Origin of the sequence: Pseudoalteromonas sp. PB2-1 (assembly GCF_045040605.1) — a bacterium.
GTDB classification, from domain to species: domain Bacteria; phylum Pseudomonadota; class Gammaproteobacteria; order Enterobacterales; family Alteromonadaceae; genus Pseudoalteromonas; species Pseudoalteromonas arabiensis.
The window spans coordinates 3,496,407-3,554,077 of record NZ_CP090667.1; the positions used below are offsets into that span (position 1 = coordinate 3,496,407).

42 protein-coding genes, 2 pseudogenes and 1 riboswitch (2 of these 45 cut by a window edge) are annotated in these 57,671 nt (G+C 41.7%); of the genes and pseudogenes, 20 read left to right on the plus strand and 24 right to left on the minus strand.

The window, feature by feature from the left end:
* The 6 genes from L0Z67_RS16405 to L0Z67_RS16430 all read left to right on the plus strand — a co-directional run.
* Positions 1–85: the end of a serine hydrolase gene (locus L0Z67_RS16405; RefSeq protein ID WP_405128265.1), read on the plus strand. The gene continues 1,400 nt to the left of window position 1, outside the view; 85 of the gene's 1,485 nt are visible here — the last part of the coding sequence; the start codon falls outside the window, past its left edge; it ends in the stop codon at positions 83–85.
* A 161-nt stretch (positions 86–246) separates the two neighbouring features.
* Positions 247–1,524: an HlyD family secretion protein gene (locus tag L0Z67_RS16410; RefSeq protein WP_405128266.1), complete on the plus strand. Its 1,278-nt coding sequence runs from the start codon at positions 247–249 to the stop codon at positions 1,522–1,524.
* Positions 1,521–2,273 (plus strand): ABC transporter ATP-binding protein, encoded by a 753-nt coding sequence (locus tag L0Z67_RS16415; protein ID WP_237114594.1) that lies wholly within the window; start codon positions 1,521–1,523, stop codon positions 2,271–2,273. The genes L0Z67_RS16410 and L0Z67_RS16415 overlap by 4 nt, the downstream gene beginning before the upstream one ends.
* Positions 2,273–4,723: an ABC transporter permease gene (locus L0Z67_RS16420; RefSeq protein WP_405128267.1), complete on the plus strand. Its 2,451-nt coding sequence runs from the start codon at positions 2,273–2,275 to the stop codon at positions 4,721–4,723. Before L0Z67_RS16415 ends, L0Z67_RS16420 begins: the two co-directional genes overlap by 1 nt.
* Before the next feature lie 62 nt (positions 4,724–4,785).
* Positions 4,786–6,162 carry a sigma-54 dependent transcriptional regulator gene (locus L0Z67_RS16425; protein WP_237114596.1) on the plus strand — a complete coding sequence of 459 codons (1,377 nt, stop codon included), beginning with the start codon at positions 4,786–4,788 and terminating at the stop codon, positions 6,160–6,162.
* Positions 6,163–7,440, plus strand: a complete 1,278-nt coding sequence (locus tag L0Z67_RS16430) for a sensor histidine kinase (RefSeq protein ID WP_405128268.1) — start codon at positions 6,163–6,165, stop codon at positions 7,438–7,440.
* Here L0Z67_RS16430 and L0Z67_RS16435 read toward each other — a convergent pair whose 3' ends face one another.
* The gene (locus tag L0Z67_RS16435; protein WP_405128269.1) at positions 7,441–10,893 is read right to left on the minus strand and encodes a PAS-domain containing protein; all 3,453 of its coding nucleotides are present in this window, start codon (positions 10,891–10,893) and stop codon (positions 7,441–7,443) included.
* Between the two features lie 734 nt (positions 10,894–11,627).
* The gene (ylqF, locus tag L0Z67_RS16440) at positions 11,628–12,572 is read right to left on the minus strand and encodes a ribosome biogenesis GTPase YlqF (RefSeq protein ID WP_062567498.1); all 945 of its coding nucleotides are present in this window, start codon (positions 12,570–12,572) and stop codon (positions 11,628–11,630) included.
* A 92-nt stretch (positions 12,573–12,664) separates the two neighbouring features.
* Between ylqF and L0Z67_RS16445 the strand changes: the two genes are divergently transcribed.
* Both L0Z67_RS16445 and L0Z67_RS16450 read left to right on the plus strand, forming a co-directional pair.
* Positions 12,665–13,201 carry a YaeQ family protein gene (locus tag L0Z67_RS16445; protein ID WP_062567497.1) on the plus strand — a complete coding sequence of 179 codons (537 nt, stop codon included), beginning with the start codon at positions 12,665–12,667 and terminating at the stop codon, positions 13,199–13,201.
* An 8-nt stretch (positions 13,202–13,209) separates the two neighbouring features.
* Positions 13,210–13,811: pseudogene (locus tag L0Z67_RS16450) on the plus strand (alpha/beta hydrolase).
* A 7-nt stretch (positions 13,812–13,818) separates the two neighbouring features.
* Here L0Z67_RS16450 and L0Z67_RS16455 read toward each other — a convergent pair.
* Complete coding sequence (locus L0Z67_RS16455) at positions 13,819–14,028, minus strand: hypothetical protein (protein WP_130150938.1); 210 nt, start codon at positions 14,026–14,028, stop codon at positions 13,819–13,821.
* A 371-nt stretch (positions 14,029–14,399) separates the two neighbouring features.
* On the opposite strand from L0Z67_RS16455, the gene L0Z67_RS16460 reads away from it, so the two are divergent.
* Positions 14,400–14,873 (plus strand): Dps family protein, encoded by a 474-nt coding sequence (locus L0Z67_RS16460; RefSeq protein WP_062567494.1) that lies wholly within the window; start codon positions 14,400–14,402, stop codon positions 14,871–14,873.
* Positions 14,874–15,318: 445 nt separating this feature from the next.
* Here the strand turns inward: L0Z67_RS16460 and L0Z67_RS16465 are convergent, their stop codons facing one another.
* Positions 15,319–18,249 carry a TonB-dependent receptor domain-containing protein gene (locus tag L0Z67_RS16465; protein ID WP_130150937.1) on the minus strand — a complete coding sequence of 977 codons (2,931 nt, stop codon included), beginning with the start codon at positions 18,247–18,249 and terminating at the stop codon, positions 15,319–15,321.
* 216 nt (positions 18,250–18,465) lie between these two features.
* On the opposite strand from L0Z67_RS16465, the gene L0Z67_RS16470 reads away from it, so the two are divergent.
* Entirely contained in the window at positions 18,466–19,197 is a 732-nt protein-coding gene (locus L0Z67_RS16470) for a LytTR family DNA-binding domain-containing protein (protein WP_228074352.1), read from the plus strand.
* Positions 19,198–19,261: 64 nt separating this feature from the next.
* Here the strand turns inward: L0Z67_RS16470 and L0Z67_RS16475 are convergent, their stop codons facing one another.
* The 5 genes from L0Z67_RS16475 to L0Z67_RS16495 form a co-directional block, all read right to left on the minus strand.
* The gene (locus L0Z67_RS16475) at positions 19,262–19,672 is read right to left on the minus strand and encodes a hypothetical protein (RefSeq protein ID WP_062567492.1); all 411 of its coding nucleotides are present in this window, start codon (positions 19,670–19,672) and stop codon (positions 19,262–19,264) included.
* Positions 19,673–19,728: 56 nt separating this feature from the next.
* Positions 19,729–21,804 (minus strand): S9 family peptidase, encoded by a 2,076-nt coding sequence (locus L0Z67_RS16480; protein ID WP_405128270.1) that lies wholly within the window; start codon positions 21,802–21,804, stop codon positions 19,729–19,731.
* 109 nt (positions 21,805–21,913) lie between these two features.
* On the minus strand, positions 21,914–22,483 hold the full coding sequence (locus L0Z67_RS16485; protein ID WP_237115283.1) for a chitin-binding protein: 570 nt from the start codon (positions 22,481–22,483) through the stop codon (positions 21,914–21,916).
* A 113-nt stretch (positions 22,484–22,596) separates the two neighbouring features.
* A riboswitch (cyclic di-GMP riboswitch) is annotated at positions 22,597–22,687 on the minus strand.
* A gap of 123 nt (positions 22,688–22,810) precedes the next feature.
* Positions 22,811–25,948: an efflux RND transporter permease subunit gene (locus tag L0Z67_RS16490; RefSeq protein WP_062567490.1), complete on the minus strand. Its 3,138-nt coding sequence runs from the start codon at positions 25,946–25,948 to the stop codon at positions 22,811–22,813.
* Positions 25,949–25,957: 9 nt separating this feature from the next.
* The gene (locus L0Z67_RS16495) at positions 25,958–27,133 is read right to left on the minus strand and encodes an efflux RND transporter periplasmic adaptor subunit (RefSeq protein ID WP_062567489.1); all 1,176 of its coding nucleotides are present in this window, start codon (positions 27,131–27,133) and stop codon (positions 25,958–25,960) included.
* Positions 27,134–27,387: 254 nt separating this feature from the next.
* Here L0Z67_RS16495 and L0Z67_RS16500 point away from each other — a divergent pair, with 254 nt between their 5' ends.
* Positions 27,388–29,898, plus strand: a complete 2,511-nt coding sequence (locus L0Z67_RS16500) for a zinc-dependent metalloprotease (RefSeq protein WP_062567488.1) — start codon at positions 27,388–27,390, stop codon at positions 29,896–29,898.
* Positions 29,899–29,950: 52 nt separating this feature from the next.
* Here L0Z67_RS16500 and L0Z67_RS16505 read toward each other — a convergent pair whose 3' ends face one another.
* From L0Z67_RS16505 to L0Z67_RS16530, 6 genes are all read right to left on the minus strand, one after another.
* Positions 29,951–30,565 (minus strand): hypothetical protein, encoded by a 615-nt coding sequence (locus tag L0Z67_RS16505; RefSeq protein WP_062567487.1) that lies wholly within the window; start codon positions 30,563–30,565, stop codon positions 29,951–29,953.
* A 297-nt stretch (positions 30,566–30,862) separates the two neighbouring features.
* Positions 30,863–33,685, minus strand: a complete 2,823-nt coding sequence (locus L0Z67_RS16510; RefSeq protein ID WP_405128271.1) for a TolB family protein — start codon at positions 33,683–33,685, stop codon at positions 30,863–30,865.
* Positions 33,686–33,762: 77 nt separating this feature from the next.
* Complete coding sequence (locus L0Z67_RS16515; protein ID WP_062567485.1) at positions 33,763–34,005, minus strand: hypothetical protein; 243 nt, start codon at positions 34,003–34,005, stop codon at positions 33,763–33,765.
* Between the two features lie 78 nt (positions 34,006–34,083).
* Positions 34,084–35,616 (minus strand): PH domain-containing protein, encoded by a 1,533-nt coding sequence (locus tag L0Z67_RS16520; protein WP_157066157.1) that lies wholly within the window; start codon positions 35,614–35,616, stop codon positions 34,084–34,086.
* Entirely contained in the window at positions 35,609–36,142 is a 534-nt protein-coding gene (locus tag L0Z67_RS16525) for a PH domain-containing protein (RefSeq protein ID WP_193988013.1), read from the minus strand. The genes L0Z67_RS16520 and L0Z67_RS16525 overlap by 8 nt, the downstream gene beginning before the upstream one ends.
* 54 nt (positions 36,143–36,196) lie before the next feature.
* Complete coding sequence (locus L0Z67_RS16530) at positions 36,197–37,048, minus strand: D-hexose-6-phosphate mutarotase (protein ID WP_062567482.1); 852 nt, start codon at positions 37,046–37,048, stop codon at positions 36,197–36,199.
* Positions 37,049–37,378: 330 nt separating this feature from the next.
* Between L0Z67_RS16530 and L0Z67_RS16535 the strand changes: the two genes are divergently transcribed.
* The 7 genes and pseudogenes from L0Z67_RS16535 to L0Z67_RS16565 all read left to right on the plus strand — a co-directional run bounded on the left by L0Z67_RS16535 (position 37,379) and on the right by L0Z67_RS16565 (position 43,200).
* A complete protein-coding gene (locus tag L0Z67_RS16535) occupies positions 37,379–37,864 on the plus strand; it encodes a MarR family winged helix-turn-helix transcriptional regulator (protein ID WP_062567481.1) in 486 nt (161 codons plus the stop codon).
* Between the two features lie 106 nt (positions 37,865–37,970).
* Positions 37,971–39,296 carry a porin gene (locus tag L0Z67_RS16540; protein ID WP_062567480.1) on the plus strand — a complete coding sequence of 442 codons (1,326 nt, stop codon included), beginning with the start codon at positions 37,971–37,973 and terminating at the stop codon, positions 39,294–39,296.
* A 181-nt stretch (positions 39,297–39,477) separates the two neighbouring features.
* Positions 39,478–39,867, plus strand: a pseudogene (locus tag L0Z67_RS16545) (YbaN family protein); the annotation flags it as partial.
* A 194-nt stretch (positions 39,868–40,061) separates the two neighbouring features.
* A complete protein-coding gene (locus L0Z67_RS16550; protein WP_405128272.1) occupies positions 40,062–40,694 on the plus strand; it encodes a PepSY-associated TM helix domain-containing protein in 633 nt (210 codons plus the stop codon).
* On the plus strand, positions 40,694–41,194 hold the full coding sequence (locus L0Z67_RS16555; RefSeq protein WP_405128273.1) for a DUF2271 domain-containing protein: 501 nt from the start codon (positions 40,694–40,696) through the stop codon (positions 41,192–41,194). Before L0Z67_RS16550 ends, L0Z67_RS16555 begins: the two co-directional genes overlap by 1 nt.
* Positions 41,195–41,203: 9 nt before the next feature.
* Positions 41,204–42,046, plus strand: a complete 843-nt coding sequence (locus tag L0Z67_RS16560; RefSeq protein WP_405128274.1) for a DUF4198 domain-containing protein — start codon at positions 41,204–41,206, stop codon at positions 42,044–42,046.
* Positions 42,047–42,312: 266 nt separating this feature from the next.
* Entirely contained in the window at positions 42,313–43,200 is an 888-nt protein-coding gene (locus L0Z67_RS16565; protein WP_405128275.1) for a LysR family transcriptional regulator, read from the plus strand.
* On the opposite strand, the gene L0Z67_RS16570 is transcribed toward L0Z67_RS16565, so the two are convergent.
* The 4 genes from L0Z67_RS16570 to L0Z67_RS16585 form a co-directional block, all read right to left on the minus strand.
* Positions 43,195–44,070 (minus strand): SMP-30/gluconolactonase/LRE family protein, encoded by an 876-nt coding sequence (locus L0Z67_RS16570; RefSeq protein ID WP_405128276.1) that lies wholly within the window; start codon positions 44,068–44,070, stop codon positions 43,195–43,197. The genes L0Z67_RS16565 and L0Z67_RS16570 overlap by 6 nt on opposite strands.
* 36 nt (positions 44,071–44,106) lie before the next feature.
* On the minus strand, positions 44,107–44,814 hold the full coding sequence (locus tag L0Z67_RS16575) for a sulfite exporter TauE/SafE family protein (protein ID WP_062567475.1): 708 nt from the start codon (positions 44,812–44,814) through the stop codon (positions 44,107–44,109).
* 127 nt (positions 44,815–44,941) lie between these two features.
* Positions 44,942–45,721, minus strand: a complete 780-nt coding sequence (locus tag L0Z67_RS16580) for an SDR family NAD(P)-dependent oxidoreductase (RefSeq protein WP_062567474.1) — start codon at positions 45,719–45,721, stop codon at positions 44,942–44,944.
* A 45-nt stretch (positions 45,722–45,766) separates the two neighbouring features.
* A complete protein-coding gene (locus L0Z67_RS16585; protein WP_062567473.1) occupies positions 45,767–46,489 on the minus strand; it encodes a FadR/GntR family transcriptional regulator in 723 nt (240 codons plus the stop codon).
* A gap of 260 nt (positions 46,490–46,749) precedes the next feature.
* On the opposite strand from L0Z67_RS16585, the gene L0Z67_RS16590 reads away from it, so the two are divergent.
* A complete protein-coding gene (locus L0Z67_RS16590; protein WP_062567472.1) occupies positions 46,750–48,378 on the plus strand; it encodes a sodium:solute symporter in 1,629 nt (542 codons plus the stop codon).
* Positions 48,379–48,434: 56 nt separating this feature from the next.
* On the opposite strand, the gene L0Z67_RS16595 is transcribed toward L0Z67_RS16590, so the two are convergent.
* The gene (locus L0Z67_RS16595; protein ID WP_062567471.1) at positions 48,435–49,463 is read right to left on the minus strand and encodes a family 43 glycosylhydrolase; all 1,029 of its coding nucleotides are present in this window, start codon (positions 49,461–49,463) and stop codon (positions 48,435–48,437) included.
* A gap of 103 nt (positions 49,464–49,566) precedes the next feature.
* Between L0Z67_RS16595 and L0Z67_RS16600 the strand changes: the two genes are divergently transcribed.
* Complete coding sequence (locus L0Z67_RS16600) at positions 49,567–50,571, plus strand: arabinan endo-1,5-alpha-L-arabinosidase (protein WP_405128277.1); 1,005 nt, start codon at positions 49,567–49,569, stop codon at positions 50,569–50,571.
* Positions 50,572–50,754: 183 nt separating this feature from the next.
* Here L0Z67_RS16600 and L0Z67_RS16605 read toward each other — a convergent pair whose 3' ends face one another.
* The 4 genes from L0Z67_RS16605 to L0Z67_RS16620 all read right to left on the minus strand — a co-directional run.
* Positions 50,755–51,180, minus strand: a complete 426-nt coding sequence (locus L0Z67_RS16605) for an FKBP-type peptidyl-prolyl cis-trans isomerase (protein WP_237114613.1) — start codon at positions 51,178–51,180, stop codon at positions 50,755–50,757.
* A 10-nt stretch (positions 51,181–51,190) separates the two neighbouring features.
* Positions 51,191–53,635, minus strand: coding sequence for a beta-L-arabinofuranosidase domain-containing protein (locus tag L0Z67_RS16610; protein WP_405128278.1), 2,445 nt, complete (start codon positions 53,633–53,635; stop codon positions 51,191–51,193).
* A gap of 77 nt (positions 53,636–53,712) precedes the next feature.
* On the minus strand, positions 53,713–55,050 hold the full coding sequence (locus L0Z67_RS16615; protein WP_193988021.1) for an MFS transporter: 1,338 nt from the start codon (positions 55,048–55,050) through the stop codon (positions 53,713–53,715).
* 269 nt (positions 55,051–55,319) lie between these two features.
* On the minus strand, positions 55,320–57,671 hold the 3' portion of the coding sequence (locus L0Z67_RS16620) for a TonB-dependent receptor (protein WP_405128279.1). Its footprint extends 480 nt past the window's final position; the window shows 2,352 of its 2,832 coding nt (coding positions 481–2,832); its start codon lies off the right edge, out of view; its stop codon occupies positions 55,320–55,322.

Here is a 57,671-nt window from a genome sequence, read left to right on the forward strand (position 1 = left end):
CAATTATAACCATGTATTAAAGCTTAAACCTGATAACGCACATGCTAAAAAGCAACTGGCTAAACTTGCAAAGCTGATGCAGTAAACAGCACATTATAATTTGTCCCACTTTTGATTTTATTAATCCCAAAAGTGGGAAAACCCACCTAACCACAGAAATATAACACTTTTAAAATCAATAAATTAAACCTTGGCACGTTCCTCGCTTTTGTGTTGCTAAACCTACAACATAATGAAATATAGCCAATGGATTTAGACAGCACACTAAAACGCAAACCTCAACAATCAAAAGCTAAAAAATGGCTGATTGGTGCAGCTATTGGCGTATCCGCTCTTGGCGCTTTAATGATGTATCAATGGGCGACACCCACTGTGGTTGCTACAAGCCAATTGCAAATAGCAACCGTAGAACAAGCCGATTTTGTGGTAAAAATACGTGGTTTTGGCCGTTTAAAGCCAAAGTATCAACGCTATTTAACCAATACCGACACCGCAATGGTCGAAGCTATCCATGTTTACCCTGGCACTATCGTTAAAAAAGACACGGTAATTTTAAGCCTAGTAAACCCGCAGCAAGCACAGCGTCTATCGGTCGCTCGGCTAGAACTTGCTCGCCAAAAAGCCAGTGTTAATGAGCAAAAAATTAACCAGCAAAGCGAGCTACTTGAACGCCAAGCAAATCTCGCCATTTTAAAAAGTGAGCTGCAAAGCGCAGAGCTCAGAGTCGATGCCGAAAGCAAACTGATCGAGCAAGGAATTGTTTCAAGCCTCGATTACAAACGAAGCGTGCTAAACGTTGCACAGCTTACAGAACGCGTAAGTATCGAGCAGCAACGCCTTACACAACTTAAAGAAATGCACTTACAACGTAGCAAAATACAGCAAGAGCTATTAAGCCAATTTGAGCTTAATTATCAAGTTGAGCAACACGCTTTTGATCAACTGCAAATAACGGCAGGTATCGATGGCATGCTACAAGAATTGAATGTTGAACTTGGCCAAAACCTCGTGCCGGGTACCCGCCTTGCGGTAGTTGGCTCAAACAAAGCACTAAAAGCAGAGCTAAGCGTTAAGCAAGCTGACGCCGAAAAAGTGGCACTCAATATGGCAGCGAAAGTAAACACCTTTAGCCAAGCAAGCCACAGTGAAGTTGATGCCAAAGTCACCCGAATTGACCCTATCGTTACCGATGGTCGAGTTATTATCGAACTTGATTTACAAGGTACACTGCCTGCCAATGCTCGCCCCGATTTAAGCATTGAAGGCTATGTCGTTAGCAACATTATTCCCAATGCGTTAACCATTAACGTGCCACAAAAAGCACAAGCACACAGCAAAGCCACGCTGTTTAAACTTAATCCAAATACCCAGTTAGCAACGCCAATCAATATCGAATTTGGTACACTCAGTGACAATCAAATTCAACTTTTGAGCGGTGCCACCGTGGGCGAACAGCTGATCATTTCAGACCTTTCTAAATGGCAGCATTTGGCAACAATAAAAATCGAACAGGACAGTTTATGAAAACCAACACGCTTATCTCATTAAACAAAATCGCCAAAGTTTATCGCGGCCAAAATGTTGAAACCTACGCATTAAAAGACATCAGCCTGAACATTAACCAAGGTGACTATATTTGCATTAGCGGCCCTTCAGGCTGTGGTAAATCGACGCTGCTGTCATTATTAGGCTTACTCGATAGCCCAACTGCTGGCGACTATTTCATTAAAGAAGTCGACACAAAAACCCTCGATATGGATCAGCAAGCTGAACTTAGAAACCGTCACATTGGTTTTATATTTCAGTCGTTTAACCTAATTGATGAATTATCGGTATTTGACAACGTGGCACTGCCGCTCACGTACCGAGAGCCAGCCATGAGCCCAAGCGAAATTGAGCTTGCGGTAAAGCAGGCCCTTGATGAAGTTGAAATGGGCCACCGTGCTCAGCATAAACCAAACCAATTATCCGGTGGTCAGCAACAGCGTATTGCCATTGCCCGTGCATTGGCTGGCAAGCCAAGCATTTTATTGGTGGATGAGCCAACTGGTAACTTAGATTCAAAAAATGGTGATGCAGTTATGGACTTGCTTGATGAGCTGAATAAAAAAGGCACCACGATTTGTATGGTAACCCATGATTTACGTTATGCCGGGCGCGCTAAAACGCAACTTAAATTGCTAGATGGTGAAATTGTTTCCTACTCTGAAGCTCGCCAAGCACCTAGCAGCGACACTGCTGAGCATGCACTCGAAAGCGCCGAGGTGATGTAATGAAATTAACCAAAACACGCGCCCAACTGAGCTTAGCGTGGGCATCATTAATGAATGCACCGGGCTTTGTCACTGCGGTTATCGCAACGCTTGCTTTAACACTGGCAACCTTGTTTGTGGTGCTTAGCCTTGTTAACAGCTACTTTTTAAAGCCCCTTGATGTATACGATGAAAGCCGCATGGTGGTGGTAGAGCAATCACTTACTTATGATGACTACGATGCCACTGGCTTTCAAAGCTATCAGTCCATGGTGCATTGGCTTAAGCATAATCAAAGCTTTGAACAAAGTATGATGATCAATGCGGGTGAGCAAATTTTTGCAAACCTCGATGGCGAGCCAAAAGAGCCTGTGCTGTATGTTGGCGGCAACTATTTTGACTTATTAAACACACCATTTTTAATGGGACAAGGTTTTGACCTTGGAGAAACACTAGAAACTCCTGATGATCGGGTTGTTATATCTGCTAACTTCTGGCGCAAACATTACAACAGCGACCCGAACATTATTGGTAAAACACTTTCAGTCATGGCGGGTGAAACCGATTACGTTCACCGTATCGTCGGTGTTGTTGATGACTCATTTAGCCCACCTTACATGTTTAAAGCAAGTGATGTTGAAGTGTGGTTTCCATCCAGTGCTGACCGCCGTTTCTTTCACAATGACGATTGGCAAAGCCCATGGACAAACACGTTCAAAAACCTAAAACTAATTGCTGTTTTAAAGCCTGGGGTCACCATGGATCAAGTTAAAGTCGATTTAAAACAGCAAATTGATACGGTTAAATCAGAGTGGCTAAACAATGGTGGGATTACCGATGTAAAACCTGAAGTAACCCCGTATCGTGACGTTGAGCTGGGTAACAACGATGACTTAAGCTTGATGATGTTAGCTGGTGCAGTAGGGCTACTGATTATTGCGGTACTTAATGTAAGCACTTTATTCTTCTCGCGCGCTCTAGCTCAACATAAAACCCTCGCTTTGCAGGCGGTGTTAGGTGCTAAACGCAGCACGTTATTTAAAAGTATCTTTTTACAGTCACTGATTTTAATGACTTTATCGGTCAGCATTGCGCTGTTTTTATCGGTATGGGGTATACGTTTATTTAAAGTATTGGCAGAAGGACGATTACCACTGGTTAACAGCTTGGCGGTTGATAGCACGTTGGTCATTGTTGCCATCATACTGTGTATTGCTCTTGCTTATATTTTCTCTGTAATTACAGCGCGTTTGGTAAATTACAAAACCCTAAATACGCAAATGCAGAACAGTGGTAAAGGTGGGGTTTCGCAGGTATCAGGCCGCACAGTACGTATTTTAATTGGCTCACAAATGTTTGTTGCCGCGCTACTTGTTAGTTTTTCTGTGATGGTAGTCAGTAAAGCCATGGGCACGATTAACCGCCCACTCGGCAGTGATACCGAAAACCTGTATTTTGCCAACCTGTTCCAGCCAAATAATCAAATGTCATTGGCTGAGCGCTACGAACATATGCTGCAATACAAGCAGGTTTTACTTGATAGCCAAGGCATTGATGATGTTGCCCTAGGTCACAGCCCTGTTTCGCAAAGACAAAACGCCAACACCCTGACAGATGTAAACGGTAAAAGCTCAGTTTTCTTCCCTAGTCAGTGGGTAGGACCTGATTACTTTGCGTTAGTTAATACCAAAATTCTCGCTGGCCGCACCTTTACCGAGCAAGCAATACGTGGTGAAACCAACGAGATACTGGTATCAGTCAGCGTGGCAGAAAACTTATTACCAGGCCAAGATTATCGAAATATTATCGGCAAGAGCTACCAAGGCTTAGAAGAAAAGATGTATGAAGTGGTGGGTGTAACCGAAGATTTTAATCACCCTAAATACTACGACGAGTCGTTTGGTCGTCACATTTGGTGGCCAGCGACACCGTATAGCTACATGTTTACTATTAAAGCTTCTGAAGGCGTTAAGCTGACTAATAAACAAATACTTAATACGCTAAAAGAAAAGAACAGCGACTTAACCATGTGGCAGTTTAACGACTTACAGCAAGAGTACGACAATTTACTGTATATGAGCCGTCTGACCGTGGTTCTGTGTAGTACCTTAGCGTTATTTACTCTATTATTAGCAGCAATCGGTATTTTTGGGGTACTGAGCTATAACCTTGGTCTACGCCGTTATGAGTTTGGTATTCGTATGGCATTAGGTGCGAAAAAAGCACGCTTATTCAAGCTGATGAGTGTTGAAGCTATTATCCCTGTGCTCGTTGGCTTTGCGGTTGCACTCGCTGTGGTAACGATGGGTTTTTACATGTTACAAGGCCAGCTAATGTCTTGGCTGATACTTGATGTAAGACTGCAATTACTCGCTTGGAGTATTACCTTATGTATTGCGCTATTCGCTTGCTTTAGACCTTTGGTTTTACTACTTAAAGCAAAACCTATGGCCGCTCTGCGTAACGATTAACAGCACAAAATGGTGGCTTAAGTTTTGGCTTAAGCTACCTCAACAGGATAATAAGAAGAATCATGGATAAAATCTTAGTCATAGACGATCAAGCTGATGTACGTCTGGCTGCTACTGTTGCATTACAACAACTTGGCTTACATTGCCTTGAGGCCGAAGGCCCTGAACATGCCCTTGAGTTATTAAAATCAGAGCACATTAGCCTGATTTTGCTCGATATGAACTACAAGCTCGACACCACCTCAGGTGAAGAAGGGTTACGCTTTTTAAAGCAACTAAATCAATTAGGATCGACCATACCTGTGATTGTGATGACCGCATGGGCTAGCATTGATGTTGCCGTTAAAGCCATGCAATTAGGGGCTGTCGACTTTGTTGAAAAGCCATGGAATAACTTACGCTTAACCGCCGTTGTGCAACAACAACTCAAGCTCAAGCAAAGTAATCACGACAACGCATGCTTAAAGGCGCTTACCAGTGACACACAAGCACATTACATAGCTAAATCAGAAATCATGCAACTGTTGCTTGCCAAAGCTGAGCGCGCAGCAAAAACCGATGCCAGCATCTTAATTACCGGCGAAAATGGTACAGGCAAAAGCTTATTAGCACATTATATTCATAAGCATTCTCTCAGATGTGATAAACGCTATGTAAGCGTGAATATTGGCGCTATTGCGCCAACGCTATTCGAAAGTGAACTATTTGGCCATAAAAAAGGCGCTTTCACTGATGCCAAAGAAGACCGCTTAGGGCGTTTTGAAATTGCCGAAGGCGGCACCTTATTTTTAGATGAAATTGCGACTTTAAGCCTCGAGCTGCAAAGTAAAATGCTCCGCGTGCTAGAAAGCAAAGAATTTGAAGTGCTAGGCTCAAGCCAAACCAAGACCGCCGATGTTCGCATTATTTCTGCCACCAATAGTGAATTAGCTACGGCCATTGAGCAGGGTGAGTTCCGCCGTGATTTATTATTTAGACTCAATACCATTGAACTGCACATTCCACCGCTTCGTGACAGAAAAGACGACATCGCTCCTTTAGCAGAACACTTATTATTGGTGCATGGTAAAAAATACCAACGAGCGAATATGGCGCTCAGTGATGATGCCCTAAAGGCGCTAAAAAATTACAGCTGGCCTGGTAATATTCGTGAGCTAAGCCACTGCATTGAACGCGCGGTGATCATGAGCGATAACAACAATATTCAAGCCAATGACCTCATTTTAGATCAACCAAGTTGCGAGCAAACGAATAGTAATGCAGAACAAGCTTTGCCACTATTGCCCCTTGAAGAACTTGAAAAACAAATGATTCAAAAAGCGCTGCTGCAATTTAATGGTAATGTTATCGCCGCAGGAGAATTTTTAGGATTAAGTAAATCGGCGATTTATCGTCGCATTGATAAACATCAGCTCGATTTAAAAGAAGTTGAACGCTAAATGAGTAGCAAGTTGTCGTTAGAGCAGCGTGTTCGACGCTATTTTTATCTGGTTATAGCGGTGCTATTAACGCTTGGCATTGCCCTTTCGCTCAGCCTAAAACTAGATTGGTTTGCCAGTATCAGTCTATTATTGCCGTTCATCGGAGTAAGCGCTTTTGCTTTAATTAAAAGCTACCGTGTGATCACCGATGTGGTTGAACGCTTTGGTCTGCAACTAGATGCACTGGCAAATGACGAAAGTAATAGTTGGCATTTAGCGTCTTATCAAAGTGGACGAGTCGCAGCGCTTAAGCAAGATTTTGCCAAGCTCAGCAATAAAATAGCCAAGAACAAACGCCATTACATGCAAACAGAAGAGTTTGTCTTTGAGTTTGCCAGCATGCTGGACTTACCCATCGTTATACTAGACCCCCATGGCTTGATTTACTTTAGTAATAAGGCGTTTAAAAACAGTATTAGCCATCGCCAGATTGAAGGTAAATCGGCTAGCGACTTAGGCATTGCCCTACATGATGGCGAATGGCAACAAAACAGTGACTCCCTGTTTAAACAACGCTTTCAAATCTCATCGCAGACTTTTTGGCGGACTGGCAGAAACTTTGAATTACTAACCTTCTTTTCAATTGAGCAACAGCTTCGCGATAACGAACAACTTGTTTGGCAACGGTTAATTCGCGTGTTAAATCATGAAGTGCGTAATTCACTCACGCCGATTTATTCCATGAGTCAGTCATTGCAAACCCTTAAGCGCCAAGGACAAATTAGCAGTCACGATGATCTCGCCCAAGATATGCTGCAAGTAATAGAAAAACGCGCTCAGCATTTACTTGATTTTGTAGCCAGTTACAGTGCGTTTGCCAAGCTACCACCCGCACAAAAACAGACAATCAGTAGCGAGCAACTAAACACACGTTTAAGCGCTATCTTTCCTGAAGTAGTGATAAATAGCAGTGAAGAGTTTCATGTTAATGCCGACTTAGGCCAGCTAGAACAAGCGTTGATCAATTTGATAAAAAATGCCTTTGAAGCAGGTAGCGATTCAGCCCCAACCCTCACTTGGTCAAGGCAAGGTGATAACTTAAATATTGAAATTAGCGACCAAGGCTGTGGCATTCAAAACCCCGATAACTTGTTCGTGCCATTTTACTCAACCAAGGCAAATGGCACAGGTATAGGGCTTGTGATCACCCGAGAACTGTTACGCAACCAAGGCTTTGAGTTATCAATAAACTCAAAACCCCAGCAAGGCACGCAGGCTCAAATTACTGTATTCTGATTAAGTCAGTCGCTTAATCATGCGTTTTAAAGCGGGCGCTTTCAGAGGCTTATAAAGCAATGGATAGCCCGCATCGAGCACTAACTCGCGTATTCCTTCGTCATGATTCGCGGTATTAACGATGGCCGGTAACGCAGTAAGGGCTGCTTGCTCAATCACTTCAAGGCCTGTTACTCCATCATCAAGTTGATAATCGATAATCAGTAATTGTGGTAGTGCTTGGCTTGCCTTTAACTGCTCAAGTTCCGCTAAATTAGTGGCCGTTGAGATTTCGCAGCCCCAATTTTCGAGTAACTGCTTTAATGCCTCTAATACGTTTCGGTCGTTATCAAGCAACCAAATGCGTAATTGACCCAGCTCTGTTTCTTGTGATGCCTCAGCGCCTTTCGCTTGCGCTGGCGCAGCACTCACTCTACAAGGCAGAGTTAGGGTAAATTGCGTGCCTTTACCAAGCTCAGACCCCATCACTAGGGGTATTTTAAGTAAGTCACATATACGTTTAGTGATTGCCAGCCCTAAGCCTAAACCCTCGGCGCTTGGTTTTGCGCCAAGCTGTTTAAACTCTTGGAAAATAGTTTGTTGATCGCTCGATGCAATACCTATTCCTGTGTCTTCAACAATAAAGGACACATGATCATCATCGTCATGATGCATTTTTAAACGTACTTCGCCTCGCTCGGTATAACGAATGGCATTACTGAGTAAGTTTCGCAATACTCGGCGTAACAACGCTTTATCAGTATGCAAACGCACATCACAAGTCTCAATTATAAACTTTAAACCCTTATCAGTTGCGAGGGCTTCATAATCATTGCGCAGCGGCTCTACAAGTGAGCTGGCTGCAAATTCGCTCATTTGTACTTTAAACGAACCTGAATCGAGCTTTGTTAGTTCTAAAATACTCGATAACAGTTCTTCAGCGCTGCCTAATGAATTTTTAATATTCATTGCTAACTCTTTAAGCTCAGTGCTTTGTGCTTTTTCATTCATTAATGAACAAAACAAACTCGCAGCATTGAAGGGCTGAAGTAAATCATGACTCGCAGCAGCAAAAAAGCGTGTTTTACTGACTGTTGCTTGTTCCGCCACCTGCTTTGCCTTTGATAGCTCTTGATTTGCTTGAGTAAGTGCTAATGTACGTGCTGTTACTTTTTCCTCAAGACTGACATTTGCTTCGGTTAACGCTTTTTGTTGTTTTACGAACTCGGTGATATCGGTATAGGTTGTTACAAAGCCGCCACCAGGCAGTGGATTACCTTGCATCTCAAACACACGGCCATCATTGTGCGAACGTTGATATTTATATGCACTGCCTTGGCGTAAATACGCTAAACGTTTTTCAACTTCGCTGGTCATACTTTCGCCCCTGAACAGGCCACGCTCAGCATTAAAACGAATAATATCAGCCACCGGACGCCCTATATATAAAGCATCGTCAGGGTAAGCAAACATATTCTTATAACCTTGATTCCACGCTACAAGTCGCAGTTCACTGTCGACTACACTGATCCCTTGTTGGATGTTTTCTATGGTTGATTGTAGTAAATCACGATTAAATTTAAGAACTTGACTTGCTTCATCAACAAACTCAGCAACTTGTTCTAGTGGCTGGCGCTGCTCATTTTTAGCTACATCTAAAATGAGCCGTGCCGATGCCCCGCCAATCACCGCTGACATCTCACGCTCAACCAGTAGCTCTAATTCAACATTAGCAGGGCGTTTCCACTTCCCTTTATCATCAGGAAAATAATGGTTTACCAGAGATTGCGCGGCCTCTTTCTCGGCAAATCGCTGTAATAAAGCTCCTAAATCATGATAACTAAGTGGATGTAGGTGGTTGCTGATCCGTGAGTCACTTAATTGAGAAACAAATTTATTACTCTGCAAGCGTTCAGCCAAAGTTGCACGACTAAATAACGGCACCAAAAAATACACTAAACAGTTCGCACCTAACGATAACAGCAAGGCTTGGCTGATGCTTTCCATGCCTAATGAGAATAAATTGGTGGGTGCAAGCCAGCTAATCCCCCAAGGCCCATTCACGAGCCACAAGCTATCGTTACCTAATCCGCCTGCTAGGTTTGGCAGTAATAGTGTATAACCCCAGATGATAAAGCCACTTAGTATACCAAGCTGCGCACCTCTACAAGAGGCTTGTCGCCACCACAGACCAATAATCATAGCTGGTGAAAATTGTGCAACCAAGGTAAACGACATTAAACCAACATTAGCAAGCGTTGTGCTCTCGCCCAGTACCCGGTGAGTGAAATAACTAAGTAATAAAATGAGTACGATAACGATTTTACGCGCGTGTAGAAGGTTATTTTTATCGAGTCCACGGCTACTCGATGTAAGCTGCGAGCGGCGTAAAATAAACTGATTTATAAAGTCATTGGTTATCATCACAGAAAGTACAATTGATGACACAATTACCATACTAGTTGCAGCTGAAAAGCCGCCTAAAAATGCCAGTAATGCGACAAAAGCATTGTCAGCTGCCATAGGAAGTGCCAGTACAAAGGTATCGTAACCGACTTCTTGACCTTGAAAATAAATTAATCCGGCGTATGCAATCGGTAGAATAAACAGATTGATAAGCAATAAGTAAATCGGAAATAGCCAACGTGCCGAAGCCAATTCTTTATCGTTATTTTTTTCGATAAAGCTCATATGAAACTGCCTTGGCAAGCATAGGGTTGCCAAAATACCGAGTAATGTATGGGCAACATACACATAGGTTGGGCTTTGTGTTACAGCTACTTGCTGATCGATATTCAGCGCCTGTGCTTTTTCAAACAGTGCCATAGGGCTGTCAAATAATGCAAAGCACACATATAAACCCACTGCAACAAATGCCAATAACTTAACCACAGATTCAAAAGCAATACTCGCAATAAGGCCAGGGTTATGCTCACTGGGTTTTAGCCGTCTTGCACCAAACAAAATAGCAAATAACGCCAAGACAAGCGTGATGTAAAAAGTGCTATCGGCCCACACTTCATGGCTTTGTGTGACGGCTCTGTCGGTAAGTAAATTCATACTTTGTGCGGTCGCACTAAGCTGTAAAGAGATATAAGGCACAATCGCAATCACAGAAATAAGTGATATTAGCCCTGATAAACTTGAAGATTGTCCGTAGCGGGTGGCAATAAAATCTGCCATCGACGTTATTTTTTGCTGTCGACAAATATGTGCAATGCGACAATATACCTGCCAGCCAAAAATAAACAGTAAAATAGTGCCAGCATAAGTCGGTGCTAACCACCAGCCGTTATATGCAGCTTGTGCCGTGGTGCCAAAAAACGCCCAAGATGTACAATATACCCCAAGCGATAAACCATAGGTTAAACCTTTAAAAGGCAGTACTTTTCTTTTATCAGCCCAACCTGCAACCGCAAATAGAATTGCTAGGTAAACAATTGCAAGTAGGCTTATTGACCAAATTGAGAACATCGCATTTGATTATTTTAATTATTATAGCTTCAGCATAGTTTTTATTAGTCATAATTTACAGCCCAACTTTAGTGCTAATGCATTGTATTTGAGGGGGTTAAAAAACAAACATAAAGAAATGAGAATTATTTGCACTTAGCTGTTGACAGATAGTTAAATCTAATTGATAATCACTATCAACAAGTCAACAACGCTTTATGACTTGTTCGGAATAAACTGATTTGTTTCTCGACCCTGAAACACGTGTGGCCCACGATAAAGCTAAGATCGCCTGTTGCTAGCCGCAACGCCCCTTGATGTTGGCAACAGGTGATCACCTACTTGCTACATTGCTCATATCGGTGACGGTAGATATGAAACTAAAAAAGCCCTTGCAGGGCTTTTTTTATGTCTGAAATAAAGTAATCAATGTGTCGAAAAACAAAGCATGGAAATGATAATTATTTTTATTTATGCATTGACAGACTGCCAAATCTAACTGATAATCAATATCAACAAGACGAAAGAGCATTACGACTTGTACGGGATAACCTGATTGTTTCAAGACCCTGAAACACGTGTCGCCACGTTAAAGCTTAGCTCACATATTGCTAGCCGCAGCGCCCCTTGATGTTGGCAATATGTGGGCACCCTACTTATTTTACTTGCTACATTGCTCATATCGGTGACGGTAGATATGAAACTAAAAAAGCCCTTTCAGGGCTTTTTTTATGTCTAAAAATTAACGTTTAATTTTAACGACGGTTTTTACGCGCACGGGCACGACGTTGCTTTTTCTCTTCTTCTTTAGCGGCTTTTTTTGCCTCTAACGCGGCGCGAAGCTGTGCAACCATTTGCTCTTCTTCTTCACGCATAGCTGGCGTTTCCATGGTAATGCGACCAATAATGCCATCTCGTAATTCGTTAATAAGAATTTCAGACATTTTATAAGTATCGATCTGGTTTCCACCACGAATACAGCCACGCTTTTTGCCTGCCATTTCAACAAACTCCCAGTCAGACTCTGGTAGCTCATCAATTTTATAGCGGCTTTTTAAAAGTTCAGGATATGCATGCAGTAAATATTCGGCGGTGTAGCTTGCCACCTCTTCATAATCAATGGCCGTATCACGAATTGCACCCGTTGCCCCTAACCGATAACCTGAGTTTTCGTTTTCTACTTTTGGCCATAACATGCCAGGCGTGTCGTAAAGCATAATGCCATCATCAAGTTTAATTCGTTGCTGAGCTTTAGTTACCGCAGGTTCATTACCCGTTTTTGCTACAATTCGGCCTGCTAGTGTATTAATTAGCGTTGATTTACCAACATTGGGAATACCCATAATCATGGCTTTAATTTGCTTATCAGCACCCACTTTATGCGGCACTAATTTTTTACAAAGCTCATTAATACGATGTACTTCACCTGCTTTATCGTTACCAAAATCAATCGCTTTAACGCCACTTTGCTGCTCAAAGTAGTCTTTCCACGCTTGCGTTAATTTAGGATCTGCAAGGTCAGCTTTATTCATGATTTTAATGACCGGCTTATCGCCACGCAGCGCTGTTACCATAGGGTTTTCACTGCTGTAAGGAATACGGGCATCAAGCACCTCAATGATCACATCCATTTGTGGCATAATTTCTTTGATTTCATTACGGGCTTTATTCATGTGCCCTGGGAACCACTGGATGGCCATATTTTACTCCTAAAAAATAAATTGCATGCTATTTTAACTGGCTCAGCTTGGAATTGCGCTATAATGACGCAAATTTTTTCAAGTAAGCAGTTATGGCTCTTAAATCAACTATTATCAAAGCACAAATATCGCTAAGCGATATGGACCGCCACCTTTATCAAGATTTCAATCTAACCCTTGCACAGCATCCATCAGAGACCGAGCAAAGGCTGATGATCCGCTTACTCGCTTTTGCGCTAAATGCCCGTGAAGGTTTAGAGTTCACCAAAGGCTTATGCGCCGATGATGAGCCCGAGCTTTGGCACGTAAACTACAGCGAAGAAATTGAGCTTTGGATTGAGCTCGGCTTACCTGATGAAAAACGTCTGAAAAAAGCCTGCAATAAAGCCAAACAGGTTGTTTTGTATACTTACGGCGAGAATAACCAAACTATTTGGTGGCAAAAGCATCAACCTAAGTTGTATGATTTTAAAAACTTAAGTATTTTTAGTCTCGATTATGCCGCGACTCAGGCATTAGCTGCACTGGCAGATCGTAATATTAAGCTCACAATCACTATTCAAGATGGTGAAGTATGGGTTAGCTCAGATACAGCAAATATTGAAATTAAACCTCAGCAATTGATGTAAGGTATGCGATGGCAATTAGACAAGTTGTAGTGTTACATGGACTTTATATGTCAGGTTTTGTCATGCGCCCCTTGTGTACACGCCTTGAAAAGTCTGGGTTAAAAATACTTAATTTGACCTACAACACGCTATCCCCTAATAGAGCGGCTATTTTTGATAAGATTGATCACTTCATTGGCGACAAACCAACAGCCATGGTGTGTCACTCTTTGGGGGGCTCGTTGCGCGCGCTTACCTTGAAGCGAGTTCTTCGCAAAGCAAGTATGTAGAAAAAGTTATTACGCTCGGCACTCCACACAAAGGCAGCCATATTGCTAAACAGATGCAGCAAAAAGGATTCGATATGCTACTTAAAAATAGTGTCGAGTTTTTATTGTCTGAAAACGGCGACTGGCCATTTAAAGCAAAGCTTTACAGTATCGCTGGGGATTTACCTATAGGGCTCATGCCATTAATTTCTAAAGGCAGTGTCTCTGATGGCACAGTGCTAATAGATGAAACCAAGCTCAATGGCATGGCAGAGCACAAGGTGTTTCATTTAAGTCACACCAGTATGATCTACTCACGCCAAGTAATGGATTACATTATAAAGCTTATCAACAAAGACTAATTGCGCCTTATTTTTCAGCACTTGCTGCCACTTTGTATGAAATCAATACGATAATACCCAGAATAAGCGGGATAGGCGCAGCGATATAGCCAAAGGTATCAAAATTTGCAAAGCTAGCACCTGCTAAATGCCCTACTAAACCAATAACAAAAGCAAGTAATGCAATCACAACAACCACTATTTCAGCTTTGTTTTCTTTCGCTGTTTTACCGTCCATTTTTCTTCTCCTAAATAAATGCGGTAAACTCATTATGCGCTTCTGAAATGTTGTTTTTTTGACCTAAATCAATTTCTAAATCAGACTAGTTGCTTGCCAATCCAAACCTTGTTTTAGATCATGTTATCTGCCTTATTTTAAAATAATCACGCATTTAGGTAGATTTTTTGCTCTCTCGCCCCAAACCTATGTAATAGGTCGTCCAATCTTATTTGATAGTGTGAAAATTAACTAAAACAGCCATTGATAGGTTTAAGCTATCACCATGTTCGAATTAAACCATTTTACAGATTACTGGAAATGGCTAATACTTAATCTCACGTACTAGCAAGTAAAGTAAAATATTAACAGCTATTTTTAAGGAGCAATCTATGTCACAGGTAAATGCAATTGGTTTAAACAGCGCAAAAAGTGAAGATATCGTAAAGTCACTAAACTCTTTATTAAGCTGCTACCAAATTCAATACATGAACGCACGTGGCTTTCATTGGAATATCAAAGGTCGTAACTTTTTTGAATTACACCTTAAGTTTGAAGAAATTTATAACTTATTACTTGAAAAAGTTGATGAAATTGCGGAGCGTATTCTGACTTTAGGCGGCACACCAGTACACGCATTTTCAGAGTACATTGAAGCAAGTAAGATAAGCGAAGCAAAAAATATTACTGAAGGCACTGCTGCAGTAGAAAACTTACTAGCAGGCTACAGTACACTCATTCAAATGCAACGCGATATTTTATCTCAAGCAGGTGATGCTGATGATGAAGGCTCTGCGGCGCTGATGAGTGACTACATTAAAGAGCAAGAGAAGCTAGTTTGGATGCTAAAATCTTACCTAGGTTAAGTATAAAAGCCCTCTAGGAGGGCTTGCGTAGGAAATATAGTTAAATAACGAATAACTCATCTTCTACATTAGACTCTGAGTATCAATACAGCAACGCCACTGTTATTAGTGGCGTTTTTATTGGGCTTAACGGGTTGCATTTATAAAGCGCATTTTAGCCTGCTCGCTATATCCTTTTTAAATCAGACTGGATGACCAAATAACTTGTAAATATGAATTAGCCATCATTCATATGACTTAATGGCATTAAGTAAGCATGAGTCTTTATAGAGTCGAAATGATAAAGCTTTGAGCAAATAAAAAGCCCTCAAAAGAGGGCTTTACGTAGGGAAAATCGTTAAACAACAAGCGATTCATGATCTACATTAAAGCCTCTTATTCGATACAACAACGCCACTGTTATCAGTGGCGTTTTTATTGGTATAAGTGGCATTAAATCACTTATTTAAAACTTACTTCTAAAACCTACATAGACAGTTCGACCGATAGGATCATACGTACCTGCATCAGTTTCAGCTCCTGTATCTGAACCAGTTACACCTGAAATGATACGTGGTGGTTCTTTATCAAATAAGTTATTTGCACCTGCATACAACTCTATTGAGTCAGTTATATGATAACTTGCCTGAACATCATGGTAAGTAACGGAACCAACCCCTACAGACCCTGCAGGAATGTTATCAAACGAATTTAAGAATTGATCATCAAAAGCAGCATCACCAATAAATGTTAAGCTCCAATTAAAGTCAAAATCATTATACTTGTAGCCAAAGTTCCAGTTAGCCTTATGCTCAGAAGAGCCTACCTCACCAGCAAACTCATCTTTATCGGCACCAGGTAGTGGAATTGTGTAACCATCAATTAGGTAAGTATACGCTAAACGCGTTCTGAATTGACCAGGACCGATGTCACTAGAGTAAGTTAAGGTCAAATCAACCCCTTCAGTACTTATACCACCACTATTTGATTGTCCACTGTCAATAAACTCAAGTGAGCCAGCACTGTTATTACCTGCTGCGGCACTGCGACGAGTAATAAAGTTACAAAAACTGTCGTCACCGCCACCATAACACTGCGAAAGTATAAATTGGCGTGGTGTTGGAACGATTGCATCGGTTACCTCGATATCAAAATAATCGATTGTGATATCTAAGCCAGAGATTAAGCTTTCTGGTGTAAACACTACACCCACGGTTACGGAATCACCCACTTCCTCTTTTAAATCAGGATTACCACGATTGAAACCACTGATACCCTGTAAATCTGACTGGTTTAGCGTAAACTCACCATTTGTCGCGATGTTATTTGCAATACCAACATCGGCACGACACGCATCACCCAGAGCACCATCACCCGTACTAGAGACACCTACACAAGGATCATTTAAGCCACTAGGGAAAGTTTGAGAAGGTGGTGAAAATAGTTCATCAATATTAGGAGCACGAGTAGAACGAGCGCGTGTTGCACGAAGACGTAAATCCTCAGTAACTTCCCAATCAACACCCACATTCCAACTTTCTGTGTTTCCTACTGTTGAATAATCAGACAAACGAATTGCTGCATTCATGGTAACAGATTCAAGTACTGGAATATTAGCCTCTACATAATACTCTGTTACATCAAACTCACCTTCTGTAGCAGGAATTGCATTACCTGCATTTAAGCCAGCTTGTTGTAGTGCATCAAACTCACTACGTGAGAACTCTTCACGATATTCAAAACCTGCTGCAATACCGACCATACCTGCAGGTAATTCAAATAAATCACCAGTGATATTACCACCGATAATCTCTTGCTCTACAGAAGTCGACAACATGCTTGGCGCTCGAACAAAGTCTATTGCACTTTGCGACATAGAGTTAAAACCAAAAATATTGACTGGAGCACAATTAAAGCTTCTTGCAGTGGCATCCAAACAAATTGCTTCGTTGGTAATTCCATCATTGTCTAAATCTTGGCTATCAATAACAGCCTCTAAACCTCGGCGAAAGCTTTGTACATTAACTAAACCACTAGAAAGCTGCGCTTCTTTTGTTTTACCGTATACATAGTAGGTGTCATAAAACCAACTATCGTTAATTTCACCTTGGAAACCAACTGCTAGTCTGAAAGTATCACGCTCAGCTCGTGCGCCGCGGTTACCAATATCAGAGAGTCGTTTTGCAAAGAAAATATCTCTTAAGCCATCACCATCAGTGTCTGTTGCTGCGTTATAGATTTCATCCGGTACAAATGCATTACGCAGTAGCTCATCATTAACCAAAAATTCGATAGGAACACGCCCGTTAGCATAAATATCATCTGAAGCAAAAGGAAAAGGTTCTAGCTCAGACTGAGTTGATGTTGATGCATATGTACCTTCAAAAAAGAACGTATGTTTATCGGTAATATCGTAGCTGCCGTTAGATGCAAACAAGTAACGCTCTGTAGGAATTGCGAGTGCCCTTACACCATTTCGGTTAAAGCCATTTGCTTCAACACCGTCACCACCATTGGTGCTGAATGAGTCTTGTAAGACGTTGTTGCTGTTATACGTAAAGCGCGTGTCACCCGCATCAAATCGTCCCTGTGGAGGAAATGATGAGAAAAATGGACGTACAGCTTCAAAAATATCACTCGCTTGTCCTGTTTCGCTATTTTCAAAAGCAATTTGAGCAATTTGGTCAACAGAAGAACGTGAACGGTCTCGAGCAAAAACACCACCTTGGTCAGAATAACCTAGGTGAAACATTACTTTCCCTTTATCATCCAAGCCACTAAAGCCAGAAGTCACTGAGAATTGTCTAGATTGATCATCCCCTTCTTTAGACTCACCATACTGGCCTTCAAACTCTATTCCTTCAAAATCATCTTTAAGGACAAAGTTAACTACACCCGCTACAGCATCAGAACCATACACCGACGATGCACCACCAGTCATAATTTCAACACGTTCAATAAACTGACTTGGTATGGTATTTAAATCAACGGCTGAGCTACCAGGAACACCGGCAACATAACGTCGGCCATTCACAAGTACAAGCGTTCTGTTCGAGCCTAAGTTACGTAAATCTACCGTCGCAACACCTGCACTTGAAGTATTGAAGTTTGAGTTTGTACGACTAATTGCCGGTGTACCAAATGCTGGGTTTTCAAGTAATAAGTCTTGAATGTTTAATGAACCTGAAGCATCAATAGCCGAGCTATCAACAACTTGAATAGGTGCTGAAGACATAGCTTCTGCAGAGCGAATTCGCGACCCTGTCACTTGAATACGCTCAACCTTTTCTAATTCTTCATCCTGTGCCACCGCATTTACCGACACGCCTCCCATCATTGCCATCGCAATTGCAGAATAGACAAATAATGGACGTGGATTTTTTTCGTTTTTTATCATGGTAATTCCCCTGAAAATTATTTGTAACCACTTAGTTACAGCTCGCCACATTATTGGGCTTTATGCATTTCAGATAGCTGCATTTTGTAAGCGGATTAAAATTAGGGATAAGCGGAATATTTTGAGGGACAACTAAATTGTAAAATAATTTGAATAGAAAATAGGAACAGACACGGTCTTATTGTTTTTAACAGGTACGCTACATTCGGAGCTACAATGCAAAGCATTTTATTTAACAGCATAATACATATCGCAGAGCCGCAATTTGCAAAAATGCTTGAAAGCGCAATAACACGGCACCATAGTTTTCACTCCATTACTGTCATTAATGAAATGAGCAGTTTTAATTTTGAAAATACTCACGTTGCTTTTTATCAACTCAATTCATCGCCTAGCTCTCTTGAGTTGCTACAACTAACAGAGCTTGCCAAGCATTTAAAGCTTGTTATTGTTGCTGATTCGGCGCAATTAGCTAACTTAGCTTATGAAATAGGTGCTATTGACTTTATACTTACAACTGCAAATTCTATGCGAATAAATCAGTGTTTTGAGAAGCTTATTCATTTATGCCCCCTTGCCAGCGCACATCATCAAGAACACGTGCAAGAACAAGAAAACTCCCATTTAATCGTCCGAGATGTAGGCAAAGTGAGGCTTGTTGATATTGAAGAAATCGTATGGATAAATGGGGCTGGTAACTATGTAGAGTTGCATTGCCAAGATAGTCCTCGCCCAATATTACACCGCGAAACGATGAAAAACTTAACAGAGAAGCTGGCAAGTAAGGGGTTTATTCGTATTCATCGCTCTACTTTAGTTCGTAAAAAAGCAATCAGTGAGTTGATACCGACCGACTGTGGTGATTATAAAGTCATTTTAAAAAGCAACGCGATTTTAAATTTATCGCGCCGTTTTAAAATGAATCTAGAAGGTATTTTGGGGATCTGAGCAATAACCTATTGGGTACTTTGCAAGCTCATTTAATAAAAGCCCAAATGGGCAGGCTTATAGTTTATGTTGCTGACTCTAACCAAGCTCGCATTTCTTCACACTGCGGATTAATTTCAAGGAAGCTATTTATATCTTTATGAAAGGTCACCCTGAGTCCACTGTCTTTCCACACAGACTCTATCAAACTTTGAGCCACACTATTAGGTGCCACATAATCAACTTGTTTATAGCCACGTGATTTAACCGTTTCAAAATAAGCTTTTGCTATATGAACGCTTTCTGCGGTGGCTAATTCAAACTGCTTAACATTTATTATTAAATGATGAAGGTTTTTTATTGAGTTGCCTGTTATTTCGTCTGCTATTTTATTCGTGAAGTCAACAAACGCCTCTTTATTAACACAGCCTCTAAACTCAATAAATACGCAAGGAGGGCTTATTTTATAAAACCACTCCCCATGGGGCTTAAACATAACCAAACATCACTCTTACTACGTTTAAGGTAATATTAGCTTTAAAATGGTTATTTTCAACCTAATAGAGCCATAAAAAAGGCCATTTCAAGCGCTTTCTCTTCAAGGCTTTTAAAGCGTCCAGAAGCGCCTCCGTGTCCGGCATCCATATCCGTTTTAAACACAACAATATTGTCGTCTGTTTTTATCTCACGCAGTTTCGCAACCCATTTCATCGGCTCCCAGTATTGTACTTGCGAGTCATGAAAACCCGTCGTTACTAATATATTTGGGTAGGCTTGAGCCGTAATATTATCGTATGGGGAATAAGCGTTAATGACTTCGTAAAAGTCGGGATCATTTGGGTTACCCCACTCATCATACTCATTCGTTGTAAGAGGAATACTCTCATCAAGCATGGTTGTCAGCACATCTAAAAAAGGTACGTGACAGCCCACGCCTAAATAAAGCTCTGGTGCTTGATTTACGACAGCCCCCATTAATAAACCGCCAGCACTTCCCCCTGAGGCAAACACCTTCTGTGGATGTGCATAGCCTTGCTCAGTGAGTGAGCGAGTAACATCAATAAAATCGTTAAAGCTATTTTGTTTATGCTGTTTTTTACCTTGTTCATACCAATGACGACCTAGCATTTCACCGCCACGAATATGGGCAATGGCATAAACAAAACCACGATCAAGCAGGCTCAATAAACAACTAGAAAAACTCGGATCCGTGGTAACGCCATAAGCACCATACCCATATTGCAACAAAGGGTTAGAGCCATCTTGATTGAATTTATCAATACGATACACCAATGACACTGGTACTTGCTCACCATCTCTTACGGTGATCATTAGTCGTTCTGAACGATAGTGCTCTGGGTCAAATTCACCAAGTACTTGCTGTTGTTTTAATAACGTTTTGTTGCCCGTTTTTAAATCAACATCATACAATGAACCTGGTGTTGTTAGACTTGAGTAATAAATACGTGCAGAGCGAGTGTTAGGCTCAGGATTCATCGCTATTGCAGCATAATAACAAGGGTCTTCAAACTCTAATGTGAGTCGCTCTTCCTGCTTATCAACAACCACAAAGCGGGTTTGACCAAGCTCTCGCTCAGTTAAAATAAGATAGTCATTGAATATTTCGACCCCTTCCAATAACACATTATCACGGTGCGCAGTATGCTCCTGCCACTGTTCTTTTGTAGCAATTGTGTCGGTTGTGGCAGTCATTAAACGGAAGTTTTTGGCTTGCCAATTTGTGACTATATAAAAAGTATCGCCAAGCTTATCAACATCAAATTCATGGCCTTCTTCACGCGGCATTAACGCGCTGAACTCCCCCTCGGGATTGTTAGCATCAAGTACCCAAGTATCGTTCATTTCAGTCGTAGCCAGATCAATAATAATTAAGCTTTCATCTCGACTTTTGCCAAGTCCTAGAAAAAAGCTTTTATCCTGTTCTTCATACACTAAAACATCATCGGTTTGTGGGGTGCCTAAAACATGGCGATACACCTGAAAACCCAATAAAGTTTGTAGGTCTTTTTTCACATAAAAAACTGTTTTACTGTCGTTAGCCCAAACAATTTGCCCTTCTGTGTTTTCAAGTACATCGCTGAATACTTCGCCATTGGCAATATTTTTAAAACGCACGGTGTAAATACAGCGGCCTTCGGTATCTTCAGAATAAGCAAGTAATTGCTCATCAGGACTAATTGCGACTTCACCTAGTTCATAAAACTCATAATCACTGGCTAGTTGGTTTACATCTAACAATAACTGCTTGTCACGGGCTTCAATTGAACGACTTCGGTAATGGCGCGCATATTCATCATCACCACGAACTTCTGAGTGATACCAGAACTGGCCATCCTTTACAGGAAAGGTATTATCATCCTTAACTATCTGCCCTTTTAGTTCGTTAAATAACGCTTCTCGTAGTGGTTTAATACTGGCAAGCTGTTTTTCACAATATTCATTTTCTGCATGTAAATGTGCCAACACGTCTGCATTTTCGCGCTCATCGTCACGCATCCAGTAGTAATTATCAGTACGAGTTAATTGATGAGCTGTTAATTGATGAGGTTGTTTTTTAGCTACAGGGGTAGGCGTTAATAAAGACAGAGAATAAGAATTTTGCGACACAGGAAAAACCACGATTAAAAACGAATGACCCGAGTCTAACACAGAAATAAAAAAGCCCACTCAAATTGAGTGGGCCAAACAATGCTAAATAGCATTTAGGGGGAAACTATCAATGTGATACTTGCTGCCATGCCATGGGCCAACTTTTACCCACACCAGGTTCATAGAGTGGGTTGTGTGATTCTTTCACACGACAAAACTCTGTATACGGCCAAGGTTTACACATATAAATATGGCCAGTCTTTGGTTGTAGTACTTTTACACCTGAGCTGTAAGCATTGCATGCTTGCGGATAAACATAATCATACTCTTGATTTTTATCCTTTATTTTCTTTTCGCACTTCGCAATACAGTTAAATGCCACTTTTACATGGGTTATACCCGTGCTTTCTAATGCATAAATCTGATTGAGCCGATATGCTACGATGAGACCCTGCTCTGTTATTTTTCCTGCTCGAATCATGGGCATGTGCACATTTATATGCTCAGCAATTGAACGAGGCCAATTATGAGGCTCACCCTCATCAGAGCTAGTAATAGGGTACTGAAATGACAAATCAGCTAACTCACCTTGCGCATCATAAAAAGTCACAACCACCTTATCCCCAACAAAAAGCTGAGTATGATGATTTAAGCAACCTATCGGCAACCACTTTCCAGAAGCCAGTGACATATGCATAAACAAAGTAACACCCTAAGAACAGCTAGTAGGTACTATCCAATAACAGCCGTACAAAATAAATACAATTTTAGTTTGAGGCAATAGATCCAAAGCACGAAGAATGTGCGCTTTTCAGCGGCCCCGCTATCATAGCTTTGTAATCAAAACCTTAGACCGGAAACTTTGCGTCCTAACCTTTCGGTTAGTTTGCCAAAAACTGAAATGAGTATAATCCTCAGTTGAAAACAAATCAAACAAAAGAATGTAACCGAAAGATATGTATAACAAGCAATTACTAGTCACAAATAAGCTATAAAAAAGCCAACCCGAAGGTTGGCTTAGTCATTAATCTCTTACCGCACGTCGATTTGGTATGAGTTCTTTCACTGAACGGAAAAAACGTAAGAACACATGGCCTACATCACTCATCACAATATACAGGCAAGGAACAAGTACCAATGTAATGAGAGTTGCAAACATCACTGCAAAACCAAGGGCCACTGCCATAGGAATAACAAACCTTGCCTGCAAACTCGTTTCAAACATAATAGGGAGTACGCCAGCAAAGGTTGTAATTGACGTTAAAGTAATTGCTCTAAAGCGTGCACAACCTGCCTCAATAACAGCTTGACGAGTTGACATTCCCTCTCGTCGAGCTTGGTTCACAAAGTCAGTCATAACTAAAGAGTCATTGATCACCACCCCTGCAGCAGCAATTAAGCCAAAGCCTGACATTAAGCTAATATCTAAATCAAACCAATAATGCCCCCAAATAGCACCGGTCAAGCTAAACGGAATCACCGACATAACGATCAATGGTTGTGAATAACTTTTGAGTGGCACCGCAAGTAAGATATACACTAAGAACATCCCTGCAGCAAAAAACATTAATTGCTCATTCGCCTGTGCTTGCTGCTCTTCAATGGCACCGCCTAATTCAGTTTTCACTGATGGGAACTCTTCTTTAAGCTTTGGCAGTAGTACGTCGTCGACCTGCTTGACCACTTCACCTGGTTCTATGGTTTCTTCGTCAATGCTGCCGTAGATATATACAGTACGGTAGCCACCTTCACGGCGAATATAACTAATCCCTGGCTTTTCGGTTAGCTCAACCACATCACCAAGCAGTACTTCTTTGCCAGCAGGTGTCGTCACTACCGCATGTTTTAAAGAAGCAAATGCTTCACGCGTTAATTTAGGATAACGCACCATTACACGTACTTCTTCACCACGACGAATTACACGCTGGGCTTCTCCGCCGTAAAAACTTGCACCAACTTGATTGGCAATTGTGGCAAGGTCTAAGCCTAAATCATAAGCAACTGGTTTTAAGCTAAGTTGGACTTCTTTACTAGCAGGGTCAATTGTCGAGCTAATATCAAATAAGCCTTTTTGCTGTTGCAGCAACTGAATAAAACGACGACCCGCATCATTTAAAGTATCAACATCGGGCCCATAAAGCAGGTATCCAAACTCGCCATCATTGCCGCCGCCATTTACATCGTCGTAGATTTGCAATGATTTAACACCGGCAATGTTTGGCATCTGTTCACGCCAACGTCGCGATAGCTCGAAAGCATTATATGGACGCAAGTCCTCATCTACCAATGGTGCTAAGATTTGTGCTTCAGTACGCCCCTGATTAAAGACCAAAATATCACGTAATAATGTGTGACCAAACTCACGTTCTGTCTCTTGATCAACCTTTTTAACCATGGCTTCAATTTCACGAATTGCTTCAATGGTCTGTATATCAGATGCATTTTCATTCATTTCTAGGTTAATTTGCGGAAAATCATGGGGGACTTTTGGTGTTGGTACAACACGTACTTGATTTGACGAAATTAAAGCGAATGTCAAAATCAAAAGACCAATAAATGAGAATAACACTAACCAACGCCATTCAACACAACGCTCAATAAAGCGTTTATACGGGCCATTCACAAAGTTAAAGAAGCGCTTGTTAAAACGTGCTCGCCAACTCTCAGGGTTAATAGGTGGAAAGTGAGTATGGGCAATGTGCGCAGGTAGAATAAGCTTTGATTCTATTAAACTGAATACCAGACATAAAATAACGACGACCGCGATACCATAGAAAAAAGCACTCTCAGGGCCGCTTGATAAAGTAAATGGCGCAAATACAGCAATCGTCGTTAATACCCCAAACGTTGCCGGAGTTGCTACACGTTTGGCACCGTTCACAACGTTAACGACGCCGCCCCCTTTTTTCTCTATCTCAGTGTAGGCACTTTCCCCTATGACAATTGCATCGTCAACGACAATACCCAGCACCATAATAAACGCAAATAGGGATACAATGTTAATAGTGATACCAAAAACAGGCATCATCATCATGGCACCTAAGAAACAAATTGGTAAACCAATCATTACCCAAAGTGCTAGTTTAAAGCGCAAGAAGATAGACAACATGATAGCCACTAAGATAGCGCCTTGAAAAAGGTTGCTTTTCATCATGTCTAAACGCGCATTCAAGTAATACGTCATGTCCATCAGTGGTTCTAGACGTAAACCCACAGGCAGCTCTTTGTTCTTTTTATCTATGTATGCTTTCACCGAGTCAGCAACGGGGATCATATTTTGCTCTTTCGTTGCTTTAACCGATAAATACACTGCATTTTCACCATTGAATTTAAAGTAACGCTCACCCTCTGTGAACTGGTCTTTAATAACAGCAATGTCTTGTAACAAGACTTTCGCACCGTTAGCTCCCACCTTTACAGGGATTTGACGGAACTCATCACCACTGTAATATTGGTTTTCAACACGTACAGAAATAATTCCTGCATCAGTGCGTAATTGACCTGCTGAAATATTCGCTGAGTAGCGGCGTACGGCATTAGCAACATCGCTTAATGTTAAGTTATATTGGCGCAGAGAATCTGGATCAATTTCAATTGCAATTTCATCAAGCGGCACATCATTTTGCACCAAAGACACATTTGATAACTGCAATAACTCATCTTCAATTTGATTAGCTATTGGCTTTAATTCTGTGAGTGGCACATCACCGACTAATGTCATCCCAATAACATCTTGACGAAACTCGACCTGACTAATTGTCACCGGCTCCATCCCCGCAGGAAAGGTCGCAATTCCGTCAACGCGAAGTTTTACTTTATCAAGAACGTCGGTTAATTCTGCATCGGTATTAATTTCTAAGCTAGCACGCCCATTGTTACGAAATGCGCGGTAAACACCACGTTTAATTTCGGTCACATCTTTGAGCGACTCTTCAATTTTAATCAGAATACTTTCTTCAATTTCTTGTGGTGATGCCCCTGGGTAATTAGCTTGCACCTCAATATAATTGATCTCAATATTCGGAAACATCTGACGCTGAATAGTAAAGTAACTTAGTATCCCCATAGCAAGGATAAAAAACATCATTAAGTTTGCAGCGACCGAGTTATTAGCAAAATAGGCGATTAAACCAGGCTGCTTCTGTGTTGTTGTATCACTCATACAGCCACCTTACAGCTTTTCGACAGCAGCAGTTTCACCTGCATCGCTTGTCATTTCTTGCATACCGGCTACTTTTACTTCCATACCCGCTTGCGGATACTCAGGCAGTGTCAGTACAAGCTGATCATCAATATTTAAGCCATCGCTAATATAAAAATATTCACCTTCTTCGCGAACAACAGTCACTTTACGTGGCTCTAGTTTTTGCTCATCGTTAACCACCCAAACGGTTTGATTATTAACCAATGATTGCGGTAAGCGATAGATATTTTGCAATGTGGCACCGGCAAAATTAACTTGCACATAAGCGCCAAATTTAATGGGTTGTACATCATGCTTTAAACCATATGGGTCATCGACACGAACGACCAAGTTGCTCATACGTGTTGCGTTATCAACGACACCCAAGTCACGGTCCACCACCGCTTCACGGGTAAAGCTATTTAGGCCTTTATTGATAATCGTAGCCTTAATGCCTTTAATTCGTTTAGGTAAAAATACGCTGTCGAATCCTGCGATAGGGACAATAATTTCAGCACTTTCAATATTGTTTAACTCAGCAACCTGACTGCCTACATTAATATATTGACCCACACCAATTTCACGACTTATCACCAACGCATCATAAGGAGCTTTAACTTCACATCGTGCTAAATCTCGCTCTGCACGTTTCAGTGCAGCTTGAGCCGATTTAACCGCAGCTTGCGCACTTAGAACTTGTGGCTTACGTAAAAATAAGTCCGTACGCTCACGTTCTGGATAACGCTTAGCTTCATCGAGCGCGACCTTTGCTTGTGCTTGCTCTTCAATTAATGCAGCTTGAGCACTCGCCAATGATGCTTCGGCTTGTAATACAGCGGCCTCGTAATTGTCTTTTTCAATCGTGAATAACACTTCACCACGAGCAACAATGCCACCTGCAACAAAGTTTGGATGCCAGCTTGTGACTTCACCTGCGACTTGAGATGCAAGCAGAGTACTTTCAAGCGGTCTAACTTCACCATAACTGTTAATAATAACTTGATGGTCATCACTTGAGATAGCTTCCACTCGAACAAGGGGTCTAGAGTCAACCACCTCTTTATCTTGTGGCTCTTGGGCAATAGCATTAATACCTACAAAGCCAGCAATACCAAGGGCTAAAGCAGCAAATGGTAACATCCATTTCAATACATTCGTGCGCATAACTTACACCTTTTAAATTTCTACTGCCTCTATCATACCAAAGCTGACAGAAACATTAATGTGACATTTGTAAGTAACTGTTACAAAAAGAGCCTAATACACCTACAACAGCTAAAAATAATTTGTTACTAAATAAAACTCTCAACTTTTCATGATATTAGAGAGAGCGCTTTACACTTGTTAACAAACAAACTTCTATCAATTAGCAATTTCATTAAACTCGTGCCTGAAAAAAACAAATGGAACGACTAAAAATGAAAACAACCAATATTGCTGTGGCGTTAAGCATTGCTTTTGCCATAAATGGGCATGCACTTGCAGCCAAAAAAGAGGACAAAAAGCCTGAAACACTGGCTGAGATGATTAAAGATAAAACCGAATACTCAGGTATTTTTACTCTTTATCAAGATGAAAAAACAGGTGAAAACCTAATGGTCATAGACCAATCACAACTTGATACACCCTTTGTCTATTTTGCACATACCGTAGATGGTGTGACCGATGCGGGTCACTTCAGAGGCGCGTACCGTGAAACAAAACTCATTGAATTTAGAAAGTATTTTGACCGTATTGATATTATAAGCAAAACCCCTCGTTATAAATTTGATCAACACTCCGCTCTGGCTCGCTCTGCTGATGCAAATATCAGTGAAGCAGTGCTCGCTAGCATCAAAATTGAGAAAGAAGAAGACGATAAAATAGCATTTAATGTTGATAAACTGCTTATAAGTGAAGCACTACATAAGGTATCTCCTTGGCCAAATCCAGACGATAAAAATGCTAAAAAGCGTTTCAAATTAGGAAAATTAGACGATAAAAAATCGCGCATTGTTCAGCATCGTCCTTACCCCAACAATTTAGATATCACTGTCGATTATGTGTTTACTAATGCCAATCCTAGTGTACGTGGCTCTACAGCAATAAGTGATCCTCGCAATGTATCGATTAAAGTACAACACTCCTTTGTTGCTTTACCAAAAAATAATTATCAGCCACGCCATGATGATGCGCGTATCGGTTACTTTACAAACCAATTTGATAATATGACTTCTGCTGACTGGGCACCTTACGAGGACGTTATCAAACGTTGGGATTTACAAAAGAAAGACCCTACAGCTGCACTTTCTGAGCCAGTCAAACCAATTACTTGGTGGATTGAAAACACCACCCCTATTGAGTGGCGTGACACGATTCGCGACGCCGTGCTTGCATGGAACCCCTCATTTGAAAAAGCAGGCATTAAAAACGCTATTCAAGTAAAAATTCAACCTGACGATGCAGATTGGGATGCTGGCGATATAAACTACAACGTATTACGCTGGACAGCCTCTCCACGCCCACCTTTTGGTGGTTATGGACCTGCCCTTGCTAATCCAATAACCGGCGAGATCTTAGGCTCTGACATCATGTTAGAGTATGTTTTTATGAAAAATCGCTGGATGTACGAGACCTTATATACGCAAGGCGCAGCCTCATTAACCTCTGACGAAAATAATCCTAACTTACACTGTTCATTAGGTCACACTATTCAAGAAAACATGCTACTTGCAAAAGGCTTAGGGACTAGAGCAAGTATTGAAGATAAAGAAATTTTACGTCAAGGCTTAACCCAGCTGATTCTCCATGAAGTAGGTCACACACTGGGGTTAAACCACAACATGAAGTCATCGATTTTATGGGATGAAAAAGAAGTTCACGACAAGAGTAAAACGCAAGGTATCGTGACAGGCTCGGTGATGGATTATGCGCCAGCCAACATTGCGCCTATTGGCATGCAACAAGGCGATATATTCCAAACTAAGCCAGGCCCTTATGATGATTGGGCGATTGAATATGGCTACAGCCAAGCACTAGCCGATGCAGATGCTGAGCAACAGCGCCTTGAAAAAATTCTTGCTCGCTCATCAGAGCATGCACTCGCATTTGGTAATGATGCTGACGACATGCGTGCTCCGGGTCGCCATATCGACCCTCGTGTAATGATTGGCGATATGTCATCTAACCCTGCAGCTTATGCAGATGATCGCATGGCACTTATCAATACGCTGTTTTCTGAATTGAAAGATAAAGCCACCGTTGAAGGTGAGTCATACCAACAGCTTGTTACCTCAGCTAATATTTTATTTGCTAGCTATAGAACACAAGCAGGCGTGGTGTCGCGTCAAATAGGTGGTGTTTATGTAGAACGCAATGTCGTAGGTGATGATAAAAATGGCGCGCCATTGACTCCTGTGTCACTTGAACGCCAACAACAGGCAATGCAGATTTTAGCCGACAAAGTGTTCTCTCCACATGTACTTGCTAGCATGCAACCACTTTATAACTACCTGCTACAACAGCGCCGCGGTTTTAATCACTATGGTAAAAATGAAGATCCTAAACCACATGGTATGATTTTAGGCATGCAAAAGCTGGTACTTGCCCAGCTATTACACCCTGCTGTGATGCTGCGTATTTCAGACAGTGCTATATATGGTAATGAGTATTCACTTAACCAATTTATGAATGACTTAACAGCAAGCATTTTTGTCGATGGCAAAAAAGCAAATACGTTAAGTCATAACTTACAAGTTGAGTATGTGAATCAACTGATTGCCATTGCCGGTTTAACTAAAGCCAGTAAGCACGATAATCTCGCTAAAGCTGCGGCTCTTTATCAACTTAACCAAATTGCTGATATCAGCACTCCTTGGGGAGCAGATACTGCTGCTAAAGCGCATAAACAATATATTAATCGCTTAATTAGCAAAGCATTAGACGCTTAACCAACAGTAAAAAAGGCTGCCAATTGGCAGCCTTTTTTACTCATTGTTTCGCCTATGCCATTGCAGGGCGTGATTTATAATATTGGATACAGCCAAGTTGTGCCGCATTTGTTAGTAAGATCATCACAAACGTTAAAATATGCGATACACTCGGTGCCACCATCGACAGCTCAGCGCCAAGGCCACAACTACCAGCAATAAATTGCAGACTAAAATAACGAGCACTTAAATTACTAATATCACCACTTTTAATGGTTTTATAAGTTTGCGGCATAACACGAATCGAACTCATCACCAAGCCAACATAAGTTAACCAGTTAAGTACAGTGGCCATATCAAGCGTCGGACTGAGCAACAAAGTAAACGGTACAACACATAGCACCAACAATCCTGCTAACTGCAGTCGCTGCTGGCGAGCTGCGTTATATCGAACAAAGTAATAGAGAATTAAACCGCTGAGCATGCCCGTTACAATAAACGGCAGTACCATGTAAAAACGTTGAAAATATAAATTGTAAGTAATGAAGTAGATGCTCTGTGCGACACCAAAACTCATCATCAACAGTGATACGCCCGACACACTACGATTTTTACGAATCTTATTTAATAGCGGATAAAAGCTAAACGCTAGAATAAAACATGAAATAATCGGCAAAAAGTGCGCCAAAACAACCCCCTCTCGTTACAATTTAGTTAATAAGTTAGCAATTTATCAATCACCGTCACTAAACATGTAAACAACTGTTTTTTAAGTGATTTAAAAGAGCGCGGCATTTTAATGAGGCCCACAGAGAAAGCAATGAGGTAGAAAAAACTGCCAAGCTGTAAGTGGCAAGAAACACATACAGACTGTAAAGTTAAAGCAGCATACTGCCGCCTTCGTTTACAGTCTATTTAGAATAAAATAAGACTTGAGATATTTAGCGTATGGACAAGCAGTATTTAACTGCGCATCTTGTTAGTATTACAACGAGTAGTAAAAGCTTAGCCAAGCGCGTAAATCATTTTCAAAGTCGTCGCTTTCTACTCGGGCGACGCCAAAGTCAATATTTACATCATTTAAACCCGCAGGTCCCAGACCAAAGCTAAAGTCTCCTCGCCACTTGAGACCGTAGCTTTGCGCATAGACTCGGTTATCAACTTGATGCTGTTGGTAGTAAAGCCAAGGTAATGAATCTTTGTAACTAATGCCCCCGCCATAACCTTTATAACGGTTACCAAGCTGGCTAAAAAGTGGCAATTCAGGTGCACTAACAAAACCGCTTTGCGTGTCTTTATTAATTAAATTTGACTCATAGCCACCTAAAGCAAGTGTATGGTCATCACGATATTGCTGAGCAAAATTTACATAAACAGGAACATCAAAGGCATAACCACTCAGTACGGTCGCAAAGTTATAACCCTGCCAATTATTTGAGTCAGCATCACCGGATAACCATTCCGCTCTCAAGGACTGACTAATACCATAATGCTGTCTATCATGTTGCCATTGCTGCTTAAGTCCTAGCTTTAGCCATTGATCGTCACCTTGGGCATAGTTACTGTAGTTGTAACTTAATGTCGGTGTGATATTTAACTGCTGAAACTGCATCGGGTAACTCATGGCAACATGTGCACCTGTGTTACCAATATTTAGCGGCGTTTGTGAATGGTACTGTTTTGCTGATTCAAGGTCGTAATCAAATAACAGCGCTTTAAATTTTAAATCAAACGCTGAGTATTTAGCTGCCGCGAACACTCCCTCTAGTGCTTTATCATGTAAATCAACACTAAAGCCTGCTTGTAAATCGAGCTGCTTCAAGAAATCACTACTTTTTAGCCCAAGGGTAAGAAGCGAAGATGAAGCCGAATAATATTGAGATGCTAACGAAAAGGTTGGTTTTTGTTGCCATATATCATAATTGGCTGGCTGGGTTGGACTTTGCTGGTAAATCTTCGCCTCAGGTAATACTTCGCTCGTTAACTGCCCTCGTGGTGGCGCTGCGCTTTTAGCAAATTTAGTAACCTCTGATCCTTGTGGTTGCTCTGCAAAATGCTTGATATTCGGCCCCTCAGCAGTGATCGATAAATACAAAAGTTCACCGTTATTCATTGCCATTGGGTGTGCGACGGCTTCTTGCCCTTGTGTTAATTGGCGTAGTGAGTAGCTATTAAGATCATAATGATACAAATCGAGAGCGGCATTCTTACCAGCGACAAAATAAAGCCCTTTGCCATCTGCTTGCCAATTAGGTTGTGACACATACTGATAGCCCACAGGCATAGGCACAGCTATTGATTGCTGGGAGTTTAGATCTTGTATATACAACTGCCAATTTGCATTCAATGCCACTTTTAAATATGCAAGCTTAGTTTTATTAGGACTTAGTAATGGATAGTCATAAACCGTTTCTAGGCTCTTCTCAAATAAAGGCGTAGAGACACCCGTATTGAGATCAAAATGCACCAACTCCGAGAAGCCATGCCTAGTTTGCTCGGCGTAAACAGTTTGTCCGTTATCGCTAATTGTAAAGCGACGCAGCCCCGCATGATGGGTTAATGCACTTATCTCACCAGTTTCAATATCATAGCGATATAAGTCCGAGATACCCTGAATTGAGCCTTTACCAACGGTTGTTGTAGCGCTAAAAAACAGTGTATTTTCGTCTAGCCACTGCGGATTCTTTATACCCTGCTTATTGATTTGATGAAGCACGTGCTTTTGTTTACGTTTAAACACACTCGGTGCTTTATCGGCAATATCAACAGGATCGTTATCAAGCAGCTGTTGTTGCTGCTTTGCAAAATCATCTGCTGCTTGTTGATTATCGGCTGTGCTATAAATAACTAGCCGCGTTTCATCATCTTTGTTTCGCTCTACAATAGCGAGTTTACTATTATCTAAACTTAAAACGGGGTTTGATGCATATAAATCAAGCTCTAACCAAAGCTCACTTGTAAGTGTTTGCTCACTCACCTCTTTAGCCATTGCTCTATAAGTATATTCAGCAATAAAGCGACGATAAAGCCGCTCAGGTGAGTCGCCCAATACACCGCTAAAAGCGTCATTAAAATCGCGCGATTTAACCGCTTGCATACGTGTCCACACAGCATCAAGGGTCTTTGGAGAATAGTTATCTTCTAACCAAGCGAGAAAACGAGCGCCCATTAAATACGCCATTGATCCGGCCATATAACTGTCTTCAGTACGATTTAATTGCCCATAGCTTGGCAGTGCGCCTTGCTGTGCAAATTCAACCAGTATGGCTTCGGAAAGATTATCGTATAAACGGCCACGCCCCGTCATTTTTGATTCTAATAGCGTTGCATAACCCTCTGCGACCCAGCGGGGCATATCGCTTTGTGATAAATCGTAGAGATCCCAAATATTTCTAATTGCTTGTCGAGGCAAGCTGCGTGTAGGCTGAGCCAAATGAACCAAATGAATGTACTCATGCAAAATGAGTAATTGCTGCCAGCTATCTGTATTGGCAATCATCGAATCTGATTGTGGAGGTGTCGTAAATAAAGCCATTAAAGGCTTGATTGTAACCGGTAAAGCAAAGCCATTAGATGCGTTAAATGGATCAAAAACAACAACATCAATCACTTCATCCAACGCGCGGTTTTGTTGTTTTAACACCTTATTGCGAACAATTTCCAGCTCGGTTGCCGCTGATTGAGCCCATTGCTGATTTTCTGTACTAAAATGGACATTGAAATGCTCAGTATGAATTGTTTGCCATACTTCTTGACTAAACGCTTGCCCAGCAACAAGTAAAGTACCAATCAACAATGCTTTTATCATCTTAATCCCTGACTGTGTTATTTCAGGATTAGTATGCGTGGCTTTTTGGCAAGTGGGTAGTTAAAAAATGTAAAAAACTATTCAATTTTAATCGGGCGAACCAAGCCTAATAATTGGTAAACAATAAATATTGTCGCTGCAAACATAATACTGCTTCTAAGTGCACCAAGACCCGCGAGAGCCATTGCACCTGTTACAAGCAAAGCAATACAAGTCACTGCACAGCTTACGCAAAGACCTTTACACTCCCTCTTATTACGCGCATAGCAAAGTAAGCCGACAATACCTGTAATGGCTAAAATAGGCAGAAAATATATCATCGCGTACCTCCTTCTGTAGCTTTGAGAAAGTATACTCAAAAACACAAACAGGTCAATGATATTGAGAATTATTTTCATTTAAAACCAACTGCGTTGTGTTGCTTCTATTTCGTGTAACACAAAGTCCACAAACTGATTAGCCTGATTACACTTAAGGTAAGGCATTGTGACGGAACCAGAAGCCAGTTGTATATACAAGCTTTTAAGCTCGGATCTGCGCATTAAATAAGTACTCGTAGTGGTAGCACTTTGCGCTTTATATACTTCAAAAACACGATATTGACTACCTAGCATGCCGGTTTTGAAAACAGCAAAATATCGATTTTCATGGTGATACAAGGCAATTCCTGTTTTCTGATAGCTAAGATACACCATCGATACTAAAGCTGGTAAAAGCAATAGACCCCAAAGAACAACGAGCAAATCAAACATAGAATGAAGAAATACAACAGCCACGCAGGTGGGCAGTAGCGCATACAAAACGGTGTTTTTGTAAAGTAATGCTCGCTCAGGCTTTATAAAGTTGAGCTCTTTTAGATCAATAAACCAAGGAAACAACCAACTACACACTTGCCTTACCTGCGATGCAGTAAGAACAGGCATAACCAAAGTTTGCTTATTTTTGTGAGCACTAGCAACGCCTGCCCCCCCACTGCTCACCTGTGGGCAAACAACTGTGTAGCGTTTTAGCAGACGAGCAATAACATTTTGCTTAATATGCACACTTTGTATTTTCTCTAAGCTCACCGAAAGTTGCTGGCGTTCGAATAACCCTGCAATACGTTTAAACTTTTCGTCCTGAAGGTATAACTGAAAGTTAAAAAAGCGAACTAATGCCATCACCACTGATAACAACACGGCAACTAATATCATCAGTAAAACAGCGACCATTATAGCCATCGTCGCGGCACTACCAATGAACACTGCTTGCTCATTAAAGACCGCTTCTAAGCGGTCAATAAAAGCCGTTTCGAGAAACTCAAAAATAGCATTAATAAACGGAGCAAGCGCCGCTAAGGCAAGAATCGCCATATTTGATATTAAGCCAAATTTAGCGATTTCAGCATTGCTAATACTTAATGTTTGCGACGATGAAACGGCCTCGTCGGGTATAACCTGCTCGTCTGAACTTTCCTGTTGTAACTGTGCCTTAAAGGCCATAACTTGTTCACGCACTTGTTCGGCATGGTTGAGTTTAACACCTGGAATAACAACTTCTTGTGCATTACTCCCTGCGGCATCAAAAATACAGTTAACTAAATTTAAAGGCTGAAAATAAAACGGCTCTGCGATATTAACGTTTTGCACTCTGGCAAATTTTAAGGTCAAACGCTCTTTCTTAAAGACCCCTTTATTAAGTAATATTTCTTGTTCACTGCTTATGCGGTATTTGAAATTTATAAAATATGCAAAGGCATACACAAACAAGCCAACGACAGCAACACTTGTTGCTATTTGAGCCCAAAACCACTTTTGCTCTACCTGAGTAACAAACACAACTAAAACAGGGAGTAGATTAAGCAAACCACCTTTAAAAAACCTTATCGCAAAATGCACAATAAAATAAACGAGCGCCCAACGTGACACCCTTTGCCATTCGTTGTTATTCATCAATTGACTCATCAGATTTTACACGCTCATCACAGCCATAGTTTTGAATGAATTGCCTGATATCATTGCAATACTTATCTGTGAGGCCACTGATATGCAAATCTGCACTCATGCCACCAGCGCTGTATAACCGCAACGTTGCAAGCCCGAGTTTACGCTCTATCGGCCCGCGATGGATCTCTGTGTGCTGTATCCGAGCAATGGGTAGCAAGGTAACGTGCTGCCAAATCAACCCTCGCTTAAAAGCAATGTCATGTTCACGAACGGCAATGCCTTTAGCGCGAACGCTATACACGTTATACAACAAAGATAGCAATACAATAACGGGCAGAACAAGGAGCCAATGCGGTGCGATTGAACTTGCAATATTCGTATTAAAATAACGAACAGCGATAATCACCGCCATCAAGGGAAGATAAAAAATTAACCAATTAATTTGCACATGCCAAATCGCATTATCTGCAAGTGATTGAAATTGTATGCGTTGATGCTGTGGAAGGGTTTCTATTTGTTGATTACTAAACACGATCGTTCCTTGTTCAGGCCAGTCTTAACTGGCCTTACTTATACTCGGTACTTTTTATACCCAGCGAAGAGAAGTGACAAGTGTATGCTTGTCACCCGGCGCTAACTCAACGCTATCTTCAAGTACATTGGCGGCTTCTAAACACAACATCACGTGATATTCATCATCGGCAAAATTAGATAGCCTTTTTGATTTATCAATCCACGGGTTCCATAACACACATGACCGTGAATTTTCTCGGCTTACTTCAATGATCCCATCTGGCGTAATGATGCGTTGTGTATCTTGTGCTTGGGTATAAACCATGTCGGTTTCACGAGCAAATGAAACCAAATCATGTTGCTCAAATGGACCTTCACCGAATTCTATATATTTAGAGCCCTGTAAACCATCAACTTTAGTTTCTTCAATCGCAGGCGTTGGGAAATAAGTATGTAATGCCTGTGTAAAATTAAGTGTTTCATTATCAAGGTTAGTTGTTGTTAAACGCACTTCTAAACTCGTTGATAAAATAAATTCCACCAATAATTTAGTTTTGTGTGGCCAATACTTTTCATCAATTTGATTCATTGGCAATGACAGGCTGATGTAGATCGAGTTTTCCTCTTCTTTCACCTGTTCAGCACGCCAAAGTCCCGTACGAGCAACACCATGAGCAGGCCAGCCTTCATTTTGGCTCACACCAAACCACGGCCAACAAATTGGAATACCACCACGAACGCCCTTACCTTCTTGATAATCTTCCTGCTGAGAAACCCACAGTAATGGCTTTTTACCTGTCGGTGTAAACTCTGTAATTTGCGCACCTTGCAAAAAGATAGTGGCATCACAAAACTCACTGGCTACTTTAATAAACTCAAGGCCAGTCTCACTTTGCTCAATCGTAACTGATGGCGATAGCTTCATAATTCGTCCCATTAAATGAAAGAAAAGAAATCGTTAAATAACCCCACCATACCCAAAGCCATAGTAGTTAGTAAATAATATTTAGTTATTTGATGAAATTGTTTACTACTTTGTGCGTGTGCAGACGAAAAGCGCTATTTAATTATAAAGAACATCTACATTATTATGTGATACACCAAGCGAGATTTAATTACTACTCAAATAAAAATTTCCTCTGAAAATTAGGTTATTTATAGTAAACATAGCCACAAATTATTTGAACTCAATTTATTTGATGTGTAATATTTCGCGGCTTCGGTCGTTCTAGGCCGCCTTTAAAGAGACAAAAACATGCAAAAGTATGACGAACTACTTGTGTCATTACGTAAAGTAATCAGAGCAATCGATCTGCACTCTAAGCAGCTCAACAAAACGTCTGGGTTAACAGGCCCGCAATTACTTATCATGAATGAAGTGGCACAAACAGACGGCATCACAGCAAGTCGTATTGCTCAAAACGTCAACTTAAGTCCAGCAACTGTGACCAATATTCTTGATCGAATTGAAAATAGAGAGCTTATCACCCGTGTGCGCAGTCAAATGGATAAGCGTCGCGTCAGCTTGTATTTAACAGAAAAAGGCAAAGCACTTTTAGAGCAGGCTCCTCAGCCATTACAAGAGCATTTCATAGAAAAATTTTCAGCCCTTGAAGAGTGGGAGCAAAGCTTATTGCTTTCATCAATGCAGCGTATTGCAGCAATGATGGATGCTGATCAGCTTGATGCTTCACCGCTATTAGAAGTTGGCGCCATAACAAAATCTCTCGAATCACAATAATCAACTGCAAAACTGGTTGATTAATATTAATTTTTTATGGCTCCCCTTGGGTTAAGTGTGAATATCAACTATGCTAATAGTACCCATTCCAACACTAGCGAAAATCATGCTTAAACTTTCAAAGTTAGCCCTCGCAATCGCCTTGGGCACTACTTCAAGTCTTAGTCAGGCATCTGAAATAGATGATCTTCAAAAACAGCTGCAATTACTTAAAGAGCAAATGCAGCAACTACAGAGCAAGCTGGATGCTGCCGAGGAAAAATCGCAGCAACAAGCCGATAAACAAGCGCAAATTGATGCACAGGTTGCAAGGCAACAAAAGCAACTTGAGGAGCAAACTGCTGCTGTTGAAACCGTATCAGACAAAAAAGAATCTGGTATTCATGTTGGTGGCGCTGTGCGAACAAACTACAGCTATACCTCGTATGATGACGGTAACAAAAACCGTGGCGGTGACTTCGACTTCGATATCTTCAGACTGAATTTTTCAGGGGATGTCGGTGATGTGCAACTAAATGCTGAAATTCGTTTCTTTGACTACATGACAGCAGTTAAATATGCCTATGCAGCCTACGACTTTGCCGAAGACTGGCAAGTGCAGGCAGGTATTACCAAAGTTCCTTTTGGTAACTGGCCATATAATTCACACAACTACTTCTTTGGCACAACCTATTATGTGGGTCTGGAAGATGATCACGATTTAGGTGTGCTATTCAAACGAAAAATTGCCGATAACTGGCAGATTGATCTTGGCTTTTTCAAAAATGATGAGCTAGGTGGTGTCGACGGTTATGTTGATGACCGCAGCGATCGCTACTCATACGATGTAGTTGGTTTCCGTTCAGCAGACGAAGGTATTTATGCCGAGCCAGGCAATGCCATTGGTGAATACAACACTTTCTCTGGTCGTTACGGCTATCACTTTGAGCATGAGGGTGGCAAAACAGAGCTAGGTATATCAGCCCTGTCTGGTGGCCTACACGATGGTGAAGACCGTGCCGGTGACTACTATGCTTGGGCAGTGCATTTAAATAGTACTATCGGCCCGTGGAACTTCCAACTGCAACATGGTGAATATAATTACGATATTGATAATGTAAATCGTATGGCGGTAGGAGCCTATGCTTTTTACGATAGTATCGCAGCTGAAGCAACCATGACTAATGCCAACATTGCCTACAGCCTCCCTGTCGAGTGGGGTCCTGTTACAGACTTACAGTTTTACAATGACTACGGCATTATTTATGACAAGTCAGACAATAGCGCCGATACTTGGATGAATGTAACTGGGGTATCTGTTGCAGCAGGTGGCTTGTTCACCTACTTTGATTTTGTTCAAGCGAAAAATCAGCCATTTGTAGGCGGCTCAGTTGCTGGTGACAGCGACGAGACTGAAACTCGCTTCAATATCAACATCGGTTATTACTTCTAGTAACCACTGGTAGTAAATGAAATATTAAAGCCCAGTTTTTTAACTGGGTTTTTACTAAGTATCCTGTTGGATAGAGACACAATTCGCTAAAAAATCTAAGCTAGGCTAAAGTTAAAAAGTAAGGTAAAAAGGTGATTAACAAGCATTTGCTTTTTTGAACTGTTCTGGCTTAACTCTATTTATGAATGTAAGAGCTGTATTAACTGCATCTAAAAACAGCTGCTATCAAGCGGTTGGTCTATTAATGGTAGCGCTTGGTATCATAGGTATTGCTTTGCCTGTCATGCCGACAACAATTTTCTTTATTTTAGCTTTAGCTTGCTTTACACGTTCTTCGCCCAAACTTTCTGCTTGGCTCCTAAATCACCCCCGATACGGAGAGTCACTTAGACACTGGCAAGAGCACAAAATAGTACCAACCCGTGCTAAGTTTTTAGCTGCTTTTGGTATGGCACTAGGTTATATATTTTTATTACAAAGCGCAGCGCCGGTTTGGGTTATGTATTTAGTTGCCGTTATTGAAATAGGCGTATTGGGTTATCTAATAAACCGTCCATCAGCCCCGAATAAATTACCACTTCTTCGAATAACCATTTCTTCGCAAGTCTGCTTGACACTACTTGCTTGCTTGATTTCATCACAACTCGCCATAATAGCTTACTTAGCGATTCACTTCTAAAACACAAATGTAAAGAACGTAAACCTACTTGTTATAGTAAATACAAATCATTATCATGCCCATATATTTAACGAATAGCCTGTTTTATGTTTTCTATTAATAAGCGCACGTTTTATAGCGTAAGTCGTGCTTTGCATATATACCTTTCAACTGCACTGTTCTTTTTGCTCATTCTTTTTTGTGTTAGCGGTATCATCCTTAATCATGTTGATTGGTTAGAAAACGACAAGCAAAACAGGCAAAGCCAACGACTAATCTCTGCTGAACTCTTTGAAAAAGCACAAGCAAATCTCGATACCTTACCGAGCCTCTATCCCGAGATAGAAGATTACATGCAGCAGGAGTTTTCACTCAGTAATGTAAAAAGCATTGAATGGGAAAAAGAAGATGCGTTAGTAATGCTCGACTACCCGCTTCCGGCCGGCTTTGCCTACGCCGAAATCGATTTTCAAACCGGTGAGCTTAATATTGATTATCAAATCGGTGGCTTTATGAGTCTGATTGGCGACTTACACAAAGGCCGCCATACCGGCGAAGCATGGAGCTGGGTGATTGATATCTCAGCTGTTTTGATGATTCTGTTTGCTATCACCGGATTAATTATTCTCTTTCAAAACCGTAAAAAACGTGCCGCAGGCCTGTGGTTAACGCTTCTTGGTGTTGCCACGCCTTTGGTTATTTATCTAGTTTGGGTGCCTCAACTTAAAGGAGTATCTTAATGAAAAAAGCCCACTTACTCGTTGCTCTACTAATTGGCTGTTTATTCAGCCCACTGAGCTTTGCAAAAGATCCCAACCTAACCGTTGAATTTACCTTACCTGAGCTAGATGTTTCCCCATATCATCGCCCTTACGTGGCGCTATGGCTAGAAACACCTGGACGTAAACACGTTACCACTATTGCACTTTGGGTCGAAAAAGCTGAATGGTTTAAAGACTTACGTCAATGGTGGCGAAAAGCAGGTCGTAGCAACGACAACTTTGATGGTGTGACGGGTGCAACAAAACGCCCAGGTACTTACACCATTGAATGGCAAGGTAAAGATTTAAAGGGCAACCCAGTTAAACCTGGTAGCTACCTGCTTAATGTCGAAGTTGTGCGTGAAGAAGGTGGCCGAGATTACACCCGCGTTGAAATCGACTTAACAAAAGACGGCAAAGTCACTATTAAAGGCGAAAAAGAGTTCGCGACTAGCTTTGTTACCATTACCAGTAATTAAGGACAAACAATGAAATTAAAATTATTAAAAACGGCGCTGATCGGCGCAGTAGCCTTCACTGCACTTGCCTCTGGCTATGCACAAGCACACGCCCGTTGGTTAATGCCATCTCACACTTCTTTATCAGGTGAGAAAACTCACTATGTGATGATTGATGCCAGTATTTCGAATGAGTTGTTTAGCCCTGATAAAGCATATCGCCCAAAACAAAAAGGCGCAGAGTATGACGACAATTTATTAATTGCCCTTGCTCCAAATGGCAAGCCGGTTGAAGAAACGATTCGTGCATACTACTTAAAACGCAAAAACTCAGCAGCAGTGAGTTTATCTCAAGACGGTACTTACCATATTGCTATGCAGCAAAAGCCAATGCTAATGACTTTCTATAAAGACAAAGATGGCAATCGCGGTCGTGTGTTCGCAGGTAAAAAAGAAGCAGACCTACCAGCAGGCGCAACCGATGTACGCACTGTAAAATCTATCGCAACGGTTGATACTTTTGTAAGCCGTAATGGTACTTCTAAGCCAACATTGCTTGGGCAAGGTTTAGAAATTTCAGGCCCGACTCACCCAAACGATCTATTTGCTGGTGAAGAAGCTAAGCTCCAATTATTAATGGATGGCAAACCAGCTGCTGACGTTGAGCTTGCAATTGTGCGTGGTAGTGCGCGCTACCGTAATGAGCGTGACGAAGTTAAAGTAACAACCGATAAAAAAGGCTTCTTTACGGTGACATTCGCCCACGCAGATATGTATCTGATTGAAGCATCTGTTGATCAAAAGCCAACAGAAGCAGACATCGATAGTGTGCGCTATGCATTATTTACAACGCTTGAAGTTGCCCCTGAATAATCCACTCAATTAGGCCTTAATTGGCCTAATGCTATTTTCTAGAAAGACTGTAGGCAACTGCGCGCTCGCAGCTACTGTCTTTCTAATAATAATCCAAATTAGTCGCCAGCTCAGTCAATGACAGCTAAGATGATGCCAATCAGTTTATTAAGCACACTAGACGCTTCAAGCTAACGTGGTGTTTAATTAGGCGTTAAACAACGAAAAGTAAACTTTTTACACTTTATAGATACTATTTTAGGCAACCGCTCTAGCAAAGGAACCTCATGCTAAGAATTACGCTAGAACAGTGGCGCATGTTTCGTGCTGTTGTTGAATTTGGTGGCTTTAACCAAGCCTCGCAAGGTATTCATAAAAGCCAATCGAGTATTCATAATGCGGTTGGCAAGATTGAATCGACACTCAATGTAAAATTATTCAGCATTCAAGGCCGCAAAACCGTGCTCACTGAAGCTGGTGAAATGATGCTGCGCCGCGCTAATTACTTACTTGATGAAGCCGCAAAAGTTGAAGCCATAGGCCAAACTTTAGGTGAAGGCATCGAAAGCAAGTTACGCATTGCTGTGGATGCTATTTTTCCACAGCAGTTGCTTTATAAAGTGCTTAACGACACCTCTTCACAATACCCACAACTGCGCATTGAACTCCATGAGTCTGTGCTGATGGGGGGTAATGAATTGCTCGAAAATGATCAGGTTGATATTGCCATTACTGGCTTTCCAATCGCAGCAAACTTTCACGAAGAGTTATGCGATATCGAATTTATTGCCGTGGCGCACCCTGATCATCCTTTGCATGGGATAGACCGCGTAATCACACTTGAAGATTTAAAGTCACACCGACAAATTGTTGTTCGCGATTCAGCCAATAAACACAAACAAGATGGTGGCTGGTTAGGTGCCGATCAGCGCTGGACGGTTACTCATATGCGCACTTCGATTGATATGATTAGTAATGGCCTTGGCTTTGCATGGTTACCAAAAACAGCGATCGAAAAGCAACTTGCCACGGGGCAAATGAAAGCACTTAATTTAACCCATAACAGTAGCCGCAGCGCTAAGTTACATTTGCTCTTTAAAGATGGTGACAAATTGGGCCCAGCAGCGCGGGCATTTCTTGGCGAATTGCGTTATCAAGTAATGGAAAACCTATAGCTTTAAGGGCGTTTCAGCAATCCCTTTAACGCCAGGCTCAAGTATAAATACGCCACCACTGTGCGGGTAATCAGCGAGTACAGAGTCTTCAAGGCCAACTGTCGCAGTGGTCACAGCTAAATGTGTGAGCTCTTCGCCAACAAAGGCGACACTGGTAACACGTGGTGCGGGCAAGCGAATAAACTGCACCTGCTCACCCGTTGGTGCAAAACGATAAACGCCATAGCCATTCCACGCGGCAACCCACAAATGCTCCTCGCTATCCACGGTCATGCCATCAGGAAAACCCATATTCTCAGTAAAGCGAATAAACTCTTTTTTATCAGCAAGCTCACCTTGCTCACTCAGAGTAAAGCGGTAGATTGTTTGTTTATCTGAGTCTGTAGAATATAGAAACTGGCCATTTTTACTTACCGCAGGGCCATTACTAATAGTGTAGTCATGATCAACGGCTGTCGGAACCTGGCCATGACCAAAACGATATAACTTGCCACTATTGCTTTGCTCTTGAGAGTCCATTGAGCCAAAAAAGCCAAAGCCTTGGCGAGACGTTTTACCATCGTTTAAACGGTTTTGTGAGGGTTCGTGGTCAATTGAAAAAAGTAATTCACGGCTAAAGTTTTCACTGTTAAGTTTATAGATGCCTCTCGCAAAGCCTGCCACCAGACCGCCTTGCTCGGTTTCCATTACCCAACAAATAGGTTCTGGCATGGTAAACTGGCTAACTCGCATCGATTGGCAATCTAAACGAAATAAGCGTTGCCCTAAAATATCGACCCAAAATAAGCAGTTATGCGCTTTTGCAAAGTAGGCACCTTCGCCCAATTGGCACTGGCTAGAAATGATTATTTTAATGGTGTCATCGAGCATAGACTTTATTACACGAACAGCTGAACTATTCTTATTCTATCTGTGTATGAAAATAAGTGCTAGACCAGATAAACCAGCCACCAGCAAGATAATGCCGCGAATGGCCTTTTCATTAAGGTTATTATTAATCACAAAAGATAGACCCCAACCGGTTAAAATTGCAGGTAAACATAAGAAAAACAGCTTCACATCGCTGATATCGGCAGAGCCTGTCAGCATAAGTACAATAATGCCAAACAGGTTTATGAATACGAAAAAGGCACTCAGGTTCGCTTTAATTTTGTCTTTATCTTCAGCTTGATAAAGTAGTCCCATCGGTGCCCCACCAGCAGAGGTCGTGGTGCCTAAAAAGCCCGATGACATTGACGCAAGCAAGCTAGTGATGGTAGAGATTTTCGGTTTCATACCTATGATAGACAAAGCCACCACCACCAAAATACTCACCCCAAGCAATAGCTGATATTGCTTGGCATTGACATACCACATCACCACAGCTGCAAAGATAACCCCCACAGCACCACCTATGATGGATATACCCGTTTGTTTCATGTCTATCGCACCGCGGTGTTTAATCATTAACACTGAGGTTAAAAACAGCGCATTCAAAATCATAGGTCCAGGCACTAGTTCTGGCATTAGCCAATAGAGCACAGGAACACATAACATGCCTAAACCAAAGCCAATAACACTTTGTAGACAAGCGCCAATAATCAAAATTAAATAAACAAGAACAAAGTCGGTCAAACTTTCTTACCACCTTCCTATGTATAAGCTGTGTTAATTCTATAACACGTATTTTACTATTATAGTATTATTTGAGTTGTGTAAAAAATTTTACTACAAATTAGCTATTTAGCAATTACTTCAAAAATTAAGTCCAACCTGCATCCACGATGAGCGATTGTGCTGTCATCATACAACTGTCATCAGCGGCTAAAAACAATGCAGCATTGACAACATGGTCTGGTTGAATTGTTTCGTTAATACATTGACTTAAACGAACATCTTCAATCATTTCTGGGGTTAGCCAATGCGTGATTTGGCGTTCTGTCATCACCCAGCCTGGCACCAGTGAATTCACACGAATATTATCTTTACCATAAGAAGCAGCCAATGAGCGGGTTAACCCTTCAATACCCGCTTTTGCTGTTGTGTAGGCTGGCATGCCAGTTTGCTTAATACGCCAGCTTACCGACCCCATATTAATAATGCTACCACCACCTAAACGCTGCATGTGCTCAACCACTGCTTGCGACGAAAAGAAACATGGGCGTAAGTTGACTGAAAACTTGTCTTCCCAATATTTCACATCCATATTTTCAGCGGCGTGACGGGTGTCATCGGCTGCGTTATTAATTAACACAGCAATGTCTCCCTGTTGCTGGCGAGTTTGCTCTATAGCCGCTTGTAAAGCTTCAACGTCACGTATATCACAATGAATAAATTGTGGGTCAAACTCATATTTACCAGCTAATTTCGCGCATAAAGCATTGCTCTGCTCACTTGCAATATCAACAAAAGTGACTTTCGCGCCCTGTTCGCAGAACCGCGTTACCATTACTTCACCAATTCCCGATGCACCGCCAGTAATAAACACACTTTTACCAGCAAGGCTTGGGTAAACTGTTTTTAGCTCGTTTGAATTTGGCATGATAACCTTTTGTTTTAAAATAATTACAACGTCAAGAAGCGATGTTTATCTAGCCGCTTCTTTGTCAGCGATTTCTTTTTCAATAAACGCCATCGCTTCGTCAATCATGTACGTCATCATGTTTTTAGCGCGCTCAGGGTCACCGCTTGCAATCGCGTTATACACTTTAAAGTGTTCTTCTGCGATGGCCTTCTTATTGCCTTTAGCGGGTGTGGTATGTTGAATACTCACGTGCAGCGCAGTGCGAATAAAATCACGTAATTGATAGAAAAAACGGTTGCCACTGGCGTGCAAAATTGCCGTGTGGAACGCAAGGTCAGGCTCATGCATCACGCCTTCTGGCTCTTCTGCTGCCGCTTGCATTTTATCTAATGCAATTTTAATTTCTGCGATGGCTGCTTGATCGCCTTTTCTTGCAGCAAGTGCCGCTGCTTGTGGTTCAATCGCCAAGCGAACCTGTAAAAACTCTTTTAATACATATAATGATGGGCTGCTTTCAAGCAACCATTTCAATACGCTTGTGTCGTATAAGTTCCAGTTCTCCGCTGACTCCACACGAATACCTTGTCGTGGACGAGAAGAAATAAGTCCTTTTGCAGCGAGCATTTTCACTGCTTCACGAACAGCTGTGCGACTAATACCATACACTTCACATAATTGTGCTTCGGTTGGTAGCCCCGTTTCAGTATTGTAATCACCAACAATGATTGCTTTACCAAGCTCATTGGTAACTTGTTGTGATAGGTTTAAATTCTCTAAACGCGCCATAAGTGTTCCTCAAAAGATCTGGGTATATGATACATTTATATACTGCTTCCGTCATCCTGCAAATTATTCTTTAAAATCAAAAGCAAAGATAAATACGTTCAGAATAAATGAACAAAAACCAAGCTTTTAAGTCACTATTTTATGTACTAACTGTCACCTTATTTTAACAAATCTCTTTCACTCGAGCCATTTATAATATAATATTTTTATTTGACAATTATAAAACAATATTCACTTTTCATAATTAGGTGGAACACACAATGGTCGAACTAAGTACCTTAGATTGGGCAGTGCTCGCAGGATTTTTTGTCCTGTTGCTGGGCGTTGTCGTGATGTCTATGCGACAAAAAGAAGAAGACACCGCTGATTATTTTTTAGCGGGTCGTAATGCAAGTTGGTTAGTGATTGGTGCCTCTATTTTCGCCTCAAACATTGGCTCAGAACATTTAGTGGGTCTTTCAGGTTCAGGTGCACAATCGGGTATGGCATTGGCTCACTGGGAAATGCAATCGTGGATCATTCTACTACTCGGTTGGATTTTCGTGCCTTTTTATTGGAGTAGTAAAGTCTACACCATGCCAGAATTCTTAGAGCGCCGCTTTAACTCTAAATCACGGACTTTCTTATCTGTAATCTCATTGATTAGTTATGTATTAACCAAGGTCGCAGTAACGGTTTATGCCGGCGGCATCGCATTTAAAACAATCTTAGGTATTGAGAGTATTTGGGGTATCGATTTCTTCTGGATTTCAGCCATTGGCCTTGTGGTGATCACCGGTATTTATACGGTACTTGGCGGTATGAAAGCCATTATGTGGACCTCGGTGTTGCAAACACCAGTGCTCATTATTGGCTCCTTAGTCATATTAGTGGTTGGTTTAGATAAAGTAGGTGGCTGGGCAGAAGTTGAGCGTATCAATGATGCCAATATGCACCTCATTCGCAGCGCTTCAGATGCTGAATTTCCTTGGCCAGGCATAGTATTTGGTTCATTCATTATTGGTTTTTGGTATTGGTGTACAGACCAATACATTGTACAACGTGTCTTATCTGCAAAAGGCATTAAAGAAGCGCGTCGCGGTACCATGTTCGCGGGTTACCTAAAACTACTTCCTGTATTTATCTTCTTAGTACCGGGCATGATTGCTTATGCATTGAATGTTAAAGGTATTATTAGCTATGAAAGTGCTGACCAAGCCTTTCCTACTTTAGTTGCTGAGCTATTACCAGCCGGTGTTAAAGGAATTGTAATCGGGGGCTTAGTAGCCGCGCTTATGAGCTCTTTAGCCTCATTATTTAACTCATCTGCAACCTTGTTCACCATTGATTTTTATAAGAAATTCAAACCTGAATCGAGTGAAAAGCATCTTCTTAAAGTAGGCCGAATTGCCACTATCGTGATTGTTGTATTAGGCCTATTGTGGATACCCGTCATGAGCTTAATAGCTGATGTGCTGTATGAATACCTGCAAAGTGTGCAGTCTCTTATTGCACCAGGTATTGCTGCGGTATTCTTATTGGGTTTATGTAGTAAACGCATCACTCCAACAGCGGGTTTTGTGGGCTTAGTGTCGGGTTTTGTACTTGGTATGATCCGCTTAGTGTTACTGCCATTTAAAGATGATTTAACAGGTTCATCATTTGCGTGGATCACCACAATGAACTGGTTATATTACTGTATTCTGCTATTTGTCGTGGTCGTTGCGATTATGATTGTGGTGAGTATGTTTACCAAGCAAGCAGACGAAGAACAATTGAAAGGTCTTACTTTCTCAAGCCTAGATAAAGCAACTATGAAAGAAGTGGCTGCCGGCTTAGATAAATGGGATTACATTCATACCGCAGGTATTATTGGTATTACTGCTTTTATTTACTACCGCTTCTGGTAACCATTTGTTCCCAAAGTTCTAGGGCGCCAATTGGCGCCCTTTTTTATTATAAATAATTAATCAGCAAGCTCTGGTGAAAACACTGGAAAGCCATTTTTATCCCACGTAATAATGCGTGCTCGCGCATGGCGATTTGGATCTGTAAGCGGTGTGCCTTTCAGCTCTTTATAGTCACGACTGTGATAAATCATTAAATCGGTTACACCATCTTCAGCTTTTACAAAACTGTTGTGCCCAGGACCAAAACGACCCAGCTCAGCATTGGTCGTAAACACCGGCTCAGCCTTCTTATGCCAACTAGTAGGGTCAAGTAAATCAGCATTCACATCTGCCCATAGCAAGCCCATCGCATAGCGATGATCGGTTGCACTGGCTGAATAAGTGACAAATATTTTATCGCCATGGGTGATAACTGCAGCACCTTCGTTCACCTTGTAGCCTTGCACTTCCCAATCAAGGGTTGGCTCAGTAATCACGATAATGGGCTCTTTAATTGATGTGGGCGAGTCCATTTCAGCTAACCATAAAGCCGAGTTATAAGTTGCAGGCTGGTTCTGCTGCGCCCAAATCATGTAACGCTTACCCTTGTGCGTAAAACTTGTAGCATCAAGCGAAAAACTATCAAGGTGGCTAGTTACTTGCCCCATTTCTTGCCACTCACCTTGCATTGGGTTAGCACTGCCATTTTTAAGCGCATACATGCGAATACTGAACGGTTTTTCGACATCACCTGCGGCAAAATAGATATACCAACTACCATCAATTTGGTGCAGTTCAGGCGCCCAAATATTGACACTCATTGGGCCTTTATCGCGCTTTTGCCAAATTACCTTCGGCTCAGCTATTTTTAAATCGTTTAAACGACAAGCTTGGCGCAGCTCAATTTCATCAAATTTCGGCGAACTGCCTATAAACGTGTAACAGCCACTTTTTTCATCACGAACTAACCAAGGATCAGCACGTTTGAGTACAATGGGGTTATCAATTGGCGCTAGAGTCTTGCTACTATTAGCATCAGCAAGCACTTGCAATGACGAAGCGCTTAACGCAGTAAGAAGCGTAAGCCGAGGTAGTTTCTTAAGCATAATGTGTCCTGTATTTTGTCTCGATTTTATTGTTAATATTGTATTACATATTATATAGTAGCTGAATGAACACAAGAGTTAAAACAACAAAAGGTATTCAAGCATGAGACCCGTAAGTAACGTGACACAAGCGATGAAGTGGCTTTCAACAGGGCTACTTTTTTCTGCCGCAGCCGTATCTGCAAAGCAAGTTGAAGTACACGATCCGGTGATGACTAAAGAAGGCGACACCTATTATGTATTTAGCACAGGCCCTGGTATTACCTATTATGAATCGAAAGATTTAACCAACTGGAAGCTCACAGGCCGCGTTTTTAAAGATGAGCCAAGTTGGGCAAAGCGTGTTTCCCCTAATTTCGGGGGCCACTTATGGGCACCCGATGTGTACAAAAAAAATGGTAAGTTTTACCTTTATTACTCAGTCTCTGCATTTGGCAAAAATACCTCGGCAATTGGTGTAACGGTTAACGAAACCCTTGACCCTGCTTCACCTGATTACAAGTGGATTGACTACGGTATTGTGGTTGAGTCTGTGCCTGAGCGTGACGATTGGAACGCTATCGACCCTGCGATAATCGAAGATGACAAGGGCACACCGTGGATGAGCTTTGGTTCGTTCTGGGGTGGCCTTAAACTAGTACAACTTGATGATGACATGGTGCGCTTAGCAAAACCTGAAAAATGGCATCACATTGCGAGTCGTCCAAACACGGAACATGGCCCAATTGAAGCGCCTTATATCTTTAAAAAGAATGGCTATTACTATTTGTTTGTGTCATTTGATAAGTGCTGCCAAGGTGTAAAAAGTACTTACAACGTACGCGTAGGCCGCAGCAAAAACATCGAGGGCCCATACTTAGATAAGCAAGGTCGTTCAATGGTTGATGGTGGTGGTAGCTTAGTTATTGAAGGTAACAAAGAGTGGGCAGCCCTTGGCCACAATGCTGCTTACACCTTTGATGGCAAAGACTATTTAGTATTACACGCCTACGAAACAGCCGATAACGGCGTACAAAAGCTACGTATTTTACCTATGAGCTGGAAAAACGATTGGCCGATTGTAAACCCAGCCGACCTAAACAAGCTTAAAACCAAGCTTATAAAGTAATTATCCAACCCTGTCGCAGCGGGGTTACCCAGCGTTGACCCGCACTATCAAAAACGACAAACAAACGCGATATAAAATCGCTGCTACGATCCCTGTAGCAGCGGGTTTACCGCGCGTCGAACCTCGCGTCACCCCCTACGTTAAACCTCAACAAAAGAAACAAACAACGCGATATGAAATCTGCTACACGAAATCAAGCAAGGTAATATCAACGAGCATGGGGCTTTGACAGCCTTGTTGATGCTTCTGGTCAATAATTACGCTGTACACATCGCGTGCCAGATGCGCAGGTATTAGCACCTCAAAGCGGCTGCCTTTATTCATTAATTGCAGCGCTTCTTGCAAGCCCACTATCGCCTCTGCAATTTCGTACTCTACAGCAGCGCCTTGCTTGCGAGTATCGAATAACACCCGACCATTTTTAAGGGTAAGGCGTTGATGCACTGTCACTGTAGCATCCCAACTTGGTTTATCCCCCAGACCTTGCTCAATCACTCTATAACCAAGCCCTGTGGGTGTGTGGTAAAAACTGTATTGCTCAGCGCTGTTATCTAAAAGCGACGGTAAAACATGCTCTTTAGCCGTCGCAAACACATTGTTGCTTAACATAGCCAACTCTTTATTGTGCGTTGATTAAACGAATACCATAGATACCACCAGCAACAGAGTTTTTGTCGGCAGCAAAACGTAAGGTCAGCGTTGTCGACTTTTTCATTGCCTCTGTTAATGGGTAATCAATGGTGTAGAACTCATCAGTTGGCTTGCCTACGGGCAAACTAACCGCCGCTAATTGCTCACCATTTAAATTAATTGAGAAATGACGGTTCACATCGCCAATAAAATAGCGAACACGCAAAGCAACCGCTTTTTGTTCTGGGTTACTAAGCTGATACTCAAACCAACCTGTCGCATCGCGCCAGTGATGACCATTATTGACACCTGCACGGGTTCCTTCACCTTTAAAGTCATGTTCGACTTCAGGTTGTTGCTCACCCGGCGTAATTTGATCAACGGTTAATAAACGAAGTTGCTCTTTCGCTTGTTCAGCCGCTTTTGCACCGGCAACAAATTGCGTGAACTGAGCTTTGCTTTGCTGCGGCCAATACACTTGATAGCGGCTATCGTGTAAACGGAAGAACGGAATTAACTCCGTGCTCTTGGTATTATCAATTCCTTGTTTAGCAATCGCCACATTTTTATCGGCGATAAATGCGAGCTCTTGGCCTGGCTTACGAGTGAGGTCGGCAATAAACTTTTCTGGCTCACTCAGCATAATTGGCAACGCTTCTGGTGGACAAGTTGGTCCTGCAGCTATGTGGCCCATACGGCTATTATCAGCAACAAAGTTAAGCTTTTCATTTGCAAAAGCGTGTACTTTAGTAGCCATGACAACAGGTCCGTACATCACTGAGTAATAATGCTGACCATCAGGTAGCTGCTCAGTATAAAGCTTAGGGCTAAGTTCAAAAGCAAGCTTATCACCGCTTTGCCATGCATGGCTGATACTGTAATAACCGTCTTTTTCGGTTGCGCTTACAGATTGTCCATTTAAAGTAAAGCTCAGCTCACCCTGTTGCCAAGACGGTTTACGAATATGAATTACCGACTCAGAGCTTTGCTCTTCAGACAAGCGATTCACAGTAAGTGAGACCTTGTTATCATCTGGGAATTGGCTGTCTTGGGTGATCTGTAAACCCTGTTGTTGCCAATTTAACGTGCTCGGAATAAATAAGTTCACCCATAACTCTTTACCGGTATTGCTATAAATCAGCTCACCATATTTGCTGTGATTTTCAATACCTGAGCCTACGCAACACCACATTGAATCTTGCACTGATGAATACATGCGGTAATGCCCTGGACGCATCGAGGTAAAGTAAACAAGACCACCATGCTCTGGGTGTTGTGACGATAAAATATGGTTATATGTGGCGCGCTCATAATAGTCTAAATAACGCGTATCACCGGTTTTTAAGAACAGTAACTTACTCAGTTTCATCATGTTGTAAGTGTTGCAGGTTTCTGGGCCTTCAACATCTTCAACCATTGGCGTGAAGTCACTTTTATCGTGAAAATGTTCACGTACAGAGTTACCGCCAATTGATACTGAGCGCTCTTGGCTGACTGTTTTCCAGAAAAAGTCAGCACCTTGCTGCCATGCTTTATCATCGCTGGCATTAGCCACTTTCAACATACCAATAATTTTTGGAATTTGCGTATTGGCATGCAGGCCCGTTAACTTATCTTCTTTGTGTAATAAGGGTTCAATAATGATGTTATGAGAGAACTGGCGAGCTAATTTTAAGTAACGCTCATCGTCACTAATAAAGTACATATCAGCAAACACATCATTTAAGCCACCATGCTCTGAGTACAGCATTTGTTGAACTTGCTCATCAGTTAGCTTAGCAGTGGTCGCTAAGAACCATTCGCCTAACTTAAATAACATTTGTTTTGCTTTATCACTGCCGGCTACGTCGTATGCATCGCGCAAGCCATGAAAGATTTTATCGATGTTATAAAGCGGCACCCAGCGGTCGTTTAAGCTGAATAAATCAGCTTTGATTTCACCCTTTTCGATCTGCTGCCACATTTCATCGCCATTTGGGATACCGCCTAAGTAACCACCTGTGGCTTGTTGAGCGCGATCCAGCTCGCTTAGCATGTAATCTAAACGCTGCTTTAATTCTTCGTCACCCGTGGCTGCCCATGCAAGGCTCAAGGCTGAAAGGTAATGTCCGCCAATATGGCCATCAAGGCCTGTGCTTTCCCAGTTGCCATAGTTAGGCGCTTTTGGTTCAAGACCGGCTTCACGCAAATAAGGAGCAAGAAGCTGATCAGGATGAAGTGCTAATAAATAACGCACATTTGTTTGCTGTGCATGTAAAAACGGGCTGGCGCTTAAACTGACTTGGTTGAGAGCAAATAAATGTTGTTCGCTGGTATGTTCAGCATGCTCTACAGAAACGGCTTGTGTACTGTCTGTTGGCAGCTCACTGCAACCGCTCACAGTTAATATTGCAGCGCAAACGCTTGCTAAATAGCTAACTTTGAATGTGTTCATACTGTTGTCTCCCAGCGAATTGTTATTTTAAAGAGCAAAGCGCACACACTTTTTAAGTGTGTGCGCTTAAAGGATGGTTAGTGTGGTAGGCGCTTATGAATGACCATATTCGTGTAGTATTCATCGGTGATTTTGTATTTTTTTAAGATCAAGCCAAGCAGTGCATGAAATACACCAGGAATGATAGTTAGCATCAGTGCTAAGCCCATTAGGGTGAATTCGGTTTGCTCAACGTTAGGCTTGTACTCAAAAAATGCCAGTAATAAACCACCCGCTAAGCCAGCTAAGCCACCCCCAGCTTTTTGACAGAATGAAATACCACCAAACGATAGGCCTGATGCACGAACACCGTCTTTAATTTCACCGTAATCTACGGCTTCTGCAATCGCAGACCAGAATACTGGCGCGTGTAAATCAACCACAAATGACAAGATGATATACAGCACAAACGCCATCATTACATCACCCGGCTGCACCACAAAATACATTAGCAATGAGATGAATAGCACAGCAATTTGTGATTGACGAAATAACTTCATTTTACAGTAGCGCTGGGTGATCCAGGTGCTTGCTACCATAGAGACAATAGATGCTGCAATACCCGCACTAGTAAAGGCACCTGCTAAATCAGGCACGCCTAAATAATAGGTTGCGTAATACATAGCAACACTGCCGCGAATCGCATAACCAAGCGTACCAAGTACACATGCCGCACACAGCAATAACCATTGATCGTTTTTAAGTAGCACTTTTAATTGCGTAAGCACACTTTCTTTTTGCGGCTCGTGAGTAATACGTTCGCGCGTTGTAAAAAAACAAAATAAGAACAGTGCAACGGCACATGCCGATACCAACGCCATTGCCAGTTTATAACCATACGACAAGCTGCCATCTCCCCAATATGATGCAAGCAGCGGCACTGAAAATACAATCACTACATTGGCAATCTTAGCGAAAAACATACGGTAGCCGTTGGCTGACAAACGCTCTTTTGGATCGGCGGTTAAGACACCAATGTAAGAAATATAAGGAATAGCGACACCGGTAAACATTAAGGTTGCAAACAGGTAAGTCGCATAGGCCCAAGCTAGTTTCATGTTGTAGTCAAAATCAGGCGTAGTAAAGAGTAAAATCACCGACAGACCATAAGGTATAGATAAAAATAAGAACCAGTGACGGAACTGACCCCAACGCGTTTTCACTTTATCGGTGATCACTCCCATTAAAGGATCGGTAAAAGCATCAACAAAACGCGCCACTAAAAACAACACACCCATATCAACCGGATCAAGCCCGTAAATATCGGTGTAAAAGAAAGACATAAAATAGAATAACGCTGCTACCATGACATTCACTGCCATGTCACCGGCACCAAAGCCGACCTTTTCTACAACGGATAACTTTTGAGATTCCATACAACAACACCCTAAATGGTCAATAATGAGCAACGCTCACTATTTCGAGCAATGATGACAAGCCTTCAACACTGCGTATCAAATAAATTTACAGCCCTAGATAGTACACAGCTTGGCCATTGCGTTCGTTATTTTTGTAAATTTAATGCTAATTCAATTAATAGTATTATCATACTAATTAAATCGCAACACTTTTCGACTGATAACAAACATGCGCTTTACGAATAAAAAACCCCAGCAGGGCTGGGGTTTTTGGGTCTAATTAAGAATTAGAAAGAATAACGTGCACCCAAGGCAAATGTGCGTGAGTAAATAGCATTACTAAAGTTAAATAGGTTGTCGTTGCCTTCACCGTAGTAACTTTGGTAAACATCATCTAGGATGTTTGTTGCATCAAAGGTCACAACAAAATCTTCATTGATATTGTAGCTAAATTGGAAGTCTAAGCTTTGTTCTGGGCGGCTCCAAAACTGCAAAGGATTAGCAAAGATAGCGGCTTCATTACCCGTATAAAACTCTGAACGCCATACATAAGATAAACGCATATCGAATGAATCACGCTCATAAATACCTACGATGCTATATGATTCATCAGATACACCCGCCATCTCTGATTCTACATAGCGAGAAATATTACCTGCTTCGTCAAAGTCAGGCGTGTCTTGAGATGAATCAAGCAGTGTGTAACTTGCTTGCACACCTAAGCCATTCAAGTATTCAGGTAATTCTTCAGGGAAGTAAACTAAACCTAACTCGAAACCTGATAGCTCACCATTGGAAGCATTAACGGGTGCACTTAATACGTATGGACGAGTGACGCCATCGTTACCTTCACGTACAACTGTTTTGCGGCCAGGTACAACTAGGCCTTCAATTTCACGCTTAAAATATGCTGCGTAAAGTGAACTTGTATCAGCAAAATACCACTCAAGGGAAACATCATAGTTAGTCGATTCTGTCGGTTTTAATTCAGGGTTACCGCCAGTGCCTTCCCCATAAATCGCCCCCTCAGTAAGTGGATCAGTCCAATACTGAAGCGCATTCAAATCAGCAAAGTTAGGCATACGCAGCGTTTCTGTATACGCTACACGGCCAACCACATCATCGGTAATATTCCAGTTAAGCATAAAGCTTGGTAGAACTTTGCTTACATCTGCAGTTGCAGAGCTAGTATCAAATACATTGGTATTAGTGCCAGTTTCAGCTGTAAACTTCATATCTTGTTCATAGCTCACATAACGTACACCAATTTCACCACTGATATCTTCGGTTAAGAAAAAGTTCGTTGTTGCATAAAGTGCATATGAATCTTCTTCAATATCAAAGGTTTTATATTTATCTTCCGCTTCAAGTCCGTAAATCCCGCGAATTGCATTCGCATTATTTAGTAAGTAACCACCGTCCGCTGTAATAAAGCTATCAAAAACGTCTGCACGACCATCTAAATAATCATTAACTTGATACACCACACCTGAGCCATCACCCGATGCACCCGCTGCTGCAAGTTGTTCAATTAGACTTGCAAGAGATGTATCCGCTATGCCACTGTCCTGAGTACGTGTAAATTCCTCTGCGGTGCGGTTTTCATAACGACCACCAAATTTTACTTTATCGAAATATGTACCGCCAATTAAGTACTCCGCATCAAAAGTAAATGAAAGAGCGTCGCCTCGGTTACCTCCGCCATTATCGTATAATGTACTCGCATTCCAGTTTTCGATGGCTGCCATGTCTGCTTCATTTAAAGCTGTGTTCGGATCATCCCAAAATGCAATACCTGGCATTCCGTCATTATCATTAAAGTCTACATCTAACCCTGTAGCAACACGATCAAACCGCATACCAAAAAAGTCGCTTTCAAACTCACTTTCTTGATAAACAAGTTCTGTGTTAATTGTTAAGTAATCACTTGCTTGCCACTCGGCGCCGAGTGCATATAGGTAACTGTCTGTTTTTTCAGAGTTAGAGTCGCCACTTTGGAAGCCACCAGCACCAATAGCTTGTTTCTCTTTAATGACATTAGTACCATCAAACACAACGGGGGTATCAATATTCCCATTACCATTTTCAAAGGTATTTGAGAACCATAATGCGTTTTGAGACTGATTATCATAACCGGTATAGAAACCTTCCGCTGTAATTTCCAACGTTTCATTAGGAGCCCATTGGAGTGATATTGATGCAGCAGGTCGTTTGCGAACACCTGTAAAAGACGTACCGAAAATCGCATCTCGAGCTAACAAATATTCTGTTGGTACACCATCAACATTTAATGTTGAACCAGCAGCCGAAGGCAAACCACTTTCAAGTCCCGCCTGCCAAATCAAATTCCCCTGCGAGTCATTATTTGGAATACGAGAATAAGGTGAATAACCAACAGCTGGTTTATCTGTAAAGAATGGGAATGCCGCGCCCGCTGTTATTGTGTCATCGCGATAATTAGTTTCTGCATAAGAGACGTTAAATAGCGCACCAAATTCACCAGCTCCCTCTAAATCCCAGCGATTGCTAATGAGGGCGCTGATATTAGGATCAATTTCATCAGACTGATCAGAATAAATTGCACGTGCTGCTAAAACGACTTTTTCACCTTCAAAGTTGAATGGACGGTGCGTTTTAAT

Coding starts and splice junctions, on each gene's coding strand:
- L0Z67_RS16410 (WP_405128266.1), top strand. CDS start 247: ATGGATTTAGACAGCACACTAAAACGCAAACCTCAACAATCAAAAGCT.
- L0Z67_RS16415 (WP_237114594.1), top strand. CDS start 1,521: ATGAAAACCAACACGCTTATCTCATTAAACAAAATCGCCAAAGTTTAT.
- L0Z67_RS16420 (WP_405128267.1), top strand. CDS start 2,273: ATGAAATTAACCAAAACACGCGCCCAACTGAGCTTAGCGTGGGCATCA.
- L0Z67_RS16425 (WP_237114596.1), top strand. CDS start 4,786: ATGGATAAAATCTTAGTCATAGACGATCAAGCTGATGTACGTCTGGCT.
- L0Z67_RS16430 (WP_405128268.1), top strand. CDS start 6,163: ATGAGTAGCAAGTTGTCGTTAGAGCAGCGTGTTCGACGCTATTTTTAT.
- L0Z67_RS16435 (WP_405128269.1), bottom strand. CDS start 10,893: ATGTTCTCAATTTGGTCAATAAGCCTACTTGCAATTGTTTACCTAGCA.
- ylqF (WP_062567498.1), bottom strand. CDS start 12,572: ATGGCCATCCAGTGGTTCCCAGGGCACATGAATAAAGCCCGTAATGAA.
- L0Z67_RS16445 (WP_062567497.1), top strand. CDS start 12,665: ATGGCTCTTAAATCAACTATTATCAAAGCACAAATATCGCTAAGCGAT.
- L0Z67_RS16455 (WP_130150938.1), bottom strand. CDS start 14,028: ATGGACGGTAAAACAGCGAAAGAAAACAAAGCTGAAATAGTGGTTGTT.
- L0Z67_RS16460 (WP_062567494.1), top strand. CDS start 14,400: ATGTCACAGGTAAATGCAATTGGTTTAAACAGCGCAAAAAGTGAAGAT.
- L0Z67_RS16465 (WP_130150937.1), bottom strand. CDS start 18,249: ATGATAAAAAACGAAAAAAATCCACGTCCATTATTTGTCTATTCTGCA.
- L0Z67_RS16470 (WP_228074352.1), top strand. CDS start 18,466: ATGCAAAGCATTTTATTTAACAGCATAATACATATCGCAGAGCCGCAA.
- L0Z67_RS16475 (WP_062567492.1), bottom strand. CDS start 19,672: ATGTTTAAGCCCCATGGGGAGTGGTTTTATAAAATAAGCCCTCCTTGC.
- L0Z67_RS16485 (WP_237115283.1), bottom strand. CDS start 22,483: ATGCATATGTCACTGGCTTCTGGAAAGTGGTTGCCGATAGGTTGCTTA.
- L0Z67_RS16490 (WP_062567490.1), bottom strand. CDS start 25,948: ATGAGTGATACAACAACACAGAAGCAGCCTGGTTTAATCGCCTATTTT.
- L0Z67_RS16495 (WP_062567489.1), bottom strand. CDS start 27,133: ATGCGCACGAATGTATTGAAATGGATGTTACCATTTGCTGCTTTAGCC.
- L0Z67_RS16500 (WP_062567488.1), top strand. CDS start 27,388: ATGAAAACAACCAATATTGCTGTGGCGTTAAGCATTGCTTTTGCCATA.
- L0Z67_RS16510 (WP_405128271.1), bottom strand. CDS start 33,685: ATGATAAAAGCATTGTTGATTGGTACTTTACTTGTTGCTGGGCAAGCG.
- L0Z67_RS16515 (WP_062567485.1), bottom strand. CDS start 34,005: ATGATATATTTTCTGCCTATTTTAGCCATTACAGGTATTGTCGGCTTA.
- L0Z67_RS16520 (WP_157066157.1), bottom strand. CDS start 35,616: ATGAATAACAACGAATGGCAAAGGGTGTCACGTTGGGCGCTCGTTTAT.
- L0Z67_RS16530 (WP_062567482.1), bottom strand. CDS start 37,048: ATGAAGCTATCGCCATCAGTTACGATTGAGCAAAGTGAGACTGGCCTT.
- L0Z67_RS16535 (WP_062567481.1), top strand. CDS start 37,379: ATGCAAAAGTATGACGAACTACTTGTGTCATTACGTAAAGTAATCAGA.
- L0Z67_RS16540 (WP_062567480.1), top strand. CDS start 37,971: ATGCTTAAACTTTCAAAGTTAGCCCTCGCAATCGCCTTGGGCACTACT.
- L0Z67_RS16550 (WP_405128272.1), top strand. CDS start 40,062: ATGTTTTCTATTAATAAGCGCACGTTTTATAGCGTAAGTCGTGCTTTG.
- L0Z67_RS16555 (WP_405128273.1), top strand. CDS start 40,694: ATGAAAAAAGCCCACTTACTCGTTGCTCTACTAATTGGCTGTTTATTC.
- L0Z67_RS16560 (WP_405128274.1), top strand. CDS start 41,204: ATGAAATTAAAATTATTAAAAACGGCGCTGATCGGCGCAGTAGCCTTC.
- L0Z67_RS16565 (WP_405128275.1), top strand. CDS start 42,313: ATGCTAAGAATTACGCTAGAACAGTGGCGCATGTTTCGTGCTGTTGTT.
- L0Z67_RS16570 (WP_405128276.1), bottom strand. CDS start 44,070: ATGCTCGATGACACCATTAAAATAATCATTTCTAGCCAGTGCCAATTG.
- L0Z67_RS16580 (WP_062567474.1), bottom strand. CDS start 45,721: ATGCCAAATTCAAACGAGCTAAAAACAGTTTACCCAAGCCTTGCTGGT.
- L0Z67_RS16585 (WP_062567473.1), bottom strand. CDS start 46,489: ATGGCGCGTTTAGAGAATTTAAACCTATCACAACAAGTTACCAATGAG.
- L0Z67_RS16590 (WP_062567472.1), top strand. CDS start 46,750: ATGGTCGAACTAAGTACCTTAGATTGGGCAGTGCTCGCAGGATTTTTT.
- L0Z67_RS16595 (WP_062567471.1), bottom strand. CDS start 49,463: ATGCTTAAGAAACTACCTCGGCTTACGCTTCTTACTGCGTTAAGCGCT.
- L0Z67_RS16600 (WP_405128277.1), top strand. CDS start 49,567: ATGAGACCCGTAAGTAACGTGACACAAGCGATGAAGTGGCTTTCAACA.
- L0Z67_RS16605 (WP_237114613.1), bottom strand. CDS start 51,180: ATGTTAAGCAACAATGTGTTTGCGACGGCTAAAGAGCATGTTTTACCG.
- L0Z67_RS16610 (WP_405128278.1), bottom strand. CDS start 53,635: ATGAACACATTCAAAGTTAGCTATTTAGCAAGCGTTTGCGCTGCAATA.
- L0Z67_RS16615 (WP_193988021.1), bottom strand. CDS start 55,050: ATGGAATCTCAAAAGTTATCCGTTGTAGAAAAGGTCGGCTTTGGTGCC.